Below are 57671 nucleotides of genomic sequence, written 5' to 3'. Positions count from 1 at the left end.
AGCGACCCGGCTCCACGATCCACTGGTTGCTGGCTTCATCGAAGCTGGCGAGGATGCTGGCCGGAATGGTGAAGCTCAGCTGTTCGCTGGCCCCCGGTGCCAGCTGCGCCGTCTTGGCAAAGGCCTTGAGCTCGATGAGCGGTTTCTTCAGCTTGACCTCGGGGGCGGTCACATAGACCTGGGCCGCCTCCTTGCCTGCCACGGCACCCGTGTTGGTGATGGTGGCGGTCAGCACCAGGCTGCCGGCACTGCCCCTCTCCAGGGTATTGCTGGCGATGGCGGGGCTGGTGTAGCTGAAGCTGGTGTAGGAGAGACCGAAGCCGAACGGGTAGGAGACCGTCTGCTCGAAGGTGCTGTAGTAGCGATAGCCCACGTAGATCCCCTCGTTGTAGTAGAGATCGTCCGGTTCGCCGTCCCCGTCGGTGTCCTCACCCGGGAAGGTGCCGGCGGAGGGAACGCTGGCGTAGCTGTGCGGGAAGCTCTGGGCCAGTTTGCCGCTCGGGTTGACCGCGCCGGAGAGCACGTCCGCCACCGCGTGGCCGGTCTCCTGGCCAGCCATGTAGGCCAGCAGGATGCCATCCACCTTGTCGCTCCACTGGGCGGTGTCGATGACGCCGTTGACGTTGAGCACCACCACCACCTTCTTGCCCTGGGCGTGGAAGGCGCTGCTCACCGCGTCGATGAGGGCGCGCTCGTCATCACCGAGCAGATAGTCCCCCTTGCCGCTGCTGCGATCCGCCCCTTCCCCGGCCTGGCGGCCGATGCTGATGACGGCGGCTTGCTGGGTAGCGGCCGCACTGGCGATCAGGGCCGCCAGATCGCCGCTGATTGGCGCCTCGGCGCAGGTGTAGTAGCCCTTGGCGCCAAATTGCCCCTCGTGATAGACCTTGTTGTTCTCGTAAAAATCGCGGTAGTAACTCTGCAACGCCTCGTTGACCGGGAAGCGTGCCGCCAGTCCCTGCGCGATGGTGGTGGTGCTGGCGGCGTTCACATCCCCGCTGCCGGTGCCGCCCTTGTAGGTGTTGATCTGGTTGATGCCAAAACTGGCCAGCGTGCTGCTTGCCGCCAGCGGCAGGGCCGCGGCGTGGTTGCGCAGCAGCACCATGCTCTCGGCACCGGCCTGACGGGCCAGTTTGGCGTGGGCGGTCAGGTCCGGGCTGTTGCTGATGGCCAGCTGGTTGTAGGAGGGGCTCTTCATTACCTGGGTCAGGATGTGGATGGCGGCCTCGTTTACCTTGGCTTCGTCGAGCTGACCCTGCTCGATGGATTGCTGCAACTGCTCCTTGACGTTGCCCGGCTCGATCAAATCCTGTCCCGCCAGCACCTGCTTGTAGGCGTTGTTGGCCACGTCGCCGGCAAACCAGTCGGACATCACCAGGCCGTCGAACTTCCACTCGCCGCGCAGCAGGTCGGTCACCGCATCCTTGCGCTCGTTCACATAGGTGCCGTTGACCTTGTTGTAGGAGGTCATCACCGCCCAGGGCTGGGCCTCGTCCACCGCTATCTGGAAGCCGCGCAGATAGATCTCGCGGAAGGTTCTCGGTTCGCCGATGTCGTTGATCTGGTTGCGGTTGGTCTCGGAGTTGTTGCCGAAGTAGTGCTTGATGGTGGTGCCTACCCCGTTGCTCTCCACCCCGTTGACCATGGCGGCGCCGATTTTGCCGGTGAGCAGGGGGTCTTCCGAGTAGTACTCGAAGTTGCGGCCATTGAGGGGGTTGCGCTGGATGTTCATGCCCGGGGCCAGCAGGATGTCGACCCCGTACTGGCGCACCTCGTCCCCCATGGCTTCGCCGACGGCCTTGACCAGCTTGACGTCCCAGCTGGAGGCGAGCAGCGAGCCGATGGGCCAGGCGGTAGCGTAGTAGCTGGCGCTGTCATCGTCGCGGTTGGCGTTGATCCGCACCCCGGCCGGCCCGTCCGCCAGTTTGAGGGCCGGAATGTCGATGCCGTCCGCGCTGCGCAGCACGCCGTTGATGTAACCCGCCACGCCGGGCACGTCCTGCTTGACGTTGATGGCGCCGTTGGCACTGCCGTAACCGGGGCCGGAGAGCAGGTCCAGCTTCTCGCTCAGGGTCAGCTTGGCCACCATGGCCTCGGCCTGGCCACGGTAATAGGCATCGTCCTTGACCAGGGGATCCGAGTCATTCTGGTTGCAACCGACCAGCAGGCCGGCCAGCGCCAGGCTGATACCCAGTGAAACCGCTTTCAATATTGTGGTGATAGGCATGAAGACGTCCTCGTAACTGTCTGAATAAAAATAAAAAGGAGATATCGACACCGGGTGGAAGGCATCCGCCCGGGCTGGGCCGCTCTGCTGGCGGCTGCCATTGGATATCGCAAGGAAGGCCGAACGGACCCGTGGGCTGGCGTTTGGCTGCAGGCAGGTTAACAAGCCGGGCGAGGGCCGCCTTGCCCCGGGGGAGCGAGAAATGTGCCGGCGGGAGCAAGGGGGCCGAGTTGTGAGCTAGGTCGCATCGAAAGGCGGTGCCAAACCAAGGGTGGAAGGTGGCAAGAGGGGAGAAGGGCAGGGGAGATTGGGAAAACGGGTGGCCTGATGGCCAATGAAGATGACCGCGCGCAACACGCGAGGGGGCCGGCGGCCCCCTCGAAGATCAGCTGATATGCCCGGGCAATGGCCCGGGACGGCTCACTTGGGCTGTTTGAGGGCCCCGGCGAGTTCAATCTGCACCTTGACCCCCTCCTGCTTGAGCGCCGTGGCGACGGCGTTCAGATCGGTACCCGGCTTGGCTTCCAGCAGGGCGATGCCGCCGCTGCTCTGCTTGAAGCGCAGGCCGTGACGGCTGGCCAGTGCGCTGGCCTGGTCGTCATCGGCTTCCACCAGCAGGGTGCCGCTGACGGTGAGCTCGGGGCTGACGGCCCCCTGCATCAGCACATCGCCACGGTGCAGGGTCTGCAGCGGTTCCTTGCCATCGAGACTGCGGGTGGTTCGCGACTTGCTGCCATGGTCGGGGATGAGGTAAGTCTGGCCATTTACCTCTATAGTGCGGTACTGCTTGCCCTCTAGAGTCACGGTTTCTGCCGCCACAGCATTAAGCACGAGGGGGGCCAACAGGCTGGCCAGCAGTAAGGTAACCGGTTTGTTCATGATAAAATTCCTCGCTTGTTAGCTGTGGTTGGCGTTGTGGCCAAGGATCCGCAAGGACCACTCGATCAGCTTGCCTGGCTGGCGGTTGTTGCGCTCGGTCAGGGTGGTGCGCTCACGGGTCTGGAGACTGAGCAGAGAGACCTCGCGATTACCGTTGGCAACGTCGGTTACTTCCAGTCGCCAGGCTCCTTGTGCCGGTTCACCATAAAACTTGTGGGAGAGCAGGCGCATGTCACGCAAGCCCTTGGTGCGCACATAGCCCATTTTTTGCAGATCGAGCGACTGGCCAACCAGGCTGTTGAACGGGTTCAGCAGTATGCTGCGGGTACCGGCGGGGGAAACCAGTTCGATCAGCAGATCGGGCAGACGCTGGTGATCCAGGCTGACCGTGACCTGTACCGCTTCGACGGTCAGCGGGGTTGCGACTGTGGCGGTCGAACTGGTCGGGCTATTGCCCACATCGGCAATGGCAGAGGAGGCGCGATCCACCGGTTTGACCTTCAGCCATGGCAACTGAACCAGTGGCGGCAGTGGCTGGTGAGTGGCCGCCAGCGCGAGAGCCTTGTTGACATCGATCAGGCCAAAGCCATAGGTGGGACTGAACCACATGCCGGCGGCATTGCGCTCCCACCCTTCCAGTCCCTTGACCTCACGGCGTTTTCCGGTGCTGCTGGTGTAGCTCACCATGACCGGAGGGTGTGCAGCATCAACCCGGGTAGCACTGCGTGCCAGCAGATCCCGTTGGTCCCGCACCGACAGATCGGGATAGGCAGACATTAGCAGCGCCATGGCGCCAGCGGTGCTCGGGGTCGCCGAAGAGGTGCCGTTCATCACACCGTTGTAGTCACAGCTGGCATCCAGTTGCAGGTTGCCGTGCAGCCGGTTGCTACTGGGATCATCGGTACGGTTGTAGCCCATGTCGCAACCGGGTAGATCCGTGGTGACCATGGCGGGGGAGTCGGTGCCATATTCGCCACCGGTGGCGCTCAGGAAGACGTTGCTGCCGACGCTGGAGTAGGAGGATCTGACACCATCTGCGTTGAGCGCACTTACCACCAGGTTCCAGAAGTTACTGTTCGAGGGGTCGATATTGCTGTTTTCAAACGGCAATTTGGGGCCGCTGCCGGTGCGGTTCAGCACATAGCCACCTGCCGCTATTCTGTTGAAGCCGTTGCCGGCAGCCTTGATATAGGCCGCCCCTTGCCGCTTGAGGGTCTGTTGTTCGAACAGACGATCGAGTTGCACCTGATCGAGATCGTTGGCCGGACGGGGATCCACCAGGCTCATGCCGTAGCTCTGGTTGAAGACCCGATTGTCGCGGCTGGCCTCGCTGTCGCCAAGGGCGTAGAGCCAATCCTGCTGCAGCTGTTCACTCTCGTCATCAAGCAGATTGAATCCCTGCAACTGGGCGCGGGGGGCGATCCCCTTGGTGCCTATGGTGTTGTCCACCGCGGCGATAATGCCCGCCACCGAGGTGCCATGGGCGGTATCCGGATTGGTCGGGGTCGGGTCATCGCTGCCGGTTACCACATTTTTTGAACCCGGACGCACGTTGTCCGCCAAATCCGGGTGGCCGATGGCCAAGCCATCATCCACTACCGCGATATTTATACCCTGTCCCAGCACGCCGGTACGGTGTGCCCACCAGAGGTTGAGGTCATTGCCTGCGATTCCTGCCCTGGCACTGAAGCCATCCTGGCCGCTGTTGAGCAGATACCACTGCTGATCCTGCAGCGGGTTGATGCCGAGCAGGCAGCGTTCCGTGCTGCTGCGGCCAGTATCCAACCCGCTCTCCTTACCGCTGAGCGGGACACAACTTTCACTTGCCTGAACGAGTGCAACTGGCAGTGTCGACAGCAGCGCTGTGACCGTCAGCGCTAACGATGTTTGCTTCATTATTTTTAAACTCCATCTTATAGGGCACCTTCCTGGGTGCGAATGGAATCTACACATGGACAATGAAGAGTCAAAAGAGCCCGCTTTCATAAGTTTGATAAGATTCAAAGAAATCTGATCTTTTTTGTGGTAGGTATTTCATTGAGGCTTTCAGTGTGCTCTATTGAGAGCATTTATCATTTGCAATTATTGATCTTTCTGTAATTAACTGGCGTGGGTTGCAACCTGCTTTCGTGACTGTCCGATGCGCCGGCTGTGTGGGCATCATCTTGGCTCCCTTCTCTTTATCACCTGGCTTATTACCTTTCTCGTTTTTGTTGCTTGGCACCGGGCGCTGACTCTGATAGCTTGCTTTAAATGGCCGTTTAGATGTCTGGATTTCCATTTTCGACTCTGACAATCCGGCATCACTCGATAAATCTGCAGACAGGGAGTCTTTTATGTTGCGTGGTACCTTCCGCTTTTGTTCCGTATTGTTGCTGGCAAGCAGTCAGGCCGGCATCGTCCTGGCAGCCGATCCGGCCAAACAGGAGATTGTGATTGGCACTACCGTGGGGGATTTTGCCGACATGGTGACCGACTCCATCAAGCCACAGCTGGAGGCCAAGGGGTACAAGGTCAAGCTGGTGGAGTTTACCGACTATGTCTCCCCCAATATTGCGTTGGCCGACGGGTCGCTGGATGTGAATTGTTTCCAGCACAAACCCTATCTTGAAAGCTTTGCCAAGGATCGGGGGTTGTCGCTGGCACCTATTACCCAGGTGCCAACAGGCCCGATGGGGCTCTATTCCGGCAAGCTGGTCGCTCTCGACAAGGTGAAAGAGGGGAGTACAGTGGCCATCCCCAACGATCCCACCAATCAGGCGCGGGCGCTGTTGATGCTGCAGGATCTCGGCTGGCTTACTCTCAAGGAGGGGATCAATCCGCTCAAGGCGAGCGAATTTGATGTAGTGCGCAACCCGCACAACCTCAAGCTGGTACTGCTTGAAGCTGCACAACTACCTCGCGCTCGGGAGGATGTGGATTTTGCGGTGATAAACGGCAATTTCGCCGCCTCCAGCGGTATCCCGTTCACTGAAGGTCTCTTCCTGGAGCGTAGCTACGACTTTATCAACTGGGTGGTGGTAAAAAGTGCCGATGCGGACAAGCCCTTTGCCAAAGATGTGGCAGCAGCCTACAACTCGGCGGCCTTCAAGGACTATGCGATAAAGCGTTTCGTCGGCTACAAGTACCCGCAAGGGTGGGGGGGCTAAAGCCGGTCAGGGTGGAACGATTACGATATGGCATAAAAAAACGCCCCGGATTCGGGGCGTTTTACTGGGACAAAACCATCAGTGCCAAGGTCAATGATTGCGATAGAATCGGTTCAGCTCGTTCATCACCTGGATCATAGCGCCCATATCGGGAGTGCCATGTTTGATCGGACGATAGCTGTTGCGCTCCAGCAGTTCGAAGTCACCCTGTTTGTTGAAGTGGGTGATGGTGTCGCCTTCATAAATAGCGAAGTCGTTCTGATCCCCGGCCAGTAGCCAGTTACGCGGGCTGGTGTCGAACAGAGAGCGCCCCACACTGTAGTCCCGTGGCGGGTTGCGCACGCCCAGCAGGCTCTGCATCAGGGTCGGGGCCAGATCGAGATGGCTGCTCGGTCGCTCCACGACCTGGCTGCCACGTCCCGGCCAGGCAATTACCATCGGCACCTGAACCTGATAAAGGGAGTAGTTGTTGCCAGCGCCCCAGCTGTTGCTATGGGTATCGTTGAACTCCTGGCCATGATTGGAGGTGATCACCACCACAGTATTGCTGTCCATCCCCTGCTGTTGCAGCTTGGTCAACATATCTTCCAGCAACTGATCGGTATAGAAGACCGAGTTTTTGTAGCGATTCTCCAGTTTCTGCAGGTTTTCCGGCCGATAGGCGGTGGCCGGGTTGAAGTTGGTCAGCTCAGGCTGGAACGGCCCCTTCATGGTCGCGGGAAGTTGATAGTCGCCCGGGCTGGAGAGGTAGACCAGCGAGAACCAGGGGCGCTCCGGGGGGCGCTTCTCCAGCCACTGCTGCCAGTCGATCAGCAGCTTGCCATCATCGACCTGTTCGGAGACAAACACCTGTTTACGCAGACCGGAGAGGATGCTCTTGCGATACTTCTGGGCATCTTCCATCGCACCGAACAGCCCGAACTGGTAATCCTGGCGCAACATCTCGTCAAACAGCACCGGTGGACGCTTGTCGCTGCTGATCTCTTTGTAGTAGTGGCCGGGCAGGCCGTAAAAGAGGCCGAACATGCCCATCAAGTCGTCGTTTCCGGCACTGAGGTGATTGCGGAACGTCAGATGCTGATCCGCATAGCGCTGCAGATTGGGCATGTTGATGTTGTTGAGCATGTCAAAGCGCAGGGAGTCGACCACCACAATCAGTAGATTGCTGTGGGTCTGGGGGGCATTGACATTGAGCGGGCGCAGTGGGTAGTGCATCCTGCTGTCGCCTTCATCTCGCTGGGAGGCCGCCTGCTTCTCGTACTGATCCAGATCCAGCCAGCCATGTTTGGCCAGGAAGGAACGGGCCGTCATGGGGTAGGAGAGCGGGAAGTTGGCGCGCTGCATGGTGATGGGCTGATAGAGAGTGGCATCCGCCCAGCTGTTGACCACGTGGGTCAGGATAAAGCAGATCAGCAAGGCCAGCCCCACCTGATTGCCGTACTGACGGCGTTTGCGCTTGTTGATCTTGCGCCAGACATAGGCCGACAGCAGCAGCTGCAGCAGGAAGATGGTGGGGACGGCAATAAAGATAATGCTCCAGATCGAGCCCTCTTCGGTCTGGGCTTGATCCAGCAGCAATTGCCACACCTGGGCATTGAGGTGGAACTTGAATAGCCGGAACACCTGGGTGTCGATCAGCAGCAGCACCAGTGCCAGTGTCGCCACAATGGCGGAGATGAAACGCAGCGGTTTCTCTTTGGGCAGCAGGAAGCTGAGTGGGAAGATCGTCAACAGGTAAGTGACAAAACTTAAAAAAGAGAAGTGGCCAATCCAGCTTACAACGAGATAGACCACGCCAAGCGTGGTCGACGGCCAGTTGATGGCACCCAGATAGCGGGTGGCAATCAGCATGGCCAGAATGATGTTGAAGAAGGAGAACCAATGCCCCCAGGTGATCAGGCGAGAGACATTATCACGATAGGGGTTACCGGTTTCGACCATAGTGATCCATCTGCGTTGAGAAACGTCAAATCAACAGAGTCGCAGGACTCAGTGTGTGTCATGGCGGTTATCGACCGATGCGGTCAGGGCCTGGACAAACTTTTCTGTGATGGCCTGGCGTTGTGCCGGAGCCATACCATTAATGATATTGGTGGTCAGGTTGCCGAGCACCATCAGACTGAGATCCACCGGCGCTTTATGCTTTTCCAGGGCGGTGATCAGGTCGTTCATCAGGGCGTCAAACTGCTCGTTATTGTACTTTGATACGATGGGCATAATCTTCAGTTCATCTCGGTTCAAAGCGCCTTATAATACTTCACCCTTTCGGCTAACACTATGGCTTTGTGACATGAGTCTCGATATCGACAAGATCATTCTTCACTCCCTGCGCCAGGGCGGCGATGGTCAACCTCACGCCGACACCCGCAGCCAGCTTCTGCCTGCTGACGAGGCAGTACAGGGGCTGATGGCGGAGCTGCACCGCATTTACAATGGCAAGGGGGGCAAGGGCTTTGGCTTTTTTGCAGACCCCGAGGCCGCCGTCGCCGAGCTGGCTGACGGTGAAGAGGCTCCCAAACAGCCTTCTCCCCTGTTTCGCATTGCGCTGGAAAAACTGCTCGACGAGCAGCTCGAATTCGTCCCCTTCTCGGTGGAGATGACCCAGCTGCTGGTCAGGCAACTGGTGGAGCACGCCCTTGACGAGCAGGGGGTACTGCTGTTTGCCAAGTACAACTACGTGGGGGTTGACTACCTGATGATCGCTCTGCTGGAAGGCAAGGAGAGCGTCACCGTCAGCGAAGCGCTGGAGTTGCGTCATATCCAGTATCTCGATATCGGCAAACTCAATCTGGTGGCTCGTATCGATTTGACCGAATGGAAAACCCAACCGGATTCGCGCCGCTATATCACCTTCAGCAAGGGACGTATCGGTCGCAAACTGGGCGATTTCTTTATGGATCTGCTGGGGGCCCGTGAGGGGATGGATGCCAAGGTGCAGAATAAAGGCTTGCTGCAGGCGGTAGAAGATTATTGCGACAGTCGCCAGCTCGAACCGACCGAGCGCAATGACTATAAAAAGCAGGTCTTCAAATATTGCTCCGAACAGGCGAGTGCCGGTGAAGAGATCGAGATCAAGGCGCTGTCAGCAGAATTGCCCGGCGATGGCGATCTCGATTTTTACAGCTTTATCGGTCAGGAGTATGAGCTGGAAGAGCGTTTCCCGGCTGACCGTTCCACCCTGCGCGGCTTGACCAAGTTTGTCGGCTCCGGGGGCGGCCTGACCCTGAGCTTCGAGCAGAAACTGTTGAACTGCAGGGTGTTTTATGACCCGCAGACCGATACCCTGACCATCAAGGGGGTGCCGCCAAATCTCAAGGATCAGCTGCTGCGCCAGTCATAATGTGATCCGGCCTTCATTTTTGGCAAAAAGACACCGCAGTTCGCTGCGGTGTCTTTTTATTTAATGGGGCAGGGGGCAGCGAAACCAACTCGGTGCTTTGTTAACAAATTAAACAGAATTATCCATGTGAAAGGGTTTTCAATGAGGTGAAAACCCTTTCAATCGTGTTTTTTTATTTCTATTTGGTAATTTAATTTCTTGCATTGGCGAGAAATATGCCAATAAATGGCGCTAACCCCCTGAAATAAGAAAATGTTTTCAAAACTTTCTGGAAGGAAATACGTAATTGCATTTCAAAAATGCGAGTTGCGTCATGTGAGCCGTTTGCCGCTTGGGATAATATTCATCTCGCACACAATGCTCTTACAGCGCGGAACTAATACAAGGAAAGGCTCATGAAAAAGAAATTGCTGTCATCCCTGATCGGTCTGGCCACTCTTGGCGTCGCTTGCTCTGCTACTGCTGCCATCGATGAAGGCCAGCTGACCATCTGGATCAACGGTGACAAGGGATACAACGGTCTGGCTGAAGTGGGTAAGAAGTTTGAAGCAGAAACCGGCATCAAGGTTACTGTGGCTCACCCGGATCAGGTTGAAGTGAAATTCCAGCAAGCCGCAGCCACTGGCAACGGCCCGGACATCTTCTTCTGGGCTCACGACCGTTACGGTGAGTGGGTCAAAGCCGGTTTGCTGGTCCCCGTGACCCCGAACGCTGCAACCAAAGGCAAATTTGAACAGCTGGCATGGGATGCCATGACTGTTGATGGCAAAACCTATGGTTACCCGGTTGCCATGGAAGCGGTCAGCCTGATCTATAACAAAGACCTTCTGCCCGAGCCGCCGAAAACTTTCGAAGAGATCGCCAAGATTGACGAGACTCTGAAGAAAAACGGCAAGCGCGCCATCATGTGGGCTTATGACACCCCGTACTTCAGCTACCCGCTGGTGGCTGCCAACGGTGGTTACGCCTTCAAGAAAACCGCTACCGGTTATGACGTTAAAGATACCGGCGTGAACAATGCGGGCGCCAAGATGGGCGTGGGTTACATCTCCGAGATGATCAAGTCCGGTCACCTGGAAAAAGGCATCGACTACGGTGTGATGGACGCCAAGTTCAATAAGGGCGAAGTGGCCATGATGATCAACGGTCCCTGGGCCTGGAGCAACCTGGACAAGAGCGGCATCAAGTACGGTGTAGCACCGCTGCCGACCTTGAATGGCAAACCGGCTAAAGCCTTCGTTGGCGTACTGGGTGCCACCATCAACGCCGCCAGCCCGAACAAGGATCTGGCCATCGAGTTCCTGGAAAACTACCTGTTGACCGATGCCGGTCTGGCGCCGGTTAACGCCGACAAGCCGCTGGGTGCAGTCGCGCTGAAATCCTTCCAGAAGACCCTGGAATCCGATCCGCACATCAAGGCCACCATGCTGAACGCCCAGGCTGGCGAGCCGATGCCGTCCGTTCCCGAGATGAGCCGTTTCTGGTCCTCCTTCGAAACAGCCCTCAAGAACGTGACCTCCGGTCGTCAAAGTGTTGATGAAGCACTGGATACCGCTGCCAAGCGTATCGTTCAGTAAGCTTGCACCACCCGGGAGGCCGCAATGGCCTCCCACTCTCTCAAATCTCTCTTGGCGTTATAAAGGTTAATTGGCATGGAAGTAGTACCTTCTGTTGAGTCCTATGCCGGTCCGAAGGATAAGCACACCTGGCTTAAGTGGACCATCGCGGCCCTGGTCGCCATCCTCAACGGCTATGCAGCCGTGATGATGTACGCCAGTGGCGAGTGGGTATTCGCGCTGCTGGATCTGGTGGTGGTATCCGTCGGTCTGTATGTCTTCATGAACAAGAAGACCTATGCCCATCGCTACATCTTTCCGGGTGTCGCGGGCATGGTTGTATTTATCATCTTCCCTCTTGCCTACACCATTGGCATTGCCTTCACCAACTATTCGGGATCCAACTTGCTCTCCATTGAGCAGGCGCGGGACTACCATCTGAAGAAAACCTACAAGGTGGCGGGCGGTGAATTCGATTTTACCCTGCTGGGTGGCGACAACGGCCAGTTCCAACTGCTGCTGACACAGGAGCAGCAATCCTATCTCAGTCAACCGCTGGCTCTGATGAACAACAAGGCTCGCGAGTTGGCAGTGCGTGAGGGTAGGGTTCAGAACCTTGCCCAGGAAGTCCGGCTCGAGCCCGTTACCGGCGACGTCACCGGTAAAGCGGCACCGATCCGCGCCATCGTTGACCATCGCACCCATCTGAGCGCGCTCGATCTGGTGCTGCCTGATGGTACCACTCATCTGACCCTGAGCAGCCTGCGCAAGTTTGCCGCCCAGAAGCAACAGTACAGCCGTCTGACGGATGGCGCCGTGCTCAAGTCCGGCGTGGTGATCAAGGACAGCAACTTGCTGCGTGACAACCAGAGCGGTGAGCTGATGCTGCCCAATGGCGAGACCGGTTTCTATCAGTACATCGATGAACAGGGACAGTTTGTCGGCAAAAGCGTGGCTCCGGGCTTTGTGGTGAGCGTGGGGTGGAAAAACTTCGCCCGCATCGTGACGGACCCGGGTATTCAGGCGCCGTTCCTGCAGATCTTCGTCTGGACCGTGATCTTCTCTGCCTGTTCCGTGGCGTTCACCCTGGCTATCGGCATGGTGCTGGCCTGCCTGGTGCAGTGGGAATCTCTCAAGGGACGCGGCTTCTATCGGGTCATGCTGATCCTGCCCTACGCGATCCCGGCGTTTATCTCCATCCTGGTGTTCAAGGGGTTGTTCAACCAGAACTTCGGTGAGATCAACATGTTCCTGGAAGCGGCGTTTGGCATCAAGCCGGACTGGTATACCAACCCCTTCCTGGCCAAAGTGATGATCCTGATTGTCAATACCTGGCTCGGCTACCCCTACATGATGATCCTCTGCATGGGCCTGCTCAAAGCCATTCCGGAAGATCTCTATGAAGCGTCCGCCATGGACGGTGCCGGCCCGGTGCAGAACTTCTTCAAGATCACCGTGCCGCTGTTGATGAAGCCACTGACACCGCTGTTGATTGCCTCGTTCGCCTTCAACTTCAACAACTTCGTGCTTATCCAGTTGTTGACCAACGGTGCGCCCGACATCATCGGCGCCAGCACCCCGGCCGGTACCACCGACTTGCTGGTGAGTTATACCTACCGGATTGCGTTCCAGGGATCGGGTGGTCAGGACTACGGTCTGGCCAGTGCCATCGCCACAGCCATCTTCCTCATCGTAGGTGCGCTGGCGCTGCTCAACCTGAAATTGTCCAAAGCCGACAAGCAGCTGTAAGGAGGCTTCAACATGGCAATCGTACAACCCAAATCAGTCAAATACCGGGTGTGGGCAACCCACCTGGTCATGTGGGGCTTCCTGGCGTTGATCATCTTCCCGTTGATCATGGTTATCGCCATCTCGTTCCGTAACGGTAACTTCGCCGTAGGGGAGATCATCCCCTCCAATCCGACGCTGGATCACTGGAAGCTGGCACTTGGCATCTCCATCACCAACGCCGACGGCAGCATCACGCCGCCGCCGTTCCCGGTGCTGACCTGGTTGTGGAACTCCATCAAGATCGCCGGCATCACTGCCCTGATGATCGTGACGCTCTCCACCACCTGTGCCTACGCCTTTGCCCGCCTGCGTTTTCGTGGCAAGTCCACCATCCTGCAGGGCATGCTGATTTTCCAGATGTTCCCGGCGGTACTGGCGCTGGTGGCTATCTACGCGCTCTTTAACAAGATTGGTGACTATATCCCCTGGCTCGGTCTCAACACCCACGGTGGCCTGATCCTGGCGTACATGGGCGGTATTGCCCTCCACGTCTGGACCATCAAGGGCTACTTCGAGACCATCGACTCCTCCCTGGAGGAGGCGGCGGCCATCGACGGTGCGACCCCGTGGCAGGCATTCCGTCTGATCCTGTTGCCCCTGTCGGTACCCATCTTGGCGGTAGTGTTTATTCTGGCCTTTATCGGTTCCATTACCGAGGTGCCCATGGCCTCCATCCTGTTGCAGGATGTGAACAATCTGACCCTGGCGGTCGGGGCCCAGCAGTACCTCTATCCACAGAACTACCTGTGGGGTGATTTCGCGGCGGCCGCAGTGCTCTCCGGTTTCCCCATCACAGTGGTGTTCCTGTTGGCACAACGCTGGCTGGTTGGCGGTCTGACTGCCGGTGGTGTGAAAGGTTAAGTTTATGGCCGGGGGAGCTGACTCCCCCCGCTATCACGATTTGCAAAGATTCAAGAGCGGAGCTCGTCATGGCTGAAGTAGTACTCAACAACGTTCGCAAAAATTACGATCCGGCTGTTCACAAGGACACCCTGCGCAACATCAACCTCTCCATCAAGGAGGGCGAATTCATTGTCTTCGTCGGCCCGTCCGGCTGTGGTAAATCCACCCTGCTACGGATGATCGCGGGTCTCGAGGACATCACCAGTGGTGAGTTGACCATCGGCGGTTGCTATATGAATGACGTGCCGCCAGTCGAGCGTAACGTGGGCATGGTATTCCAGTCCTACGCCCTCTATCCCCACATGAACATCTACGAGAACATGGCCTTCGGTCTGAAGCTCAAGAAGATGGACAAGGAGAACATCCACAAGCGGGTGATGCGCGCCGCCGAGATCCTGGGTCTTGAGCCGCTGCTGGACAGAAAGCCCAAGGCGCTCTCCGGTGGTCAGCGTCAGCGGGTTGCCATCGGTCGCTCCATTGTGCAGCAGCCGCAGGTGTTCCTGTTTGACGAGCCGCTCTCCAACCTGGATGCCGCGCTGCGGGTCAAGATGCGGATCGAGATTGCCAAGCTGCACAAAGAGCTCAACTCCACCATCATCTACGTGACCCACGATCAGGTGGAAGCGATGACCCTGGCAGACAAGATTGTGGTGCTAAGCCCACTCAAGGCTGATGCGGCCAGTAACCTGGAGCAGTTTGGTTCACCGCTGGATCTTTACCATAACCCGGACAACAAGTTCGTGGCGGGCTTTATCGGCTCTCCCAAGATGAACTTCCTGGCAGGCGAGTTGCTAGAAATTGGCGAGCAGGAGTGCGTGGTTAAGCTGACCTCTGGCGATACCGTGCGTGCCCGGGTCGATGCCCGCAGTGGCGCGGTCGGTGACAAGGTGGAGCTGGGTATACGTCCCGAGCATCTGGTACCGCTGAGCCATGCTCATGCCGACAGCAAGCTGAGCGGTCTGGTGCAGGTGGCCGAGCATCTGGGGGCCGAGTCTTTCGTCTATATGGATGTGGATGGCCACGACTTCACCGTCAAGACAACCTCGGATGTGGATGTGGCGACCGGTCAGACCTATAGTGTGGGTATTCCGGCGGAAGCCTGCTACCTGTTCGATGCCAAGGAGCAGGCGTTCCCGCGCACGGCCAAATATATCCGTACCTGATTTTTGTTGTGCCGGTTTTCCTTTCTTAATAATCAATGCCTTTTTGCCGGTCGTCAGACCGGCTTTTTATTATCTGCTCGCCGCAAATGGCGAGTGTCTGTCAGGTCTCGAGGTCGGCAGTGATATCCGGTACGAAGTGCTGGCTGGTCAGGGGCGGGCGCTCATACCCTTCGGTCTTGATGGGGGGGAGGCTGATGGGCTCATAGTGGATCACCTCATAGGGCACCTTGCCCAGCAGGTGGGCGATGCAGTTGAGGCGGGCACGGCGCTTGTCGTCCGCTTCTACCACGAACCAGGGGCAATCCTCGGTGTCGGTGTAGGTGAACATGTCATCCTTGGCGCGTGAGTACTCCACCCAGCGCGAGCGGGACTGCAAATCCATCGGGCTGAACTTCCAGCGCTTGATGGGGGTGTTGATCCGCTCCTTGAAGCGCTTCTCCTGCTCCTCATCGGAGACCGAGAACCAGTATTTGATCAGTGTGATGCCGGAGCGGATCAGCATTCGCTCAAACTCGGGGCAGGCGCGCAGAAACTCGCGATACTCGGCGTCGCTACAAAAGCTCATCACCCGCTCGACCCCGGCCCGGTTGTACCAGGAGCGGTCAAACAGCACCATCTCGCCAGCGGCGGGCAGGTGGGCCACATAACGCTGAAAGTACCATTGGGAGCGCTCACGATCGGAGGGGGCGGGCAGCGCTGTAACCCGGCAGACCCGGGGATTGAGGGGCTCGGTGATCGCCTTGATGACGCCCCCCTTGCCAGCTGCGTCCCGTCCCTCGAACAGTACCACTACCTTCAACCCCTCCTGTTTGACCCACTCCTGGAGCTTGACCAGCTCCTCCTGCAGATGGGCAAGGTGGTGCTCATAGCATTTCTTGTCCAGACGTGGCTGCTTCTTGCTCTTGTCCTTCGGCATCTTCTTCTCCTTTTTGAGTCCCTTCTTGCCGTCACTTCAGCTTGCACCAGGGAGAGTCGACTGCCAAGTAGGACGTGTTACACTGCCGCCCCGTTAGTTGGCAACAGAAGCCAACATGAAGCCATTTATGGCTATGGTGATTTGCACTGCCGTCTAATCATCAGAAGTTGGCAACAGGAGAGAACATGAAGCAATTTATGGAGATAGCGGGTCGCCGGATGGCCTATCTGGATGAAGGGCAAGGGCCGGTGCTGCTGTTTGGCCATAGCTACCTGTGGGACAGCGCCATGTGGGCGCCGCAAATCGAGGCGCTCAAAGGGAGCTATCGCTGCATCGTTCCCGAGCTGTGGGGCCACGGTGATTCTGATCTGCTCCCCGAAGGTGCCTGCACGCTGGCAACCCTAGCGCGGGATCACCTGGCGCTGCTCGATGCCCTCGGAGTCGATGAGTTCGTGCTGGTGGGTCTCTCCATCGGTGGCATGTGGGGTGTGGAGCTGGCGCGCATGGTGCCAAACCGCCTTAAGGGGCTGGTGCTGATGGACAGCTTCGTTGGCCTCGAGCCGCAGATCACCTGCGAGCGTTACCTCGACATGCTGGCGATGATCGAGCAGCTCGGCACCATTCCGGCGCCCATCGTCGAACAGGTGGCGCCGCTCTTTTTTGCCAATCAGCCCGATGAAGCGCTGATGAGCGGTTTCAAGGCGCGCCTTGAAACCTGGCCAAAGGATAAGATTGCCGCCATGGTGGCGGTGGGCCGCAGCTTTGTGACCCGCGAAGATCGCATCGAGTGGCTGGAGGAGATCACCACTCCCGCGCTGGTGATGACCGGCTGCGAAGATAAAGCCCGTCCAGTGCTGGAGGGCTATCTGATGGCCGAGGTGCTGGGTTGTCCGTTCAAGGAGATCCCGGCGGCTGGCCACATCTCGTCGCTGGAAAATCCGGCCTTCGTTAATCAGCAACTGAGCGAATTTCTGGCTGCGCTATAAGTCTGAATTGGCAGCCTGACGATGGTTGTGAAAAAGGGAGCCGAGGGCTCCCTTTTGTTTGGTCTTGTTTCACAACTCCTCAGCGTTACAAGATATAGCCGAGGGCAAATCCTGCGTATAGTTCGCCATCGTGCTGGACGATGGGGCTGTTTTTGATGTCCCGATCATACCATTCGTAGTTCATGGCAAACATGCCAATCCAGTTGGGGGTGAAGCGGTAGCTGGTGATGAGGGCCGCCATCGGGGAGAGGGTGGTACCGGTATCCCAAGCGGGCCGCTGGGCGGTGGCCTCGCTCTCGGAGATGCCGCCGAAGTAGTAGTTGGCCATCTTGTCGCTGCGCAGCATCAGCCCCATCCCCGGCATGATCAGCAGGTTGTCACGCAGGATGGGGAAATCGGCCCACAGCAGCAGCTCCTGTCCCTTGCTGCGGCCGGTGACATCGCTGTTAGCACGCACGGTCAGCAGGGCGTAGGGGGTGATGATGTTGCCACCGATCCCGCCTTCCAGCTGCCATTTTCGCTGCTCCATACCACTGAAAGCGAGCGAATCCTCGGGATCCAGATTGCCAAAACGGACCCGGCCATAGCCGTAGAGGGCCACGTTCTCATCCTTGTGGAAGTAATAGCGGGCCCGATCTCCCAGAAACATAAAGTCGTCGCCGAAGTAGATAAAGCCCGGGATGGCGTAGAGGGCGTTGTCCTGCGCTTCATAACGGGCCTGTCCCCCGATGAGCGCCGCACCGGCGACAAAGCCCTGTGGCACCGGGCTGGTAGGGCTGTCGCTGGTGAGCAGATCCATGGCGCCAAGATCGATATCGGCACGCGCTGGCATGGCGGCAGCGAGGAGCAGGGCCGTCAGCCCTGCCGCTCTGATTTGACGAAAAAAGGTCATGGACACTCCGTTGTCACGATTGCAGGGGAAGCAGGTTATTTTGCGGCACCGGGCATCTCTTCGCGTTTTGGCCAGGCATTGATCACCGCCTTGACCAGGGTTGCGAGGGGAATGGCGAAGAAGACTCCCCAGAATCCCCACAAGCCGCCGAAGACCAGCACGGCGATGATGATGGCCACCGGATGGAGGTTGACCGCTTCCGAGAAAAGCACCGGCACCAGCAGGTTGCCATCAAGAGCCTGAATGACCAGATAGGCCACCATCAGCCAGGCAAACTCCGGGGTGAGCCCCCACTGGAATAGGGCGACCATGGCTACCGGTACGGTCACCACGGCGGCGCCGATATAGGGGATCAGCACCGAGAAGCCGACCGCGACCGCCAGCAGCACCGAGTAGCGCAGCCCCATCAGGGCGAAGGGGACATAGGTGGCGATGCCGACGATCAGGATCTCGATCACCTTGCCACGGATGTAGTTGATGATCTGGTTGTTCATCTCGACCCACACCCGGTTGACCAAGGTGCGGTTGCGCGGCAGGAAGCGGCGCAGGCTGCCCATCAAGACCCGCTTGTCCTTGAGCATAAAGAAGACCATCAGCGGCACCAGAATGAGGTAAATCATGATGGCGACCACGTTGACCAGTGAACTGAGGGAGGCGCTTACCAGATGCTCGCCGCCACTGAGGATGCGCTGGCGAATATTGTCGATGACGGTCTCCACCAGACTGACGTCGATGAGCTCGGGGTATTTGTCAGGCAGGGTGCGCACATAATCCTGAGCGTGGGTCAGCATGGCCGGCGCCTCTTTGGCCAGATTGATCCCTTGGCTCACCAGCGTCGGGATAAGACCCAGCAAGGAGGCGACTGCTACCGCAATAAAGAGGATCAGAATGACGCTGGTGGCCAGGGTGCGCGACAGCCCCGCTTTTTGCAGCCGGGCGACCGGCCACTCCAGCAGATAGGCCATTACCAGCGCCACCAGCAGGGGGGCCAGCAGATCGCCAAACAGCCAGATGATGGTGAAGCAGAACACCAGCAACAGGAAAAGGGTAACGGCATCGGGATCGGAAAAACGGGTCTGATACCAGCGCTTCAATACTTCTAACATGACGGCATCCTTACATCACTGGGGCTCAAGATGGTTGTTTCGCCCCGACAACCAACTGCAAAGAGAGGGTATTGTCCGCTTCTTGCTGCATCTCGACATGGTGGCCCTGACGGTGCAGATAGGCTGGAATATCCTGCCGAGAGCCCGCATCGGCCAGCCGGATGGTGACGGTTTGACCGCTTTGGGCCTTCCTTAACCAGAGCTTGAGCCGGATCAGCGGCTCGGGGCAACGCCAGGGGGTCAGGTCGAGAACTTCCATGGGGACTCCATCAGGCAGGTGGCCGCTATTATGGCCGTGATAAGGGCGTGAAACAACGCTTGTAGCCCTTGATGGGCAAGGGTATCCTGCCGAGGCCCTTTCTGATGGAGATAGAGATAACGTGGCACGCTTTTCCCCCCTGATGGCATCGCTTCCCCTGTTGGCTTCCCTGATGGGCGCCACGTTTCATGCCGAGGCCAACAATCAGCTTCCCGACATCGGCACGGCCGGGGTGGCGGCCCTGCCCATCGAGCAGGAAGTGCGTTACGGCAACGCCTTTATGCGTTTTGCCCGTGCCGGCTTGCCGATCATCGATGATCCGGTGCTGAGCCAGTACATCGACGATCTGGGCCAGCGACTGCTGACCAACGCCGATGGGGTGCGTTTCCCGTTTACCTTCTTCCTCATCAATGATCCCAGCATCAACGCGGCCGCCTTCCTCGGCGGGCGAGTCAAGGTGCACACTGGTCTATTCCTCTACGCCGACAGCGAGAGCGAGCTGGCCTCGGTACTGGCCCACGAAATCACTCACGTGACCCAGCGCCATATCGCCCGTTACATGGAGGCGCAGGCGAGTAGCTCGGCAGTGACCCTGGCCGGTCTGGTGGGCTCCATCGCGCTGGCGGTGATCAACCCGACCGCCGGTATCGCCGCGCTGCAGACCACGCTGGGCCTCTCCATGCAGTCCGCCATCAACTACACCCGTGACAACGAATATGAAGCGGATCGCATCGGCATGAAGACGCTCTATGATGCCGGTTTCGATCCCATGGGGATGGCCAATTTCTTCCAGAAACTGGCTGCCGAGTACCGTTACGCCAGCAAGCCGCCGGAAATGCTGCTCACTCACCCGCTGCCGGAGACCCGGATCAGCGAGGCACGCGCTCGGGCGGGCAGCTATGGCCGCCGCGACTTGCCGCCCAGCCTCGACTTCTGGCTGGCCAAGGTACGTATTCAGGTCCGTTTTGGTACCGATACCCCGCAGGGGCTGCTGAGCTACTTCGATACCCGGATCCAGAAGGGGGATTACCCGCTCAAGGATGCCGCCATCTATGGCAAGGCGCTGGCGCTGATCCAGCTCAAGCGCACCGACGAAGCTGATACTCTGATGCAAGAGCTGGCGGCCCGTCATCCGGAAGATCTCTTTATCGTCGATGCCCAGACCGACATCGATCTGGCCAAGGGACGCAGTGCCCAGGCCATCGCGCGCCTCGAGAAGTTCCGCAGCCGGATGCCGGATAACGAAGTGGTGGTGGTCAACCTAGGTAACGCCTACCTCGAGAGCGGCAACTACAAGAAGTCCATCGCCATCCTCGACCCCTATGCCCGTGCGCATGAAGAGAACAATCTGGCCTGGAACCTGCTCTCCGACGCCTATCGCAAGGCGGGCAGAATGACCGAGCTGCATATGGCGCGGGCCGAGATGCTCTCGCTGCGCGGGGATTATCAGGCGGCCATCGACGAACTGATCGTGGCGCGCGGTACCACCAGCGACCGGATGACTCTGGCTCGTCTGGAGGCGCGCATCACCGAACTGGAACGCGCCAAGAAGGATCTCGACAGCCTCAAGGGCTAACGACAGCTGGCATTGGCCAATCCAACAAGGGCGCACCACGGTGCGCCCTTGTTGTTTATGGCGGTGTGGGTAACAGTGATAGCTGCGATGGGCTAGTGACTCACGCTGCTGGCGGCCGCCTTGAGCATCTCGATGTTCGACGGGTCCAGTTCACCGATCAGCGTCTGCTTGAGCTTGCCCTCGCTATCGAGCAGATAGCTGGTAGGCAGGGCGCCCGGACGAGGGAAGGGGAGGCTGGCCTCCGCATTGGCAATCAGCAGCGGCACCTTGATCTCATATCGGGTTGCCAGTTGCCCCAGCTCTGCCGGCGTGGTCGGGTCGTAGTTGATCGCTACCACAGCGATCTCGCCTTCCTCCGCCAGCGCGTTGAGGCGCGGCATCTCCCGCAGACAGGGGGCGCACCAGGGGGCGAAGTAGTTGACCAGCAGCGGCTTGCCGGCAAAGTGGCGCAGGCTGACCGACTGCCCTGTTGCATCGGTAAATTCGGGGGCGGGCGTGCAGGCGCCCAGCAGGCCAGCCACAATCAGCCAACAAATTCGTTTCAATTCCTTTCCAATGCCGCTTACCCTGACCATCACTTTCCCCTACAATAGCGCCGTTTCTAGTCCCATCTTGCGATTAATCAGGGAGTTACCATGAGCGAGACCCAAATCTACCACAATCCGCGCTGCTCCAAGAGTCGCGAAACCCTGGCCCTGCTGGAACAGCACGGGATCGCCCCTGATGTGGTGCTCTATCTGGAGCAGGCCCCGAGCGAAGATGAGATCCGCAACCTGCTCTCTCTGCTCGGTTTTAGCGATCCGCGCCAGCTGATGCGCACCAAGGAAGATCTCTACAAGGAGCTGGGCCTCAGTGAAGTGAACGGCGACGCCCTTATTCGTGCCATGCACCAGCATCCCAAGCTGATCGAGCGCCCCATTGTCATCAAGAATGGACAGGCCCGTATTGGTCGCCCGCCGGAGCAGGTGCTGGAGATCCTCAAGTGAGCACCCGCTTCGCACGTTGGCTGACCCTGGTCGGCTTCTTCGGCCTGCTGGGCTGGGTCATCCTCTGGCATCTGTGGCTGTCACCCCATCCTGACCTCAACCCCTGGCTGCTGCCGGTGATCTGGACGGTGCCGCTGCTCTTCCCCCTCAAGGGGATAGTGCAGGGCAACCCCTACACCCACGCCTGGGGCAACTTCGTGTTGATGCCCTATTTCCTGCACGCACTTACCCTGATCACTACAGATGAGGGGGAGCGGTGGCTGGCGGTGGTGGAGCTGCTGTTCACCACCCTCGCGTTTGTCGGCACCATCTATTACGCCCGACTGCGTGGTCGGGAACTTGGCCTCAGCATTCGCAAAAAGAAAGACGAAGCCAACTGATGACAAACGCCCCGCAAGGGGCGTTTTTTTATGGGGAAGCAGGCCTATCCAGAGGGATCACTGTGCCCCTTTGCGCTGCCCGATATTGGGCCAGCTGTTGCTGGCTAAAGTCCATCAGCTGGGGATAGAAGCGCAGAAACCCCGCCTCGCATGTTTGCCACTGCGATTCATCGAGGGTCAGCAGCGCCTCTCCCAGTGGTACCGGGCGGCGCAGGCGGCGACCGATGCCATTCAGCGCTTGCCCCAGCCCCTCCCTGTTGCGGTAGGAGGCGATCCAGTTCTGCTCGGCCATCCGCTTGAGGGGGCGTGGCAGTCCATCCGGCAGGCGTGGGTGATCCGCCAATAGCTGGTCATAACTGCGTTGCAGGAAGCGGGGCAGGGGCTCGGTGCTGAACAGCCCCCAGTGCTGGCTCAGCCAGTGGTCGTAGATCATATCCACCACTATGCCGCCAAAGCGGCGCCAGGGGGCCTCGAAACAGGCGACGGCCGCCTTGTGCTCGAGATGACCATCGGTGAAGGCGTCAATTTTGCGGTGCAGCCAGATCCCCTCATCAAAGTGGGTGGCAAGCCCCGTGGGCAGCGTGCCTTTGACGAAATCGCCGAGCAGATTGCCGGTGAGGGAGCTTCGGGTGTGGGCAGCCAGATGGAGATGGGCCAGAAAATTCATCGGTAGCGGTGGGTCTGTTATGGAATGGCAAGGTGCTTCGAGCCTAACGGATCCCGCCCGCCTTGGCCATGATCGGGATTTTGCTACTGCCCGGCGGCTGCCTCTTGCCGGGCAAAATTCGGGCGTGCTAAGGTGATGCCATCTTTGTCACAGGACGCGACAAACCACCATGATGCGCAAAGCCAGAGGCTTTTTTCTGGCCTTCTACTTCAAGCCTTTCTACCTCTCCGAGTGGTTCGACGAATAGATCGACCCCCTGGAGCAGTTCACTGACGCCCGCTCGGGCGTGATCTCGCTCATCCAGATTTTGCCGCTTTTGGTCATCGCATGCATTCGCCTGCGGTGCCTTGTCCGCGCCTGTGCGCTTTTTATGTAATGGAGTACTCATGATGAAGATCAGACTGACCCTCTCAGCCCTGTTTGTTGCCAGCCTGCTGGCCACCCCCGCCATGGCCAAGGAGTGGAAAACCGTGCGCTTCGGGGTGGAGGGGGCCTACCCGCCCTTCTCCTGGACCGATGCGTCGGGTGAGATCAAGGGGTTTGATATCGATCTTGCCAACGCCCTGTGTCAGCAGATGGCGGTCAAGTGCGAGCTGGTGGCGCAGGATTGGGATGGCATGAGCCCGGCCCTGCTGTCGCGCAAATACGATGCCATCATCGCTGCTATGTCGATCACCGACGAACGGCGCTAGAAGGTCGATTTCACCGAGAAATATGCCCATATTCCCAATCGCTTTGTGGCGGCCAAGGGGACCGAGCTGACGTTGACCCCGGAAGGCATGGCGGGCAAGCGCATCGGGGTGCAGCGGGCCACCACCCACGACAAGTACCTGACCGACAATTTTGGCTCGAGTGTTACCATAGTCCGTTACGGCAATGCCGATGAGGCCTATCTCGATCTGAAAGCGGGTCGGGTACTTGCCCTGTTGGCCGATGCCTCGGCCATCGAGCAGGGGCTGCTTGGCAAAGAGGGGGGCGACAAGTTCGACTATGTGGGGCCCGCCCTGACCGATCGCCAGTGGTTTGGGGATGGGATGGGGATCGCCGTGCGCAAGAGCGATAAGGAGCTCAAGGGCAAGCTGGATGAGGCGATCAAGGCCCTGCGCGCCAACGGTACCTATCAGCAGATCAACCAGAAGTACTTCAAGTACGATATATATGGTGGTTGACGGGGGGAGGGAGCTTGCTCCCTCTCTTTTCATTGGGCAAGCGACAACCGAGCAAGGAGAATTGTCATGTTGACCCTGATCGAGGGAGCCGAGATCTTCAGCCCCACCCACCTTGGCCAGCAGGATCTGCTGGTGGCCGATGGCCGTATCGCCTGGATGGGCAAGGGGTTGACGGTACCCGCAAACTGGCCGCTGCATCGGGTCGATGGTCGAGGCCGCTATCTGCTGCCCGGGTTGGTGGATCCGCTGGCCCATATTACCGGTGGCGGCGGTGAGGGGGGCTTTGCCTTTCGCACCCCGGAGCTGGCGGCGAGCGAGGCGCTTATGGCCGGTGTCACCACCCTGGTGGCGGCGCTTGGTACCGACAGCCTGACCCGCACTCCCGCGCAGGTGCTCGGCAAGGTGCGCGAGTTTCGCGCCGCCGGGGTGAGCGCCTTTATGTATACCGGCTCCTACCATCTGCCGGTCAAGACCCTGACCGGCACGGTGGAGTCGGACATCATCCTGATCCCCGAGGTATTGGGGGTGGGGGAGGTGGCCATCAGTGACCACAGATCCAGTGCGCCGACCCACGATGAGCTGGCCAGGCTTGCCAGCGAGGCGCGGGTGGCCGGGCTGCTTGCGGGCAAGAGCGGGGTCAGCTTCTTTCATGTCGGGGATGGCAAGGGGGCATTGGCCCCCCTGCGGGCCCTGCGCGATAAGACCGACATTCCGCTGCGCCAGCTCTATCCTACCCACTGCAACCGCAACCCCTGGCTCTTCGCCGAGGCCATCGAGTGGGGCAGGGCGGGAGGCTGGGTAGATCTCACCACCTCGAGCTTTCCCGATCTGCTGGAGGATGGCGAGCGGCTTGCCGCCGATGCGCTCCTCGAGCTGTTGGCCGCCGGTGTGCCTGCCGAGCGCATCACCTTCAGCTCGGATGCCAACGCCAGCCTGCCGCGCTTTGATGGCGAAGGGCGGCTAATCGAGATGCGCTGCGGCCAGATTGCCAGCCTGTGGCAGCAGTGCGTGCGCGCGACCCGGCTCGGTGTCTCGCTGGAGAAGGCAGTGGCCGCGGTGACGAGCAATCCGGCACAGGCGCTGGGGCTCGGCAGCAAGGGGCGTATCGGGGTCGGGCAGGATGCGGATCTGCTGCTGGTGCACGACCGGACGTTTGCTATCGAACGGGTGATGAGTGGCGGCCAGTGGCGCGAATAAGGCTGCGGGCAATATCGCAGCCAGTGCGAGTGCGTGGTTGCTCCAAACAGCAAAAGCCCGACAACAAGGTCGGGCTTTTTTATCTGCAATGTGGGAATCAGGCTTAGATCGCCAGAAACCCGAGGATCAGGATGGGGCCGAGCAGGCTCAGGATAAAGCCGGAGACAATGGCCACCGGCACCACCTGAATGCCCCCTGATTTCTGGATAACCGGCAGGGTGAAGTCCAGCGCCGTGGCGCCGCCGTAACCGATGGCCGCCGAAGGGTGGCGTCGCATCAGGACCGGGATGATCAGAATGGCGATAAGCTCGCGCCCAAGATCGTTGATAAAGGCAGCAGAACCGAGCACCGGCCCCAGTTTGTCGGCCACCAGAATGCCGGAGAGCGAATACCAGCCGAAGCTCGAGCTCATCGCCAGACCATGGGTAAAGGGCATACCCAGCAACTGGGCCGCCAGCAGGCTGCCCAGCCAGCTGCTGAGGATGACGGTGGCGGCTATCTTCATCCCCCAGGGGTTGAGCAGGATCTGGCGCAGCCGCATGCCGGAGTTGCGCATCTGCACCCCGATGAGAAACAGCAGCAGCATCAGGGCCCACTCACTCCACTTGTCGATGGGCAGTGCGCGCAGATCCACCAGTAGACCCAGCAGCACGCCGCCGAGCACCACAAAGCAGAGCTGCAGGGATTCCCACAACAGGTGCAGCTTGCCCGGCATCTTGGCATCGCTCGCCTCGTGGGTCGGCGGCGTGCGCTTGTCGAGCCACCAGAGGGCCAGCAGGTTGCAGAGCGTGATCGCGGTGAGCATCACCCCGGCGACCTTGAAGATCACCGCTAGATTGCTGCCCAGGTTCTCCACATAGGCAAGCCCGAGCCCCATCAGAAATAGAATGAGGTAGACCATCTTGCCCAGACTCTGGTTGACCAGCTTGATCAGCCGGGCAGAGGAGAGGGGAATCAGATAGCCGATTGCCAGTGGCAACAGGATCAGCAACACATTGAGCAGCATCGAGGCCTCGATCACAAAAACTGATAAAAACGCCACCTTATCATTACTTATTGGCTCTGTGTCACATATCTCTCGCTTTCATGGCCAAAAACAGCCCTTTTAGGGGCGGATTGTTACTTTTTTGCCACAACCTCTCTGTTTGAAAAGGTTCTGTGCGAGCCCGAGTGCACCAATGAAATCAAGTTGATCCAATCGGGGTGCCGATATTTCGCTCTGCAAGGGTCTGCATAAAGCCATTTTGGTGCCGGTTTGGCACACATCACGCTTTTCTCTTGCCACTGATATGATTGGGGTATAAAAAGGCGGTATCGGAACAGCCATTGAAACGGCTGTTTATGCAAACAAAGTGCTGAAAAATACGCAAAGAGCGAATAAAAATAGAGCGAATCCTCTGAAGACCCTCGTTCTGTATTGTTTTTTCACTATCCGGGTGATATTTTCGCTGAAGGTTGCCATCGGTTAACTTTTTGTTAAATGGACGATGGTTGAGTCACGCCCCTGCGGCGTCTAGGGACAGACAAGGTTGTAATGGATGAGCGACGTTGCCGCACTGGAAGTACGTGATCTGCACAAATATTTTGGCACCCACGAAGTGCTCAAGGGCATCGACATGACCGCCCACAAGGGGGATGTGATCTCCCTTATCGGCTCCTCCGGCTCGGGGAAGTCGACCTTTCTTCGCTGTATCAATCTGCTCGAAACCCCCTCATCCGGCACAGTCTCGCTCCATGGCGAGCTGATCCGGATGAAAACCAGCCGCGCCGGCGAGCGGTTGCCCGAGGATATGCGTCAGGTGGAGCGGATCCGCAGCCGACTGGCCATGGTGTTTCAAAGTTTCAATCTCTGGTCACACATGACCATCATGCAGAACATCATCGAAGTGCCGATCCAGGTGCTCAAGGTGCCTCGCGCCGAAGCACTGGCCAAGGCGGAGCAACTGCTCAACCGGGTTGGACTCTGGGAGCGGCGTGACTACTATCCTGGCCACCTCTCCGGTGGTCAGCAGCAGCGGGCCGCCATTGCCCGTGCGCTGGCGGTAGAGCCCGAGGTGATGCTGTTTGACGAACCCACCTCGGCGCTGGATCCCGAGCTGGTAGGGGAGGTGCTCGGCCTGATGCGCGAGCTGGCCGAAGAGGGGCGCACCATGCTGGTGGTGACCCACGAGATGTCGTTTGCCCGGGATGTATCTAACAAGGTGATGTTTCTGCATCAGGGGCGGGTGGAAGAGGAGGGCAACCCCAAGGAGATTTTCGCCCATCCCAAATCCGAGCGGTTCAAGCAATTCATCTCCTCCATCTACTGATGGCGGGATGCCTGGTTACCCAATCAACTGTTTTATCAAGGAGAGATACATGAACAAGCTGATGCTGGCGACAGCCGTAGTTACTGCCCTTGCGTCCGGTAGCCTGATGGCCAAGGAGTGGAAAGAGGTCCGGATCGGGGTTGAGGGTGCCTATCCCCCCTTCTCCTGGACCGAGCCCAGTGGCGAGGTGAAAGGCTTTGATATCGACATCGCCAACGCCCTGTGCGAAGAGATGAAAGTGAAGTGCACCCTGGTCAAGCAGGACTGGGACGGCATCATTCCGGCGCTGCTGTCACGCAAGTTTGACGCCATCATCGCCACCATGGACATCACAGAAGAGCGCAAGAAGAAGGTGGACTTCACCCAGAAGTACCAGCACATTCCGGCCCGCTTCGCTGCCAAGAAGGGCACTGATGTGCAGCTCGACAAAGCCTTTATGGAAGGCAAGTCCGTCGCGGTGCAGCGTGCGACCTCTATGGATACCTTTATTACCGACAACTTCCCCAACGCCACCATCAAGCGTTACGGCACCGCCGATGAAGCCTATCTCGATCTGAAATCCGGTCGTGTGGACTATGTGCTGGCCGACTCTGCCGCCATTACCGACGGTCTGCTGAAGAAAGAGGGCGGTGATGCCTTCGAATTCGTCGGCCCGAAACTGACCGATCCCAAGTGGTTTGGCGAGGGTGCCGGTATTGCGGTGCGCAAGGCTGACAAGGATCTGAAAGAGAAATTCAACGCCGCCATTCTGGCGCTGCGTGCCAACGGCAAGTACAAGGAAATCAACGACAAGTACTTCGAGTTCGACGTATACGGCGAGTAAAAACCGGAACCGTGTACGGTGAGTCATTCGCCACATAGATAGCGAATAACAGGCCGACCGGCTCACCTCGTCAGTCGTCATCGGGCCCGTTCTCTCCGTGTGGAGCGATGGGCCCTATTAATTGCAATGGAGCTGCATCTGACCGTGTTAGGGATGTGGGTTCTCTTGTTGTTCAGAGGCATCAGCCCACTCGATAAGTTGCAATGGAGCTGCATATGTTTGATTTGAAAGGATACGAAGCCTCGCTGCTGGAGGGCGCCTGGGTCACCCTGGAAGTGGCGCTGGCCTCCCTGCTGCTGGCACTGCTGCTCGGCATGCTGGGGGCGCTGGCTAAACTCTCCCCCTACAAGTGGGCCAGGGCTATTGCCACCGGTTACACCACCATTATTCGCGGTATCCCTGATCTGGTGTTGATGATGCTGCTCTTCTTTGGCGGCCAGGTGCTGATCAACGGCATCTGCACCTGGGTCAACGAGACTTACAACAGCTGGTTACTGGAGAGTAATCCCAATCAGGAGTGGGTCTCCCTGCTCCCGGACTATATCGACATCAGCCCCTTTGTGGCCGGTGTCGCGACCATCGGCTTTATCTTCGGCGCCTACATGACCGAGACCTTTCGCGGTGCCATTCTGGCGGTAGACAAAGGTGAGCTGGAGGCAGCACGGGCCTTTGGCATGCGGGCAACCCAGGTGTTTGTGCGGATCCTCTTCCCCCAGATGATGCGCCACGCTTTGCCGGGGTTTGGCAATAACTGGCTGGTACTGCTGAAAACTACCGCGCTGGTCTCCATCATCGGCCTTGATGACATGGTGCGTAAAGCCTCGCTGGCTGCGGGCTCGACCCAGCAACCCTTCACTTTCTACATGGCCGTGGCGCTGATCTTCCTGATCTTCACTGCCGTCTCCACCTCGGCGCTCAAGTGGGCCGAGCGTCACTATGCCATCAAGACGAGGTAAGCCATGGATTTCTCAATCATTCTCAAAGAGTGGCCCACCTACTGGGAGGGGCTCTATACCACCGTCTGGCTGGTGGCCCTCTCTCTGATCCTTGGGTTGATGCTGGCGGTGCCCATGGGCATCCTGCGCAATAGCCGCAACTGGCTAATCAAGGGACCGATCTGGGCCTATATCTACTTCTTTCGCGGCACCCCGCTGCTGGTGCAGCTCTTTATCATCTACTACGGCGCCGCCCAGTGGGAGTGGCTGAAGAACAGTGCCGCCTGGTCGCTCTTCTCCGAAGCCTGGTTCTGTGCCCTGCTGGCCTTCACCCTCAATACCGCCGCCTATACCGCCGAGATTGTGCGCGGGGCGGTACACAATATGCCGCGTGGCCAGATTGAGGCGGCCAACGCCTTTGGCATGACCCGCTGGCAGACCCTGACCCGGATCATTTTGCCCAACTCGTTTCGTCGGGCGCTGCCGGCTTACAGCAACGAGGTGATCTTCATGCTGCAGGGCTCGGCGGTGGCGGGCATCATCACCATCGTCGATCTGACCGGCGCGGCGCGGATCATCAACTCCCGCTACTACAGTCCGTTCGAGGCCTTTTTGACCGCGGGGCTGCTCTATATGCTGCTCACCTTTGTCATCGTCTGGCTGTTCAAAAAGTGGGAAGCGCGCTGGCACGCCCACCTGCGCCCGCGCAGCGTTTGACTGGTCATCGCGCATGAAAAGCCCTGCCACAGTCGGCAGGGCTTTTTTCACCCGGCAATGGCCATCGGCCGTTTGCCAAATGGTGGCCGAGCAGGGACAATGCCTGCCCGAGAGCAGCCGGCGTACCGGTTGCAGGCCTTTTTCCTGTCCCCCGAGGTGTTATGTACCGGATCCTGTTTCAACACGCCGATTTTCTGGTTATCGACAAGCAGCCCGGCATCGGCATGCATGACGAGAAGGGAGAAGAGGGAGGAGAGACTGAGCCCGGGCTGGTCAATCGCGTGAAGGCCGATACGGGTCTGACCCTCTATCCGGTACACCGACTCGACAAGATGACCTCCGGGCTGGTGCTGCTGGCTCGCACCACGGAGGCGAACCGTGAGCTGAGCATGGCTTTTGCGGCCCGTGAGGTGAGCAAGCAGTATCTGGCGCTCTCCGATCGCAAACCCAAGAAGAAGCAGGGTTGGGTGAAGGGGGATATGCAAAAGGGGCGCGGCGGCAGCTGGATGCTGGTGCGTACTCTGGATAATCCTGCCATCAGCTGGTTTGATTCGGTGTCGGTGCGCGAGGGGCTGCGGCTCTATCGCATCAAGCCCCAGACCGGCAAAACCCACCAGATCCGGGTTGCCCTCAAAAGTATCGGCGCCCCCATTCTCGGGGATGAGCGCTATGGCGGTACGCCAGCCGATCGCGGCTATCTGCACGCCTGGCGACTGAGTTTTACGCTGGCGGGCGAGCCGTTCGACTTTGTCTGCCCGCCCGATGTGGGGAGTGAATTTGTCACTCCCGAGCTCACGGCCGCCATCGCAGCCCTTGCGCCCTGATGCTTATGCGCCCAGCGTCTGACACAATGATCCATTCAGCGAAAGAGCGTGATCCTGACGGACGTGCACCGCGCTGGATCCTGGCCGACTTTGACGACACCCTGGCCCCCGGCGACAGCCACGCCGGTCTGCTGCGCTATATCTTGCGCCGCCGGATCTGGCCGTTGTTGCTGTTGCCAGTAATCGCGCTCGGTGGCTTGGTCTATCTTGCTCCCAGTCAGCGGCGGCGCGGTATCTCCCTTATCTGGTGGGCCATCACCTTGGGGCTTTCCTCTTTGGGCTGGCGCAAGCTGGTGCGTGCCTATTGCCGCACCAGGCCGGGGCTGTATCGTCAGGCTCGCGAATTGCTGCAAAGCGAGGGCGCGCGCTGCTGGGTGATCTCCGCCAGTCCCTGCGCGCTGGTGCGAGCCCAGCTCTATCAGCAACTGCCCGGCCAGTTGCCCCACCGGATCATTGGCTCGCAGATGTACTACCGTTTTGGCGGCCTGATGCCGCGCTTCTATTGCCACGGCCAGCACAAGCTGCTGCCGGAGATCTGCGCCCTCGATGCCGAATTGGCCTTGAGCGACAGCCTGCACGATCTGCCGCTGCTGGGGTTGGGGAAAGAGGCGTGGTTGATCAATCCGACGCCCACGCGACTGCAAAAAGCCCGGGCCCGCTTGCCCCATCTGCTGGTCAAAAACTGGCAACTGTAAGCCAAAGCTGACAGCCATGCGGGTCGTCACCGTTTGATCCGCAAGGCTGCGACTTGAATGTCACAATCCATTTACATTATTTGCTGCCAGCTGCGAAAAACTATCTGCAACCCGCCTCTTCTCTTCCTGCTACGCCCTGCTTCTAATGAAACAAGTTGTTAACACTTGCCGCGCCGCTGGGTGCCGCAATCCGTTTTAACCGAATCAAGAGCAAGGAGCGCCCGATGAATGCCACCTCTTCCGCCACCCATACCATCAATCCTTTAGGCACAGACGGTTTCGAGTTTGTCGAGTACACAGCCCCCGATGCCAAAGGGATTGCTGCCCTCAAGAGCCTGTTCGTTTCGCTCGGGTTTGCCGAGGTCGCCAAGCACAAACACAAGCAGTGCTGGCTCTACCGGCAGGGGGATATCAACTTTGTGGTCAATGCCGAGCCTCACTCCCAGGCGGAGCAGTTTGCCAGCCTGCACGGGCCGAGCGTTTGCGGCATGGCATTTCGGGTGAGCGATGCGGGCAAAGCCCAGCAGTACGCCATCGCCAAGGGGGCCAAGCCCTTTGTCGGCAAGATTGGCCCGATGGAGCTCAATATTCCCGCCATCTACGGTATCGGCGAGAGCACGCTCTCCTTTGTCGACCGCTATGGCGACAAGGGCTCCATCTATGACGTGGATTTTGTCTTCTACCCCGACTGGCAGTCCCGGATGGCAGAGGTGGATGCCGGTCTTATGGAGATCGATCACCTGACCCACAACGTCCATCGCGGCAATATGGATGTCTGGTCCAACTTCTATGAGCGGATCGGTAACTTCCGTGAAATTCGCTACTTCGATATCGAGGGCAAGCTGACCGGGCTGCACTCCCGTGCCATGACCGCGCCTTGTGGCAAGATCCGCATCCCCATCAACGAGTCGGCGGATGACAAGTCCCAGATCGAGGAGTACCTGCGTCAGTACAAGGGGGAGGGGATCCAGCACATCGCCATGGCCTCCAGCGATATCTACCACACCATCCGCACCCTGCGCAGCCGCGGTACCGGTTTTATGCCGACCCCGGATACCTACTACGAGAAGGTGAACAGCCGGGTCGAGGGGCATCAGGAGGATCTGGCGGCCCTCAAAGAGCTGCGCATCCTCATCGACGGCTCCCCCACCAAGGATGGCATTCTGCTGCAGATCTTCACCGATACCGTGATAGGCCCGGTCTTCTTCGAGATCATCCAGCGCAAGGGTAACGAAGGGTTTGGCGAGGGCAATTTCAAGGCGCTGTTTGAATCGATCGAGCTGGACCAGATCCGCCGTGGCGTGCTGGATGGCGGCGAGGATGAGAAGGGTGCCCGCAAAGAGGGAGCGAGCGATGCGTAACTGGATTAACTTCCCCCATCGGGAGGGGACCCACTCCCGGCAAGCCCATGCCGACCTGCCGGAGCAGGCCATCTATGAGCGCGAGCTGGGGCGAAGCGGCTTTTTCGGCCCAGCTACCCACATGCACCACAAGCATGCCCCCACTGACTGGATCAGTTGGGAGGGACCGCTGCGGCCACGGCTGTTTGACCTCAATGCCCTGCAGGATGAGGTGAGTTCCCTCTCCCCCTGGGTGGCCCCCGATATTCTCAGCAACCCCCACTGCCGCTATCGCATCTGGCGGCTCTCCGAGGCGATGCCGTTTCTGGTGCGCAACGCCGACGGTGACGAGCTGCTCTTTATCCACGAAGGGAGCGGAGAGTTCTTCTGCGACTACGGCCACCTGACTCTTCGCGATGGCGACTACGTAGTGATCCCCCGCGGCACCATGTGGCGCATCGAGCCGACAGCGCCCCTGTTCATCCTGATGATCGAGGCGACCAACGACAGCTACCAGCTGCCGGATAAGGGGCTGGTGGGCAATCACGCCATCTTCGACCCGGCGGCGCTCGATGTGCCCGCCATCAATGAACGCTTTTTAGCCCAGCAGGATGAGAATCCCTGGTCGCTGCAGGTGAAGCGTCACGATCAGGTGTCGGTCATCACCTGGCCCTTCAACCCGCTTGATGCGCAAGGTTGGCACGGGGACTTGTGCGTGGTGCGCCTCAACTGGCGGGATATCCGCCCGCTGATGAGCCATCGCTACCATCTGCCGCCGTCGGCTCATTCGACCTTTGTGGCGAGCCGCTTCGTGATTTGTACCTTCGTGCCGCGCCCCATCGAGAGCGATCCCGGCGCCCTCAAGGTGCCCTTCTATCACAGCAATGACGATTACGACGAGGTGCTCTTTTACCACGCGGGGGATTTCTTTAGCCGGGACAATATCGAGCGGGGCATGGTCACCTTCCATCCCGCCGGTTTCACCCACGGCCCCCATCCCAAGGCGTTTGCGGCAGGGCAGGCCTATGCCAAGAAGTTCACCGACGAGGTGGCGGTCATGCTAGATACCCGCGATGCGCTGAACATCGGCAGTCTGTGCGAAGGGATCGAGAACACCCGGTATGTCTCCAGCTGGCAGCGCCCGGACGCTGCTGCCGGCAAATAAGGAATCGCTTATGAAATTGGCAACATTGAACAATGGCAAGCGCGATGGCGCTTTGGTGGTTGTGAGCCGGGATCTGGCCCGGGCGGTGCGGGTGAGCGAGATTGCCCCGACGTTGCAGACCGCCCTCGACGAGTGGGCCGAGGTTGCCCCCAGGCTTGAGGCTGTCTATCAGCAGCTTAATGAGGGCCGCGTGGCCGAGGCGTTCCCCTTTGACGAAGCATCTTGCCTCTCTCCGCTGCCGCGCGCCTATCAGTGGGCCGATGGCAGTGCCTACGTCAACCATGTGGAGCTGGTGCGCAAGGCACGCGGCGCCGAGATGCCGGAAAGCTTCTGGCACGATCCCCTGATGTATCAGGGAGGCTCGGACAGCTTCCTCGCCCCCCGTGGGCCGATTGTGATGGGCTCGGAGGAGTGGGGGATCGATTTCGAGTCGGAGGTAGCCATCATCACCGACGATGTGCCGATGGGGGTGAGTGCGCAGGGGGCCGCCAGCCACGTCAAATTGCTGATGCTGGTCAACGATGTGAGCCTGCGCAACCTGATCCCGGGGGAGCTGGCCAAGGGCTTTGGCTTCTTCCAGTCCAAACCGTCCAGCGCCTTCTCGCCGGTGGCCATCACTCCAGATGAGCTCGGCGATGACTGGCGTGATGGCAAAGTGCATCTGCCGCTTCTGACTCACCTCAACGGTGCCCCGTTTGGTGCGCCAGAAGCCGGGGTGGATATGACCTTCAGCTTCTTCGAGCTGATTGCCCATGCCGCCAAGACCCGTCCCCTAGGCGCTGGCTGCATCATTGGCTCGGGCACCGTCTCCAACTACGATCGCAGCGCCGGTTCATCCTGCATCGCCGAGCGCCGCATGCTGGAAATTCTTGATTGTGATCAAGCTATAACCCCCTATTTGCAGTTTGGTGATAGAGTGTCGATCGCGATGGAGGATCGCTCTGGCCAAAACCTGTTTGGCACCATATCTCAACAGGTGGTGCCAGCGAGCGGTCAGGGAGGTTGATGGCCAGCGCCGGTTGGCGGCAAGGATTTTCGGGATATGTCCGGATCACGACGAGCCCTCAACCGGTGCCGGATACACAAGGAGGCAGGTGGCGAGCACCTGCCGGGCTTCGGGCCCAGATAAGATGCAGGGACAGATTATGTTGCAGTTGTTTGGCTATTGGCGTTCGTCGGCAAGTTTTCGGGTGCGGATCGTGTTGCAGCTCAAGGGGCTCGCCTACGAGCAGCATCCCATCAATTTGCGGCAAGGCGAGCAGAGCGAGAAGGCCTATCGCCGGATCAACCCGCAAGGGCTGGTGCCGTTTCTGGTGGATGGCGATGTGCAGATCGGTCAGTCGGTCGCCATCATGGAGTACCTTGACGAGACCTATCCCGCCTATTCTCTGATGCCCTCTTCCCCCGACGCGCGGGCTCGGGTGCGCCAGATCGTCAACATGATCGCCTGTGATATTCACCCGCTCAACAATCTGCGGGTGCTCAACTATCTGGAAGAGCACTTCAGGGCCAACAACGAGCAGGAGGCCCGCTGGTATCGCCACTGGATTGACGAGACCTTCACCGCCCTCGAACAGCTGTTGATGACCACCGCCGGTGTCTACTGCGTCGGCAACGAAGTGACCCTGGCCGACTGCATGCTGGTGCCCCAGGTCTACAACGCCCGGCGCTACGACATGACCCTGGAGGATTACCCCACCATCCGTCGCATCGTCGCCAACTGCGAGCAGTTGCAAGCCTTTATCAAGGCCGCCCCCGCCAACCAGCCGGACGCGCAGTGACCTACTGACTTGAAGCGCGGGATGGCATCAACACGCCATCCCACGCGTCACATCTCCTCATCTCTCTATTCCCCTCTCTGTGCGCTTTTTGTTCTTCGTGTTGACGGCTGAATGTCGCCAATAATCCTTCGCTTGTCACACTTATCAACATTTTGCATCGACTGAGTCTTTGTTATTGGTGTTTTGGGCTGCCAGTCACACTCAAGTCAGTGGATTGGGCCTAGTATCGCCACGCCAGCGGGACAACGGAAAGCAGAGATGCGAACAGGTCGTCTATCAGGGGGCCTTGGCTACCTCTCTGGTTTCCACGGTTTATCCGCACTGCTTTTTACGTGTTTACGGTTTGATGGCCCGCACTGCCCGGCCCGTGTCACCGCGCAGATCCCTTGTGACAGCGGCAGGTTGACTGGCGAGCCACCGCTTATTTGCAACCACTCTGTGCAACAAGGAGTTCTCATGCATTCCTTCAAAAAGTGCGTCGTCGCACTCTCCATCAACCTTGCTCTCTTCTCGTCGGCGTTCGCCTGTACCACCTTGCTGGTCGGCAGTGAAGCCAGCGCCGATGGCTCCATGATGGTGGCCCGCAGCGCCGACAGCGATGCCCTGAAAGCCCAGCATTTCGTGATCCATCCGGCCAAGCAGGGTCAGAGCGGAGTCCATAGTTCCAAGGCCCACAACGGCGCCAATGATTTCAGTTATCCCTTGCCGAAAAACTCCCTGCGCTATACCACAGTGCCGAACTGGAAGACCCAGCTGCACGGCGCCACCGGATTTAATGAGAAGGGGGTCGGGGTGAGCGGTACCGAGTCTATTTTTGCCTCACCCGAAGCGCTTGCCTTCGACCCCTATGTGGAAGAGAAGGGGATCACCGAGGATGATATTCCCGATGTGCTGCTCTCCCGGTCTACGTCGGCACGCGAGGCGGTCGCCTTGCTTGGCAACATCATCGAAACCATAGGGGCAGGAGAGGGATTTGGCGTCGCCGTGGTGGATGATACCGAGCTCTGGTATCTGGAGACCGCCACCGGCCACCACTGGATGGCGCAGCGTCTGCCGCAAAATCACTATTTCGCTACCGGCAATCAGGGCCGCCTGCAGCAGTACGATCCCGCCAGTGCCGACATGATGGGCTCGAAAAATCTGATCGAATTTGCCACCGAGAAGGGGCTCTACCGTCCGCAAAAGGATGGGGCATTCAACTTCTCGAAAGCCTATACCCGCGATGACGAGCGGGACCGCACCTATAACGATCCGCGAGTCTGGACTATCCAGCAGATGTTCAACCCCTCGCTCAAGCAGGCGGTGGATGCCGGTCGCCAGTTCCCGGTCACCCTCTCCCCCGAGAAGAAGATGACGCTGGAGGAGGTCAAGGCAGTGCTGCGCAATCATTATGACGGTACCGAGCATGATCCCTACAGCAAGGGGTTGAACGGTCAGGAGCCGTGGCGCCCTGTCAGTGTGTTTCGTACCTATGAGTCCCATGTGATGCAGGTTCGCCCCTGGATGCCGCGTGAGGTGGGGGAGGTGACCTATGTTGGACTCGGCATGGCGGACTTGACCGCCTTCGTTCCCTACTACAGTGGTCTGGAAGCCTATCCGGCCCACTATGCCATGGGCAGCGACAAGGCCGACAGCGACTCCATCTACTGGAAATATCGCAAACTGCAGACTTTGGTAATGACCGATTACCCCAAACTGGCCCCCATGGTGAAGCAGGCTTACCAGAGCTGGGAGGCGAAGATCGCCAAAGAGCAGAAAGAGATGGAAGCCAACTATCTGAAAACGGTCAAGACCGACAAGGCCGCAGCCAACAGCCTGCTCAACGACTTCAATCTGCGAGTCATGAAGGAGGCCGAGGCGTTGACTGAAGAGCTGACCAACCAGATCTTCACTGTGCGCACTCAGGATATTCAGGCCGATATCTTCTTCGCCAACAAGGCGAAAAAGGACTGATTGCCCCCCCATGATGTGGTGAAGCGGCAGAGCGTGTCGTCATCCATTTCCTGAGTGTGGTGATCCTCTCACGGCCACCCCGGTTATCAGAAGACGACATAACGAAAAGCCTTCACGGAAGTGAAGGCTTTTTTGCAGAGTGTTCCGGTGATAGCGACAAAGCCTGTCTGGCTAAAAACGGTACTCGATATGGAGGGTATGGCTGTCCAGCCCCGGGTTCTTGTCATACATATAGGCGTTGGACATGTGCTCATATTGATAGCCGATCAGCCAATTCTTGGTGATGGCGTAGCCGAGACCGATGCCCAGAGCGAACTGGAAGGGGCCGCCATAATCCTTGAAGCCGTGGCCGCGTGTGCCAAATTGATGTTGATTGAGCCAGACCATTTCGCCGGGTATCCAGGTCACCCAGTTACCCCATTGGCATTCGATACGGGCGCCGCCTCCCAGTCTTGCGGTCTCTTCATCTTCTACCTTGAGTGTTCCTCCACGCACCCCCAGCCCAAATTGGCAGCCTGAGTCTCCCCAGCGCCAGAACATATGGTGAAACTTGGCGTCGGCGAATTTGATGTCGAGCTTTTCATTGCTGAATGCCTTGCCTAGTTGCAGGGTAAGAATATTGTCATTGGCTATCGCTCCTGCGCTGGTGAGCAACGAAACCAGCAGGCCGATCCTTGATAGAGTGTTAGCGTCCATGCCCCCTCCAATGTCGTTGTGACCCTGTGTCGCTGATTCAATCGGACACATATCAGGCATAGTCAACGGACAATAACCCTGTCAATCACGGCCAGAAAAACTAAAAAAAATCATGTTGGTCGATAAATGGGCTATCGCGTTGATGCCCTTAATAAGGGGAGGTCATCAGCATCCCGGCTTAGTTCGTTATTTGAACAAATGTGTAACATGTGACGTGATGATGCTCGCTGGCGTGGACTGGTTTATCGCGCAGGGTGAGGAGTTTGAGAGGGATGTCGGATATGACTTCCTGGGTAAATCAGATTTCTCCTATTTCATTTTCATTGAAAAATCAACATTGTGACTTCACAAAAATTAATTTTTTCTGGAAGGGAAGAGGAATAATTTAGACGTTTCTAAATTAATCTGGAGCATCATCAAAATTATTTACACCATGTGAATACATTTTTTGCCAATGAAAAATGAAATAAAAAATTCTTAAAAAACAGTATTTTGCTGATTTTTTCATCGGGTGGGGATTGCAGGTGAAATTTTTGATTGTTGACCCAATTGCGGCTTATTGGTAGCATTCAAAAAAAACGAGAATAAGTATGATATACGTCACATTGTGACGCTTTCATGCACGGGTTGGGTGCTTGCATTATAATCTATCTGCTGGCTTTTTGAGCTGGCAGTCCACGTATTTTATCCCTCCTGTATTTATTTCACATCCATTTTGTATGCTTTTTATCCGGCAGGATGTCATCGCCGTGCGGTAGCTATGTCTAATTTTCCCGGCATCTCGTGTTGTGCGGTAGCTATGGCCAAACAAGAGATGCTGGCATCATTTGTGTAACACTTTGCCAACATTTGAACTGTGTCACCCGTCTTGAGGCTTATGACTGCTCTGAGCAATACAGACGGTGTACAGCCTGATATCCATCATAACTATTCGCGTTTTACTCGATTTGTTCAGAGCATTCTGCAATGTACGCAGTAAACGCTCATATATTGAGCAAATCACGCTGATCCAGCTTGCATCAACCGCTTTTTCAAGTCTTGACTGATTGCCTGTTAATGAGGTACTTCATGGCCCACTTTGGCATATAGAGGATATGAAAATCTTCGTAATGCTGAATATTGCAGTTCTTCTTGGGTCGCAAAGATAACCAGCAAATCGGTAAAAAATTACCAGAGCATAAGACTGTAAAGTTTTAAAAGATTAACATTTGACTCCATGGAAAATATTGACACATGAATTATGCAACCCGGTTATTGGCGATTTCATTAGCCATACAAGTTGGTGGCTGCGCATATGAGCCAAAGCAGGTAGAAGCGTCTCGTCCTCTCGTCAACCCCTCGATTGCTACCGAATTGCATGTCATGCCTCCCGATCTGCAGCAGGCGCTGAATACGCTGCCACAGGGGGCAGCATTCAGTAGAAACAATGTGACCTATACCCTGGGGCAACGTTATGTTTCTGCTCTGGGTCTTGAGTGCGTTGAGTTGTTGTTTAACAGTGTGCAAGGCCACTCGCAAAGACGTGCGGCATGCAAGACTGAAGAACAATGGTATCTGATACCTCAACTGGAACAGACCTCTGTCAGCAACCTTCTTGCTGAGCAATAAAATGAAGGCAAATGGTTTGAAAAAAATGAAAATATATCAGCTTGGCACACTTCTGTTCCTCATCAGTACATCCTGCACAACCATGACCCTTGCCGCACCTGATTTAGCGCAAGCAAATGGATCATCATTTGGTTACACCCTTTCAGGAAAAGCTGCAGAAAACACCGGCCCCCAGCTTGGTGGTCAAGCTGCACTGAGTGGGCAGGCAAACACAAGTTCAACGACCGGGAGTTTTACTCAACAGAATCGTCAAGGGATGTTGTTACCCGGTGAGGCAGACGTACGAAAATTACTGCCCCTGGCAGAGGCAGGATTACCTCCTCCTTATGGCGCCAATCTGTTTGCAGGTGGGTATGAGACTGAACGCAGTGATGGTTTGAATGACAATTATCTGATAGCTCCGGGTGACAAACTTAATATCTGGATCTGGGGAGCCGTCAACTTTTCAAATGTAGTGACGGTAGATAATCAAGGTAATATCTTCATCCCTGATGTCGGCCCGATCAATGTCAAGAATGTACCTGCCAGCCAGGTCAATAATCTGGTGACCAGCAGGATTGGTGATGTTTTTACAAATAATGTCAATATCTACGTCAACCTGTTGACAACAACTCCCGTGAGTGTGTTTGTCACTGGCCCGGTAATACGGCCAGGCCAGTATGCGGGTCAATCCTCTGACAGTGTGCTCTATTTTCTAAAACGGGCTGGGGGGATCGACTCGGAGCGCGGCAGCTATCGTCAAATAAAGGTATTACGCCAGAACCAGGTCATCCAAAAAATCGATCTGTATGAATTCATGCAGCAGGGCAAAATGCCCAAGCTCTCTTTTAAAGATCAGGATGTCATCCTGGTAGAGCCACAGGGCCCGATGATAAATGTCGCGGGCAAGGTTCGTAATCCCTTCCGTTTCGAATTGACTCAGCGTAATACGCTAGGCTCGGAGCTGGTCAACTACGCACTGCCGCTTGCCAAGGTGAGTCATGTCGGGGTGATAGGTGACCGTCCAAGTGGTCCATTCTCCATCTATTTACCTTACAAGGATTTTGCCAGCCTCCAGCTTAAGGATGGTGACAAAGTCTTGTTCAATGATGATATGCATGCTCAGGTTTATGATGTGCAGGTCGCAGGTAGCTATATGGGGCCCTCATATTTCACTGTGCGCAAGCAGACCAAGCTGCATGAGCTGCTCAACCATATTCCCATTGACCCACAGCTTGCCGATTACCAATCCATCTACCTGATGCGCAAGAGTGTCGCTGCGCGGCAAAAAGAGATGTTGGAAGAGTCGCTCAACCGGTTGGAACGCAGTGTGTTTACTGCTCCCGCCAGTTCGGATGGTGAAGCGGCGATCCGTGCCAAAGAGGCAGAACTGGTGATGCGCTTTGTCGAAAAGGCCAGAAAAATCCAGCCTCTTGGCAAGGTGGTGGTCGCAGACAAGGGGATTGTTGCGAACATTCAGCTGGAACAGGGTGACCAGATAGTCATACCGAACAGAACGGACCTGATCCAGGTCGGTGGGGAAGTCTTGATGCCACAGGCTGTGGTCTATAACGCCAATGCGACTCTCGATGACTATGTGGCCTGGGCGGGCGGATTCACCGAGCGTGCGAATGACCAGCGGATAGCCGTGGTTCATGCCAACGGATTGGTGGAGTTTAAAGATAAGGGGAGTGTCCAGCCCGGTGATCAGATCCTGGTGTTGCCCAAGGTCGACAGCAAAACCATGCAATCGGTCAAGGATATTACTCAAATTATCTATCAGATCGCCGTGGCTGCTAACGTAGCAATTAACTAAGCCGCTGATTGCGGCGTAAGACAGACTCGCCTCGGCGAGTCTGTTATACGGTAGAGCGACTTAATGAATAAACCGATTCTTAATCAAACGCCGCGCACATCCCTGCAGGTGTTGCGAGATGTTGTATTTGGCCTGCTTATTCGCGAGCTTAAAACCCGCTTTGGCAATTATCGGCTGGGCTATGCTTGGGCATTGCTAGACCCATTGTTGATGATAAGCGCATTTAGTTTGATCTTTGGTTTACGAGGTTCGAGTGGTTTTGGCGGCGCACCTGCGCCACTATTTATTACTGCGAGTTATTTACCTTTTCTTTTTTTTAGAAATGTCGTCAGTAAATTGCAATCAGCAGTTAGTGCCAATATGGGCTTGTTCTGCTATAGACAGGTAACGCCGTTTTCTACCTTTATTGCTCGCTTCATGCTTGAAACCATGATTGGAATCATCGTCGGCTGCATTTTAGTCATGGGACTTTTGTGGTTTGGTTTTGATGCCATCCCTGATGACCCGTTGCAAGTCATACTCATTTATTTCTTATTGATGGCATTTTCATTTTCACTTGGTATTATTTTTTGTGTTGTTTGTAATTTGTTTCAAGAGGCCGACAAATTTCTCGGTTTGTTGATGATGCCGTTGATGTTCATCTCATGTGTCATGTATCCACTTATGACAATTCCTGCCCAGTATCAGCACTGGTTTTTATGGAATCCGCTAGTGCATGCAGTTGAATTGATCAGAAGTGGGTGGCTTGCTGGTTACAGTAGTCCAAATGTTAGCTGGATATACTTTTCAAGTGTGACACTGATATTGTTAACATTTGCTATGAGCTGCTATCGTTTGAATCATCGTCGATTAATTTCCAGTTAATGTGAAATAATATGATCATTCTTGATAATGTAACCAAGTATTATCCGACAAAATTTGGACGCAACTATGTACTACGGGATGTCAGTATTGAATTGCCGCGGGATCGTAACATTGGCATTTTAGGTGTCAACGGGGCTGGTAAATCTACCTTGTTACGCTTGTTGGGGGGTATGGATGCGCCTAATGAAGGGCGTGTTATTCGTCAATGCCGTGTATCCTGGCCGTTAGCATTAAGTGGTGGATTTCAAGGCAGTATGACCGGACGAGAGAATACGCGCTTTGTCTGTCGTATTCATGGTGTACGGGATACCAAGACGGTTGAAGAGTGGGTGAAGGAGTTCTCAGAGATCGGTCAGCACTACGAGTTACCCATCAAAACCTATTCCAGTGGTATGAAGTCAAAATTCAATTTCGCCGTCAGTATGGCCTTTGATTTTGATATTTATCTGACGGATGAGATCACCTCGGTAGGCGATGCGCGCTTTAAACAGAAATGTATTGATGTGTTTAATCAAAAACGCGAAACAGCCAGTCTTATCATGGTGTCGCACGATATGAAAAACCTTCGTCAGCAGTGCGATATGGGTATTCTGTTGCGTAATAGCAGACTGGAAGTATTTGACAATATCGACGATGCCATCCGTATCTATCAGAATCTATAATAAGCCAAATTCAACATGACTCAACTTATCAAATCAGAAAAGTCCTCACGCTTTGTGCGCAAGTTGCGCAAGTTAAGCAAAGCGCCGAAACAGTTTTTTATTGACTCCAGCGGTTATCAGATTGCTCATCGTTCTTGGCAAAGTAGTCTCAAATTAGGTAGCTTCTTGTGGGTGGTACTTTGCTTTGCGATCGCGACAGTCTATTTTGGTTTTATGGCATCTGACCGTTATGTCAGTCGTGCCGAGTTGATCATCAAGCAAGCTGATCAAATCAAGATGTTACCCGATGCGCTGTCAATGTTGGGGATTGGTGGCAGCAATCATCAAGATGTATTGTTAATCCAGGATTATCTTAAGTCATGGGATATGTTAGCCAAGCTGGATAAAGAGCTCGCCCTCAAATCACACTATCAAAGTGGTGCGGCAGATTATTTTTCACGCTTGTCTGATGATGTCAGTCGAGAGGATTTCATCAAGTACTATCGCCAGCATCTGGGATTACATCTTGATGAGTTGTCCGGTGTACTTACCATCGAGTTGCAGACATTTGATCCCCAATATGGCCAACAGGTTGTGGCCTTGATGCTTAAAGAGTCAGAACGCTTTATCAACAAGTTGGGGCATCAGGTGGCTCTCGATCAACTTGCCTTTGTCGAAAAGGAAGTCGATCGGGCTTATCAACGGTTGCAAGATGAAAAAGCCAAGGTGCTGGCCTTTCAAAACAGCCATCAACTTATCAGCCCAGAGTCGACCAGTAGCGCACGCTTGGGGGTGGTCAGCCAGATTGAAGGCGAACTGGTGCGCCAACAGGCCGAGCTGAAACAACTGCGCAGCTATATGAAGGATTCCGCTCCCGCCGTTGTCTCGGTACAGAGCCGGGTTGATGCCTTGACCAGGCAACTTGAGCAGGAACGTGCCAAGCTGACCGGTCAGGACAAGGACGCCATGAATGAAATCACCGCCGGCTATCTGGATGTGCAAACCCAGGCAACCTTGGCTGCAGATCTCTACAAAACCGGTCTTATCAGCCTGGAGCAAGCCAGGGTTGAAGCATATCGCAAGTTGAAGCACCTGTTGGTAATTACCCAACCGACTTTGGCTGAAGATGCCGAATATCCGCGTCGTCTCTATAACCTTGCTACCGTGGGCGTACTGCTTTGCCTGTTCTATGGTCTGATCGTGATGGGGTTAGCGACATTACGTGAGCACCAGGATTAATCACTGCATGATAAAGATGATATTAGGATTTTGATATATTTTGACATCAGGGCATGCCTAATGCTTTCGGAAGTTATTGGTACCTACTGAGCGATAGTTAATAAATCTAACAAGCTATACATTTTATTTTCATGATTATGGAATAAGTTTTTTTGGGAAAAATATCTATTTACCATGGCAGCCAATATATTGGTAGTAGATAGAGAGGATGTCATCTTTTTCCAAGTTGATATCCATTCACTATAAGTTAAACCAACAAGAGCATGGGATATGCGAAAGACAATACCTCGAGTAACAAATAATAACTCATTGCACGAAATGAAAAATGAGCTGGCAGTGCTGAAACAGGCGTTAGTTGAAAAAGATAACCTTCTGAATACAGTAAATGAGAGCTCGTTTGCCTTGCAAGTTCAATTAGAGATCTGTCAAGGCAAGTCAGCTCGACTCACCGCTGATAATGTGGCATTGAAGGCCCGCATTAAGGGGCTTGAACAAGATCATCAAACTAGAAACGCTGAACTGGCCACGCTCAGCAAGTTGATCATGAAATCTGATGAGACCGCTCAACAGAGTGCTGCACAGTTAAAAAAGAGTCATCTTGAACTGGATGGTTGTAAAAGTGAACTCAGCAAGACTAAAGCGGCTTTAGATATATCTCAAACAAAATTAAAGAAAGCTGAGTCAGAACTTGGTCTATTGAAACAGTCACACAACAAGACCAAGCAGGAACTTGAGAACGAACTCGGTAAATTAAAGTCTCAATTAGTTAAAGAGAAAGAGTTAAATCATTCACTTTCCTCCCAGCTAACTAATTTGCAAGATAATTTGAATGTCAGATTCAGTGAGCTGGCTAAACTTAGTAATATTTTAGAAGTAAAAGAGCGGAAGCTGCTGGCTAAGGATAATGAACTGTCTATATACAAGGAACAGCTAGATAAACTGAAAGCCTCCTTTGCATGGAAAGCGGCAGCTCCCGCACGTGCATTGAGTAACAAGTTCAAAAAGAAAAATACTAAAAGTATGTTACGTCAGCATGCCGAGGTTGTTCAAAACTCAGGCTTGTTCAGCGTCGACTGGTATAGAAAAAACTGTCCTGAGATTGATGAACTTTCCATTTCTCCGGTCGAGCATTATTTGACCATAGGTTTTAAAGTGGGTTTGACTCCCAGTGAGCGTTTTGACGGAAATGATTATTTAGCGAGGTATCCCGACGTACAACAAGAAGGGGTAAATCCTCTTTTACATTATCTCATGTTTGGCAAGAATGAAGGCAGAACGATCTAATTTTTCGGGATTAAAAAATGAATAACTTCGATGCTCAATGGTATTTGAATAATTATAAAGATGTCGAACTGTCCGGCATGGACCCGTATCAGCATTATCAAAAAATCGGTAAACTGATCGGCCGTCATCCTATGGACCCAAATAAAATAGCGGCCAACACGGCACAAATTGCCAAGAGTGCAGCAAAGCCAGCCCCTGTCGGTAATAAAGCTATCCGCGGTGATTTCAACCTGAAAGCGGGCGGGAGTGGCGAACTCTATGGCTGGCTGGCCGAAATCGGTGATCCGGCCCCCCGTGAAGCGTTAATCAGCATAGATGGTAAACAGTATAAAGTGCTGGCCGATGTCAAACGTGAGGATTTGGCCAAGAACAAGATCAACAATGGTCAACATGGTTTTCGCTGGAGCGTACCTGCTGAATTTATCGATGGTAAAACCCATCAACTAGAACTGATTGATGCCAAAACCGGGCAGTTGCTCAAGCAGACAACTACCTCCTGGCAGCATAATCGCAAGTTTACCTGCTTTGATGAGTTTTTGGCCGAGTCAATGGTCAACCCGATGATCTATGCCCCCTATCGGGAAGAGGACAAACGCTGTTTCGCCATGATGGAGAATACGCGTCGTTCGCTGGTCGCCTATACCCAAACAAATAATCTCGATGCGTTAGTCAGCATCATCATGCCTGCATACAACCGGGAAGATACCATTCCTGCCGCCATTACCTCTGTTCTGGCACAAACTTACCCATATTTTGAACTGATCATTGTCGATGATGGCAGTACGGATGGAACCATCAAGGTGGTTGAGGAGTTTATGGATGAACGGGTTCGTCTGATCCGCGGGCCTGGTCGTTCTGGCGTCTCTGAAGCTCGTAATATCGGTTTACGGGCAGCGAAAGGTGAGCTGATTGCCTATCTGGATTCCGACAATACCTGGCAACCTGAATACCTCAGCGCCATGGTCGCCGCCCTGCACAAGAGCCCTCATGCCCAGGCTGCCTATTCTGGCCAATATCTCTATCGTGGCACGCATCCGGAACCGTTTGCGATCCGCTTTGCCAGTTTCAATAAGGGTCTGCTGGAAAACCGTAACTATATTGACCTGAACTGTTTTATGCATAACAAGCAGGTCTTTAAAAAGACGGGAATGTTTGACACCCAGTTGAAGCGGTTTGTCGATTGGGATCTGATCCTCAAGATCAGCAGTGAATTCACCATTATTTCGGTGCCGGTGATCCTCTCCAACTATTTTTATGAACTGGCAGAAAATGCCATCACCAATGACCATTCGTTAAACGGTTTTATCGATATTGTGCGAGAACAGCACAACACCCGTGAATTTATCAAGGGGCGGGCCCTGTTGCGTTATGGCCAGAGCGAACCGGTCAAGCATCGCTTGCCCAAGCCAAAATTGGCACATCACGTCACCATCATTATCCCGAACTATGAATCGCTGGAGGATATTCAGGATTGTCTCTCTTCCATTCGCAAGTATTACGATAGCAAGCAGGTCGATATCATAGTGGTCGACAATGCGTCAGCCATGGCAGTCAGAACCTATTTGCGGGAGCAGGCGGTCAAAGAGTTTGATATTACCTATATCGAGAATGAGTTTAATGCCGGTTTTACCTATGCGGTGAATCAGGGGATCAAGGCGGCCAAGGCCGGCAGCGATATCGTATTGCTTAACAACGATGCCTTGCTGACGCGTACCGCACTGGTAGCCATGCAGCAACTGGCCTATCAGGATCCCAATATCGGCCTGGTGGTTCCTCGTCAGGTACTGTTTGCCAATACCAAGACCATTACGACCCATGTGCCGTTTGCCAACCCCGGCATAGATTGCGATGTCAACCTCTCGCAGCATCACAAGAATATTGCTCGGGTGCCCTTGCTGCACGACGGAGAGCAGGTGGAGATCAGCTTTGCCCCCTTCTTCTGTACCTATATGCGCCGCGAAATTGTCGATCAGGTTGGTGGGCTTGATGCCGAATTTGGTCGCCACTATCGTTCGGATCGGATTATGTGTGACTATCTGCGCCACTTGCTGGGAATGAAGATCTTCTATACCAGCCAGGCGGTGGTCTACCATAAATTGCAAAAAGCCACCGACGGTATGCGTAAAAGCGATAAAAAGAGTGCCGAATTTGAACTGATGTTTAAGAAAAATCAGTGGTCTCCTGATGAGTTGAAGAAACAGAATTTTACTAAAGCAGATTGGGATGTTTAATGAAAGTGAATAAGGATCAGTTAGTTGAGTATACTTTTGAAAGTATTGACTCAATTTCAATATTATCTGAACCAGCAGTTTATAAGATTAATATTGATGGTTATTATCTGCACGTTTACTTTAAGCCTGACTTTACATCCGATAAAATATATATATTTAGCCCTGGGTATTTAGAGAGAAAAAAGTATAATCATCCTTATTTTCAACGGTTATCATGGCTTGAAAAAATAAATGCATCTGGCATAGTAATTACAGACCCAACATTAAGTATTCATGATGATATTGGAATTTCATGGTTTCAAGGGACTAAAGAGCGTTTTGCAATACCTTTAATTGTTAAAGTACTTGAAAAATTTAGAGCTTTCATGAATGTACAAAGAAAGAAAGTTCTATTTTTTGGCTCTTCCGCAGGTGGCTTTGCATCACTAATGATGTCCTGTTTAATGAAAGGTTCCTGCTGTGTAGTCAATAACCCTCAAACAGATGTATTAATGTTTAGGGAGGTTATTACAGATAAGATGCTTGCAAGATGTTATCCTGAAATGACTTTAGATAAGATAAAACAGTCATTTATGCCAAGATTATCTGCAGCTAAGTATTTTATTGCGAATAAACATGTCCCTAAGTGCTTATATATTCAGAATATCTCTGACACCGAGCATTACAGTAGACACCTCATTCCATTCATTACCCAGTTAGGTGATGCTTTTAATGATGGTAATGGGCGGGAAATGTTCAATAATATAATTATTAAATTATATAAAAATGAACTCGCCGGTCATAACCCTGCCGTTTTTGAGTTTATAGAGCCCTATTTCAAACTGGCTGAACAGGAATTTTTTAATGTCTAATGAATTTGACAAAGCTTGGGCACTCTTTATAAATAAAGATAATGAAGGTGCTAAGCAAGTGCTTTATAATGCAGCACAACATACTATAGATAATCAGTTCAAAACAAAATGTTTAGACTTGTTATGCAAAATATGTCTTATGACACAAGATAACAAAGTGCTAAAAGAATGCTTGTTAATGTCATCGGATAGTAGACTTGATTATTTTAGAATGTCTGTTGACTTTTATGAGGGGAATAGTGAGAAGGCGTGGGACGTACTGCAGGGATTAGGACGTCATGATCGAAAAGTACATGGGTTCTATGGTGTTGGTTTAGAAAGTTTAGTTAAGGATAGAGATTGGGTAAATAATTTAAAAATTAATGAAATTGAAAAGGATCTTGTTGTAAACATAAGAAGTAATAAAGAAAAGAAATATGTGATATTGTTTTCGGCAGATTCTAATTACTTTAAAAGATTTTATAAATACTCATTGTATAATATCGATACAAACCCGGATGCCATATTTCATTATCATATAGTAAATCCAGATTCAGAGGTTATTGATATTGTAAATAGCTATGATAATGAAGTAGTAAATTTTAGCTTTGAATATGTTGGTGATGAGTCATTGACCAAGGCGTATTATGCCTCATCTCGTTTTCTCATTGCGCCTAAAATAATGACGATTTATCAGAAACCATTTTTCATATTTGATATTGACTCTAAGTTGGTTGGTAATCTTGATAATCTATTTGAAACAGGTAGATGGTCGCGTGAAAAGTTATCACTTAGGGTATCCCCTGCACTAGAATTGCCATGGCAAAAAATTGTTGCAAACGCAATATATGTCCCATTCAATGAATGTGGCCGAACTTTTCTTGATAGAGTTGCAAGGTACTTGTCTTTATCTTTTTATTTAAATCGAGATAGGCAACTTTGGTGGATTGATCAGAATGCGATGTTTTTCGCTTATGAGAGTTTTGAACGTATAGAATATCAACGATGGACTGGATTAATTAATGATTACATCATGTATCCAAAGTTTCTAGAAGATAAAGATAAAAGCATGATGAATATGTAATTCATATAACAATATAGGTTGAAGATGAATATAACCATTGCAGGCACCGGCTATGTCGGTCTTTCCAACGCGGTATTGCTGGCCCAACACCATCAGGTCATTGCACTGGATGTGGTGCCAGAAAAAGTCGAACTGCTTAATCGCCGTCAATCTCCCATCGTGGATAAGGAGCTGGAAGAGTATCTGGCCAACAAGCCGCTAAATCTTAAAGCGACGCTTGATAAATATGAAGCGTATGAGGCGGCCGAGTTTGTGATTATCGCCACTCCCACCGATTATGATCCCGAGACCAACTACTTCAATACCAGCACGGTCGAGGCGGTGATCCGCGATGTGATGAGCATCAACCCCAATGCGGTGATGGTGATCAAGTCCACTATTCCGGTGGGCTTTACCGAGCGGATGCGCGAAGAGCTCGGTACCGAGAATCTGATCTTCTCACCTGAGTTCCTGCGCGAAGGCAAGGCATTGTATGACAACCTGCACCCTTCCCGTATCGTGGTGGGGGAGTGCAGCGAACGGGCCCAACGTTTTGCCGACCTGTTGCAAGAGGGGGCCATCAAGCAGGATATTCCGGTATTGCTGACGGGCAGCACTGAGGCGGAAGCGATCAAGTTGTTTGCCAACACCTATCTGGCGATGCGGGTAGCCTATTTCAACGAGCTGGATACCTATGCCCAGTCTCACGGTCTCGACAGTCGCCAGATTATCGAAGGGATTGGCCTGGATCCCCGTATCGGCAGCCACTACAACAACCCCTCCTTCGGTTACGGTGGTTATTGCCTGCCCAAAGATACCAAGCAGTTGTTGGCCAACTATAACAAGGTGCCCAACAACCTGATCCGCGCCATCGTCGATGCCAATACCACCCGCAAAGACTTTATCGCCGACAGCATTATTCGCCGCAACCCCAAGGTAGTGGGGATTTATCGTCTGGTGATGAAGGCGGGCTCGGACAACTTCCGCTCCTCCGCCATTCAGGGGATCATGAAGCGGATCAAGGCGAAAGGCATCGAGGTGGTGGTCTTTGAACCGACCATCAGGGAGGAGCATTTCTTCCACTCTCGTGTTATTCGCGATTTGAACGAGTTCAAGGCTGTGAGTGATGTGATTTTGTGCAACCGGATGGCCGCTGAATTGACCGATATGGCGGACAAGGTTTACACCAGGGATCTATTCGGTTCCGACTGATATCTGCAATAGCGTATGGGGCTGGGGTCTGTTTTCCCAGCCCCCGCATCATGATGTATAATCCTGCAGTTTTTCATCCTGATTGAGAACCCGCCTTGAAATTATTTATTGCTGCAATTGTCAAAAATGAAATAGATGGATTGCTCGAATGGATCGCTTTTCACCGGGTACTCGGTGTCAGTGGATTTATTATTGCAGATAATGGGAGTAACGACGGTTCGCGTGAACTGCTCGGCTCTCTGGCCAAATTAGGGGTGGTTACTGTATTTGACCATCCAACTGTGGGGCTGCAGAAACCGCAGTTACCTGCATACGATAAAATTTTGCGCACTTGCCCGCGTGATGTAGATCTGTTGGCATTTATCGATGCTGACGAGTTTTTGTTGCCATTGGAGTCAAATGATTTGCGTCCGGTGGTCACACAATGGTTTGCAGATAATAGTGTCAGTGCCGTTGGATTGAATTGGTCTAATTTTGGCTCCAATGGTGAGACCTTTGCTGGCGAGGGGCTGGTGATTGAACGCTTCACGCAGCGTGCACCCCTTGGTTTCAATGTGAACCACAACTTCAAGAGTATTGTGCGCCCCTCCCGGGTTGACAGTTTTTTCAACCCTCATTTTGCCAATTTGCGTTATGGGCGTTATATCGATGCCAATGGTAGTGACATGGTATTACATGCCAAACACGGTAATGGTGTGAGTGCTCAGGTCATCTGGAATGGCATACGAGTCAACCATTACGCAGTTAAATCATTGGAAGAGTTCCTGCTTGGGAAGCATTTGCGTGGTAGTGCGGCAACGGCCAATCGAGTCAAACATAAGGCTTATTTTCAGGCGCATGATCGCAATGACGAGCAATGTCTGCTGGCCGCGGCACTGGCCCCCCAAGTGAAGGCCGAGATGATGACACTGAGTGAACAATTAGCCGCCCTGCCCGCAGAAAGAGAGGTGTCCAATCACTCCTGGTTAGCGAACAGCATTAAAAAGCTGATTAAATAACTGCTGTTACTTATTAATTCTATTCTTCACGGTCTGTCACTGGTGTGGCGGACTATTTCAATGTCCCCTCAGGTTGTAAATTCATATATGTATAACGATGGTCATTGGCAACCTCTGGCATTGCCTGACGCTTTTTCATGCCACTCTGGCTGGCTCCTGATCCGGGGGACAATCGTGGCGAGCCAACCACGAGGGGAGACTCGTCTGTGCTGGCAGTGCGGACAGGGAAGATGGCATGAGCAGGTGTTGCCAGTCACACGTCGTGGCACCTTGCAGGAGCTGGTCTATCTGCCCACAGGAGCCAGCCATCTCTCTTTACTGGCCAGCAGCAAGGGCGCGGATTGCCATGTAGAGATTAGCGAGCTTCGTTGTGTCTCTCCTATTGAGAGTCTCTGGCGTCGATTGCGCCGGGTCTTGCCCTTTTATCGACGCCTGACGAACACCAAACGCAAGAGATTGGGTCTCTCATGGCATTTGTGGCTCACGGATCTACAGCAGGCTTACCAACTTGTCGGTAGAGTACGTGACGACAAGCCACTCGATAGCTATGAAGAGTGGCTAGCAAACTTCGACACCCTGGAACCCGCCGAGTACAAGCTGATTGAACGCCTGTTGGCACGTTGGGACTCATTGCCACGTGTCTGTTTTCATCTTGTTGGCGAAAAGAGTGAGCAGAGCCGCCAGCAGACTCTGGATAGCATCCAGGCACTCTGTTATCCGGCAAGTCACATCAGGCTGCAGGAGCATGGCGCATCCTCAGATATCCCCAGTCAGCCTGGCGGCGAGTGGCAGTGGGTGTTGCCTGCGGGTGCCCTGGTGTCCCCCAGCGCCCTATTCTGGGTGGCATATCAGTTACGCCAGGATCCGGATTGTTTATGGCTATACGGGGACCACGACCTGCTTGACGAGAGAGGCAAACGTCACTCTCCCAACTTTAAACCTGACTGGAATGAAACACTGCTGCAGAGCCAAAACTATATTGGCTGGTGTGGCTTGTGGCGTGAACAAGGCGCAAGCCAAATCCCCTTTGATGCGGCGGCATGTCATCAGTGGTGGCTACAGTTGGCACAGCAGTGTGAGCCAAACCAGATTGCCCATATTCCGTCATTGATGATGCATCTGCCCGCAAGTGCGTTGCTTTCGAATGATTGTGATCCGCTGAAAGATAGAGAGGATTTATTGCCAGCAGGTGTGAGCATTGGGGCTGCACCTCATGGTGTATGTCGTTGGTTCTGGCCATTGCCAACGCAATTACCATTGGTCTCTGTGATTATCCCCACCCGAAATGGTCTTGCTCATTTACGCCCTTGTATTGAAAGCCTGATCCACAAGACGCAATACGCCAATATGGATGTCATGGTGATGGATAATCAGAGCGACGACGAGGAGACCCTTGCTTACCTTGCCCATATCGAACAGGTTTATGGCGTCAGGGTGATTTCTTATGATCATCCGTTTAACTATTCAGCCATCAATAACCTTGCGGTAAGCAAAGCACGTGGCGATCTGGTCTGCTTGCTGAATAACGATACCGAGGTGATCAGCTCTGACTGGCTGGATGAAATGGTTTCTCATTTATTGCGTCCTGGTGTGGGCGTAGTCGGTGCAAAGCTCTATTACGGAAATGGTTTGATTCAGCATGCCGGCGATGCTGTCGGACCTGGCGGTTGTGCAGATCACCTTCATAATGGTTTGTCCGCAAACGATCCCGGATACCAGCGGCGGGCTGTCAGTGCTCAAGAGTTGTCGGCTGTGACGGCTGCCTGTTTATTGACTCATAAAGATTTATATATCGCGCTAGGTGGACTTGATGAAACGAATTTGCCGATAGCATTTAATGACGTTGATTATTGCCTCAGAGTGCGAGAGGCCGGCTGGCGAGTAGTCTGGACGCCTTTTGCTGAACTGTATCATCATGAGTCTATTTCCCGCGGTAAAGATGTATCAATACAACAGCAGAGACGAGCAAAATCTGAGTTGCGATATATGAGAACGCGATGGGATGGTGTGCTGAAACACGATCCTGCCTATAACCCTAACTTGAGTTATGAACGTCCTGATTTCTCTCTAAGCAGAGCTCCTAATATGGTGTTGCCATGGATGAATTAATTCGCAGGAAACTATTCAAGCCCTATCTTAAACTCAATAAACAGAGTTATGGCAGCCAGCAAAGCTCTGAAATTGACAGTGAGCGATTGTTTATATTACATGAAGGGAAATCCCCTACATTGGCCTATTTTGAATCGGCTATTGCCAGTCGATTTCCTGATGCAAGATGTCAATGCGTTGACATTCTTGTTTCCCCTGAAATCCCTATTCCGGAAGGATCTGCTCTTGTCATTATTCGATTTATCTCTCCGAAGTGGCAACAGCATATAGAAAGATATATCGACAGATGCTCCCGAATAGTTTATTTCATGGATGACGACCTTTTTGACCCGACGGCTCTATCTACGTTACCGAAAGAGTATCGCAGCAAGATAATAAGGCGCTCGGCGGCTCAACATCGATGGATCACGCAGCACTGTGATGATATCTGGGTATCTACAGCTTATTTGGCTAAAAAATATTTCCACCTTAACCCGGAAATAGTTTCCGCAAAACCATCGCCATTACTTCTTGAAAAAAGAAAACCAGTAAGAATAGCTTATCATGGTTCAAGCTCTCATCGGGAAGAGAAGTACTGGCTGCGGCAAATCGTCGAGGGGGTTTTGGAAGCATGCCCTAGTGCCAGCTTTGAAATTTTTGGCGAGCATGATATCTATAAACATTATCGCGACCTGCCAAGAGTTTCAGTACTGCATCCAATGAGTTGGCAAAATTATCTTGCGTATACCAAGACCCATCAGTTAGATATCGGATTGGCGCCGCTGCTTGACTCTGATTTTAATTTGGCACGTGGTCCCGTAAAATTTTATGACTTTGTCAGAATGGGCGCTGTGGGTGTATATAGCAATTGCGCGCCCTATAACGATTTTATCGAACAAAACATCAACGGCATTCTGTTGGAGAACGACCCCCAACGCTGGGTTGATGCAATAATATTACTGATTAATAAAGAAAAGAAACGAGCTGAGCTAGCCAATAATGCGAAACTATATGCTTATTCTTTGGCAAACTGAGAACTATAACCTGCACGAGATAATATATGTCTAATCAACATTTTTCAGTACGTAAAGCGGTCATTCCTGTTGCCGGACTGGGTACCCGTATGTTGCCTGCCACCAAGGCTATCCCGAAAGAGATGCTGCCGATAGTGGACAAGCCGCTGATCCAATATGTGGTCAATGAGTGTGTGGCAGCGGGTATCAAAGAGATTGTACTGGTGACCCACTCATCAAAGAATGCTATCGAAAACCATTTCGATACTTCGTTTGAACTGGAGGCGACCCTCGAATCTCGCGTTAAACGAAAGCTGCTCGACGAGATACAGAATATTTGTCCGAAAGATGTGACCATCATGCATGTGCGTCAAGGAGAAGCCAAAGGATTGGGCCATGCCATTTTGTGTGCCTATCCGGTCATCGGTGACGAACCGTTCGCCGTTGTTTTACCCGATGTCATTCTGGATGAATATACTGCCGATCAACACACCGAAAATTTGGCTGCCATGTTGGTGCGTTACAAGTTGACTGGACAAAGCCAGGTAATGGTTGAACCCGTGCCACTGGCTGATACCGATAAATATGGGATAGCTGATTGCAATCAGGTCAAGTTGCAGCCAGGTCAGTCCGCACCCATCACTGGGTTGGTTGAAAAACCGGATATTGATGAAGCCCCCAGCAACCTGGCCGTCGTTGGTCGTTATGTGTTGAGCAATAATATCTGGCCCTTGCTCAAAAAGACGCCTCCCGGAGCTGGTAATGAGATCCAGTTGACCGACGCGATTGCCATGTTGATTGAGCAAGAAACGGTTGATGCATTCCATATGACAGGGCTGTCCCACGACTGTGGCAATAAGGCTGGTTATATGAAGGCTAATATTGCCTATGGCATGAGGCATCATGAAATTGGCCAGTTTGTGACTGACTATATCAACTCCCTGACCTCACAAAAAACCGAAAAGGCTAGTGTTTAATATGAAAATCCTCGTGACCGGCGGTGCCGGCTTTATCGGCTCTGCCGTGGTGCGCCATATCATCCGTGATACCCAAGATTCTGTTATCAATCTCGATAAACTCACCTATGCCGGCAATCTGGAATCCCTGGCCGATGTATCGTCAAGCGAGCGTTATGCGTTTGAGCAGGTGGATATCTGCAACCGTGCCGAACTGGATCGGGTGTTTGCCCTGCACCAGCCGGATGCCGTGATGCATCTGGCCGCCGAGAGCCATGTTGACCGCTCCATCACAGGACCGGCTGACTTTATCGAGACCAATATCGTCGGTACCTATATGTTGCTGGAAGCGGCTCGCGCTTACTGGAACGGTCTGGAGGAGGTACGCAAGGCGGCCTTCCGCTTCCACCATATCTCCACCGACGAGGTATATGGTGATCTGCCTCATCCGGATGAAGTAGCCGTCGGTGAACCATTGCCGCTCTTTACCGAGACCACCCCCTACGCCCCCAGCAGCCCCTATTCTGCCTCCAAGGCTTCCAGCGACCATCTGGTGCGCGCCTGGCGCCGCACCTACGGTCTGCCGACCATCGTCACCAACTGCTCCAACAACTATGGCCCTTATCACTTCCCCGAGAAGCTGATCCCGCTGGTCATTCTTAACGCGCTGGATGGCAAGCCGTTACCTGTCTATGGTAAGGGCGACCAGATCCGTGACTGGCTCTATGTAGAAGATCATGCGCGCGCGCTCTACAAGGTGGCGACCACAGGCGTGGTCGGTGAGACCTACAACATCGGCGGTCATAACGAGAAGCAGAATCTGGAAGTGGTGCACACCATCTGCGATCTGCTGGACGAGATGGTGCCGAAAGCGGGCTCTTACCGCGATCAAATCACCTATGTAGCGGATCGTCCCGGTCACGATCGCCGCTATGCCATCGATGCCAGCAAAATGAGCGCGGAGTTGGATTGGCAACCGCAAGAGACCTTTGAATCCGGTATTCGCAAAACTGTGCAGTGGTATCTGGATAACCAGCAGTGGGTCAGCAACGTCAAGAGCGGTGCCTACCAATCCTGGATTGAGCAGCACTATTCCGCGATTGAACAGAATGATGGGGAGCGTGCCTGATGCATATTCTGCTGTTTGGCAAAAACGGCCAGGTAGGCTGGGAGCTGCAGCGTGCACTGGCCCCGCTGGGCCGTATCACTGCCGTTGATTTTGACTCCACTGACTATTGCGGTGATTTCAGCAACCCGGCCGGCGTAGCGGAGACTGTGCGCTTGGTGAAGCCGGATGTCATCGTGAACGCAGCAGCCCACACCGCAGTCGACAAGGCCGAAAGCGAGCGGGCGTTTGCCGAGCTGCTCAATGCGACCAGCGTGGCTGCGATTGCCAAAGAAGCGGAAGCCTTGGGTGCCTGGCTGGTGCATTACTCCACCGACTATGTGTTCGATGGCAGCGGTGAGCG

51 protein-coding genes and 1 pseudogene (1 of these 52 running past the window's edge) are annotated in these 57671 nt (G+C 54.6%); 39 read left to right on the top strand and 13 right to left on the bottom strand.

Translation table 11 applies throughout. From position 1 onward, the window contains the following. From G5154_RS18245 to G5154_RS18235, 3 genes are all read right to left on the bottom strand, one after another. Window positions 1-2227 carry the 5' portion of a beta-glucosidase gene (locus G5154_RS18245; RefSeq protein WP_421251464.1) on the bottom strand. It extends 155 nt beyond the left edge of the window, so only the first 2227 of its 2382 coding nucleotides appear in the window; its start codon is at window positions 2225-2227; its stop codon lies beyond the left edge, outside the window. 420 nt (window positions 2228-2647) lie between these two features. Beyond that, a complete protein-coding gene (locus G5154_RS18240; protein WP_421251474.1) occupies window positions 2648-3109 on the bottom strand; it encodes a serine protease chaperone in 462 nt (153 codons plus the stop codon). 15 nt (window positions 3110-3124) lie between these two features. Beyond that, window positions 3125-5002, bottom strand: a complete 1878-nt coding sequence (locus G5154_RS18235; protein ID WP_421243950.1) for a S8 family serine peptidase — start codon at window positions 5000-5002, stop codon at window positions 3125-3127. 440 nt (window positions 5003-5442) lie between these two features. Between G5154_RS18235 and G5154_RS18230 the strand changes: the two genes are divergently transcribed. After that, window positions 5443-6255 carry a MetQ/NlpA family ABC transporter substrate-binding protein gene (locus tag G5154_RS18230; RefSeq protein ID WP_216979026.1) on the top strand — a complete coding sequence of 271 codons (813 nt, stop codon included), beginning with the start codon at window positions 5443-5445 and terminating at the stop codon, window positions 6253-6255. A gap of 90 nt (window positions 6256-6345) precedes the next feature. Here the strand turns inward: G5154_RS18230 and G5154_RS18225 are convergent, their stop codons facing one another. Together G5154_RS18225 and G5154_RS18220 are read right to left on the bottom strand one after the other, a co-directional pair. Beyond that, window positions 6346-8196, bottom strand: a complete 1851-nt coding sequence (locus G5154_RS18225; RefSeq protein ID WP_421251463.1) for a DUF3413 domain-containing protein — start codon at window positions 8194-8196, stop codon at window positions 6346-6348. Between the two features lie 48 nt (window positions 8197-8244). Then, the gene (locus G5154_RS18220) at window positions 8245-8472 is read right to left on the bottom strand and encodes a YejL family protein (RefSeq protein WP_005344699.1); all 228 of its coding nucleotides are present in this window, start codon (window positions 8470-8472) and stop codon (window positions 8245-8247) included. 73 nt (window positions 8473-8545) lie between these two features. On the opposite strand from G5154_RS18220, the gene yejK reads away from it, so the two are divergent. The 5 genes from yejK to G5154_RS18195 all read left to right on the top strand — a co-directional run bounded on the left by yejK (window position 8546) and on the right by G5154_RS18195 (window position 15008). Continuing rightward, a complete protein-coding gene (gene yejK / locus G5154_RS18215; protein WP_216979025.1) occupies window positions 8546-9595 on the top strand; it encodes a nucleoid-associated protein YejK in 1050 nt (349 codons plus the stop codon). Window positions 9596-9990: 395 nt separating this feature from the next. Next, window positions 9991-11172, top strand: a complete 1182-nt coding sequence (malE, locus tag G5154_RS18210) for a maltose/maltodextrin ABC transporter substrate-binding protein MalE (protein WP_005344703.1) — start codon at window positions 9991-9993, stop codon at window positions 11170-11172. A 75-nt stretch (window positions 11173-11247) separates the two neighbouring features. Continuing rightward, entirely contained in the window at window positions 11248-12900 is a 1653-nt protein-coding gene (gene malF, locus G5154_RS18205) for a maltose ABC transporter permease MalF (protein WP_005344704.1), read from the top strand. Between the two features lie 12 nt (window positions 12901-12912). After that, window positions 12913-13803 carry a maltose ABC transporter permease MalG gene (gene malG, locus G5154_RS18200; protein WP_041209357.1) on the top strand — a complete coding sequence of 297 codons (891 nt, stop codon included), beginning with the start codon at window positions 12913-12915 and terminating at the stop codon, window positions 13801-13803. A 68-nt stretch (window positions 13804-13871) separates the two neighbouring features. After that, entirely contained in the window at window positions 13872-15008 is a 1137-nt protein-coding gene (locus tag G5154_RS18195; RefSeq protein WP_421251462.1) for an ABC transporter ATP-binding protein, read from the top strand. 100 nt (window positions 15009-15108) lie between these two features. Here the strand turns inward: G5154_RS18195 and ppk2 are convergent, their stop codons facing one another. Continuing rightward, window positions 15109-15924 carry a polyphosphate kinase 2 gene (gene ppk2, locus G5154_RS18190; RefSeq protein WP_164537071.1) on the bottom strand — a complete coding sequence of 272 codons (816 nt, stop codon included), beginning with the start codon at window positions 15922-15924 and terminating at the stop codon, window positions 15109-15111. 185 nt (window positions 15925-16109) lie between these two features. On the opposite strand from ppk2, the gene G5154_RS18185 reads away from it, so the two are divergent. Continuing rightward, the gene (locus G5154_RS18185; protein WP_216979024.1) at window positions 16110-16910 is read left to right on the top strand and encodes an alpha/beta fold hydrolase; all 801 of its coding nucleotides are present in this window, start codon (window positions 16110-16112) and stop codon (window positions 16908-16910) included. 85 nt (window positions 16911-16995) lie between these two features. On the opposite strand, the gene G5154_RS18180 is transcribed toward G5154_RS18185, so the two are convergent. The 3 genes from G5154_RS18180 to G5154_RS18170 are packed head-to-tail and all read right to left on the bottom strand — an operon-like array spanning window position 16996 to window position 19167. Then, window positions 16996-17802 (bottom strand): MipA/OmpV family protein, encoded by an 807-nt coding sequence (locus G5154_RS18180; protein ID WP_421251461.1) that lies wholly within the window; start codon window positions 17800-17802, stop codon window positions 16996-16998. Between the two features lie 35 nt (window positions 17803-17837). Beyond that, on the bottom strand, window positions 17838-18908 hold the full coding sequence (locus tag G5154_RS18175) for an AI-2E family transporter (RefSeq protein ID WP_005333851.1): 1071 nt from the start codon (window positions 18906-18908) through the stop codon (window positions 17838-17840). 25 nt (window positions 18909-18933) lie between these two features. Next, a complete protein-coding gene (locus G5154_RS18170; protein WP_005344720.1) occupies window positions 18934-19167 on the bottom strand; it encodes a sulfurtransferase TusA family protein in 234 nt (77 codons plus the stop codon). A gap of 121 nt (window positions 19168-19288) precedes the next feature. Here G5154_RS18170 and G5154_RS18165 point away from each other — a divergent pair, with 121 nt between their 5' ends. After that, window positions 19289-20743, top strand: a complete 1455-nt coding sequence (locus tag G5154_RS18165) for a M48 family metalloprotease (RefSeq protein WP_367949397.1) — start codon at window positions 19289-19291, stop codon at window positions 20741-20743. A 92-nt stretch (window positions 20744-20835) separates the two neighbouring features. On the opposite strand, the gene G5154_RS18160 is transcribed toward G5154_RS18165, so the two are convergent. After that, window positions 20836-21318: a TlpA family protein disulfide reductase gene (locus G5154_RS18160; protein ID WP_216979022.1), complete on the bottom strand. Its 483-nt coding sequence runs from the start codon at window positions 21316-21318 to the stop codon at window positions 20836-20838. Between the two features lie 60 nt (window positions 21319-21378). On the opposite strand from G5154_RS18160, the gene arsC reads away from it, so the two are divergent. Both arsC and G5154_RS18150 read left to right on the top strand, forming a co-directional pair. Next, complete coding sequence (gene arsC, locus G5154_RS18155) at window positions 21379-21729, top strand: arsenate reductase (glutaredoxin) (RefSeq protein ID WP_108612511.1); 351 nt, start codon at window positions 21379-21381, stop codon at window positions 21727-21729. Further along, the gene (locus G5154_RS18150; protein WP_107684428.1) at window positions 21726-22109 is read left to right on the top strand and encodes a DUF2069 domain-containing protein; all 384 of its coding nucleotides are present in this window, start codon (window positions 21726-21728) and stop codon (window positions 22107-22109) included. Before arsC ends, G5154_RS18150 begins: the two co-directional genes overlap by 4 nt. A gap of 28 nt (window positions 22110-22137) precedes the next feature. Here the strand turns inward: G5154_RS18150 and G5154_RS18145 are convergent, their stop codons facing one another. Further along, a complete protein-coding gene (locus G5154_RS18145) occupies window positions 22138-22776 on the bottom strand; it encodes an ACP phosphodiesterase (RefSeq protein WP_421243942.1) in 639 nt (212 codons plus the stop codon). Between the two features lie 386 nt (window positions 22777-23162). Between G5154_RS18145 and G5154_RS18140 the strand changes: the two are divergent. Further along, window positions 23163-23945: pseudogene (locus tag G5154_RS18140) on the top strand (ABC transporter substrate-binding protein). Between the two features lie 66 nt (window positions 23946-24011). After that, window positions 24012-25142: a beta-aspartyl-peptidase gene (gene iadA, locus G5154_RS18135; RefSeq protein WP_421251460.1), complete on the top strand. Its 1131-nt coding sequence runs from the start codon at window positions 24012-24014 to the stop codon at window positions 25140-25142. 103 nt (window positions 25143-25245) lie between these two features. Here iadA and G5154_RS18130 read toward each other — a convergent pair whose 3' ends face one another. After that, window positions 25246-26148: a lysine exporter LysO family protein gene (locus G5154_RS18130; protein WP_338775000.1), complete on the bottom strand. Its 903-nt coding sequence runs from the start codon at window positions 26146-26148 to the stop codon at window positions 25246-25248. Between the two features lie 532 nt (window positions 26149-26680). Here G5154_RS18130 and G5154_RS18125 point away from each other — a divergent pair. The 11 genes from G5154_RS18125 (at window position 26681) to G5154_RS18075 (ending at window position 37684) form a co-directional block, all read left to right on the top strand. Next, window positions 26681-27451 (top strand): ABC transporter ATP-binding protein, encoded by a 771-nt coding sequence (locus G5154_RS18125; protein ID WP_005337310.1) that lies wholly within the window; start codon window positions 26681-26683, stop codon window positions 27449-27451. Window positions 27452-27500: 49 nt separating this feature from the next. Next, window positions 27501-28274: an ABC transporter substrate-binding protein gene (locus tag G5154_RS18120; RefSeq protein ID WP_005337307.1), complete on the top strand. Its 774-nt coding sequence runs from the start codon at window positions 27501-27503 to the stop codon at window positions 28272-28274. Between the two features lie 215 nt (window positions 28275-28489). After that, window positions 28490-29230, top strand: coding sequence for an ABC transporter permease (locus G5154_RS18115; protein ID WP_005352911.1), 741 nt, complete (start codon window positions 28490-28492; stop codon window positions 29228-29230). A 3-nt stretch (window positions 29231-29233) separates the two neighbouring features. Further along, window positions 29234-29926, top strand: a complete 693-nt coding sequence (locus G5154_RS18110) for an ABC transporter permease (RefSeq protein WP_040097462.1) — start codon at window positions 29234-29236, stop codon at window positions 29924-29926. Between the two features lie 161 nt (window positions 29927-30087). Next, the gene (locus G5154_RS18105) at window positions 30088-30750 is read left to right on the top strand and encodes a TIGR01621 family pseudouridine synthase (protein WP_421251459.1); all 663 of its coding nucleotides are present in this window, start codon (window positions 30088-30090) and stop codon (window positions 30748-30750) included. Between the two features lie 26 nt (window positions 30751-30776). Continuing rightward, a complete protein-coding gene (locus G5154_RS18100; RefSeq protein WP_421251458.1) occupies window positions 30777-31445 on the top strand; it encodes an HAD family hydrolase in 669 nt (222 codons plus the stop codon). Window positions 31446-31669: 224 nt separating this feature from the next. Beyond that, window positions 31670-32806: a 4-hydroxyphenylpyruvate dioxygenase gene (gene hppD / locus G5154_RS18095; RefSeq protein WP_182963661.1), complete on the top strand. Its 1137-nt coding sequence runs from the start codon at window positions 31670-31672 to the stop codon at window positions 32804-32806. After that, complete coding sequence (locus tag G5154_RS18090; RefSeq protein ID WP_421251457.1) at window positions 32799-33950, top strand: homogentisate 1,2-dioxygenase; 1152 nt, start codon at window positions 32799-32801, stop codon at window positions 33948-33950. Before hppD ends, G5154_RS18090 begins: the two co-directional genes overlap by 8 nt. Before the next feature lie 10 nt (window positions 33951-33960). After that, window positions 33961-34956, top strand: coding sequence for a fumarylacetoacetate hydrolase family protein (locus G5154_RS18085; protein ID WP_421251456.1), 996 nt, complete (start codon window positions 33961-33963; stop codon window positions 34954-34956). Between the two features lie 139 nt (window positions 34957-35095). Further along, window positions 35096-35731 (top strand): maleylacetoacetate isomerase, encoded by a 636-nt coding sequence (gene maiA, locus G5154_RS18080; RefSeq protein ID WP_421251455.1) that lies wholly within the window; start codon window positions 35096-35098, stop codon window positions 35729-35731. 456 nt (window positions 35732-36187) lie between these two features. Then, window positions 36188-37684 carry a C69 family dipeptidase gene (locus G5154_RS18075; RefSeq protein ID WP_421251454.1) on the top strand — a complete coding sequence of 499 codons (1497 nt, stop codon included), beginning with the start codon at window positions 36188-36190 and terminating at the stop codon, window positions 37682-37684. 171 nt (window positions 37685-37855) lie between these two features. Here G5154_RS18075 and G5154_RS18070 read toward each other — a convergent pair whose 3' ends face one another. After that, entirely contained in the window at window positions 37856-38380 is a 525-nt protein-coding gene (locus G5154_RS18070) for an acyloxyacyl hydrolase (RefSeq protein ID WP_005344743.1), read from the bottom strand. 1233 nt (window positions 38381-39613) lie between these two features. Between G5154_RS18070 and G5154_RS18065 the strand changes: the two genes are divergently transcribed. The 16 genes from G5154_RS18065 to G5154_RS17990 all read left to right on the top strand — a co-directional run. Next, window positions 39614-39988, top strand: coding sequence for a hypothetical protein (locus tag G5154_RS18065; protein WP_213388798.1), 375 nt, complete (start codon window positions 39614-39616; stop codon window positions 39986-39988). Further along, window positions 39975-41783 (top strand): polysaccharide biosynthesis/export family protein, encoded by a 1809-nt coding sequence (locus G5154_RS18060; RefSeq protein WP_421251453.1) that lies wholly within the window; start codon window positions 39975-39977, stop codon window positions 41781-41783. Before G5154_RS18065 ends, G5154_RS18060 begins: the two co-directional genes overlap by 14 nt. Window positions 41784-41846: 63 nt before the next feature. Beyond that, window positions 41847-42647 carry an ABC transporter permease gene (locus tag G5154_RS18055; protein ID WP_421251452.1) on the top strand — a complete coding sequence of 267 codons (801 nt, stop codon included), beginning with the start codon at window positions 41847-41849 and terminating at the stop codon, window positions 42645-42647. Between the two features lie 11 nt (window positions 42648-42658). After that, window positions 42659-43309, top strand: coding sequence for an ABC transporter ATP-binding protein (locus G5154_RS18050; RefSeq protein WP_213388796.1), 651 nt, complete (start codon window positions 42659-42661; stop codon window positions 43307-43309). A gap of 15 nt (window positions 43310-43324) precedes the next feature. Next, entirely contained in the window at window positions 43325-44527 is a 1203-nt protein-coding gene (locus tag G5154_RS18045; protein ID WP_421251451.1) for a sugar transporter, read from the top strand. 270 nt (window positions 44528-44797) lie between these two features. Beyond that, complete coding sequence (locus tag G5154_RS18040; protein WP_421263975.1) at window positions 44798-45811, top strand: hypothetical protein; 1014 nt, start codon at window positions 44798-44800, stop codon at window positions 45809-45811. 17 nt (window positions 45812-45828) lie between these two features. Beyond that, window positions 45829-48042, top strand: a complete 2214-nt coding sequence (locus tag G5154_RS18035; RefSeq protein WP_421251449.1) for a glycosyltransferase — start codon at window positions 45829-45831, stop codon at window positions 48040-48042. Next, window positions 48042-48893 carry a hypothetical protein gene (locus G5154_RS18030; protein ID WP_421251448.1) on the top strand — a complete coding sequence of 284 codons (852 nt, stop codon included), beginning with the start codon at window positions 48042-48044 and terminating at the stop codon, window positions 48891-48893. Before G5154_RS18035 ends, G5154_RS18030 begins: the two co-directional genes overlap by 1 nt. Continuing rightward, complete coding sequence (locus G5154_RS18025; protein ID WP_421251447.1) at window positions 48886-49956, top strand: hypothetical protein; 1071 nt, start codon at window positions 48886-48888, stop codon at window positions 49954-49956. The genes G5154_RS18030 and G5154_RS18025 overlap by 8 nt, the downstream gene beginning before the upstream one ends. A gap of 24 nt (window positions 49957-49980) precedes the next feature. Then, on the top strand, window positions 49981-51147 hold the full coding sequence (locus G5154_RS18020) for a nucleotide sugar dehydrogenase (protein WP_323895067.1): 1167 nt from the start codon (window positions 49981-49983) through the stop codon (window positions 51145-51147). A gap of 95 nt (window positions 51148-51242) precedes the next feature. Further along, on the top strand, window positions 51243-52145 hold the full coding sequence (locus G5154_RS18015) for a glycosyltransferase family 2 protein (RefSeq protein WP_421212169.1): 903 nt from the start codon (window positions 51243-51245) through the stop codon (window positions 52143-52145). Window positions 52146-52388: 243 nt separating this feature from the next. Continuing rightward, window positions 52389-54254, top strand: a complete 1866-nt coding sequence (locus tag G5154_RS18010; RefSeq protein WP_421251473.1) for a glycosyltransferase family 2 protein — start codon at window positions 52389-52391, stop codon at window positions 54252-54254. Continuing rightward, the gene (locus tag G5154_RS18005) at window positions 54242-55267 is read left to right on the top strand and encodes a glycosyltransferase family 1 protein (RefSeq protein ID WP_421251446.1); all 1026 of its coding nucleotides are present in this window, start codon (window positions 54242-54244) and stop codon (window positions 55265-55267) included. The genes G5154_RS18010 and G5154_RS18005 overlap by 13 nt, the downstream gene beginning before the upstream one ends. 26 nt (window positions 55268-55293) lie before the next feature. Beyond that, complete coding sequence (galU, locus tag G5154_RS18000) at window positions 55294-56223, top strand: UTP--glucose-1-phosphate uridylyltransferase GalU (RefSeq protein ID WP_335838450.1); 930 nt, start codon at window positions 55294-55296, stop codon at window positions 56221-56223. Between the two features lies 1 nt (window position 56224). After that, complete coding sequence (rfbB, locus tag G5154_RS17995; RefSeq protein ID WP_421251445.1) at window positions 56225-57331, top strand: dTDP-glucose 4,6-dehydratase; 1107 nt, start codon at window positions 56225-56227, stop codon at window positions 57329-57331. Next, window positions 57331-57671 (top strand): sugar nucleotide-binding protein (locus tag G5154_RS17990; protein ID WP_421251444.1); only part of this gene is annotated, 341 nt, incomplete at its 3' end. The genes rfbB and G5154_RS17990, both read left to right, overlap by 1 nt.

This window comes from Aeromonas sp. 600527 (assembly GCF_049175415.1).
GTDB lineage: Bacteria > Pseudomonadota > Gammaproteobacteria > Enterobacterales > Aeromonadaceae > Aeromonas > Aeromonas veronii_A.
The sequence above is the reverse complement of the archived record's forward strand: the minus strand, read 5'-3'. Positions and strand labels throughout refer to the sequence as shown.

Coding starts and splice junctions, on each gene's coding strand:
- G5154_RS18235 (WP_421243950.1), bottom strand. CDS start 5,002: ATGAAGCAAACATCGTTAGCGCTGACGGTCACAGCGCTGCTGTCGACA.
- G5154_RS18230 (WP_216979026.1), top strand. CDS start 5,443: ATGTTGCGTGGTACCTTCCGCTTTTGTTCCGTATTGTTGCTGGCAAGC.
- G5154_RS18225 (WP_421251463.1), bottom strand. CDS start 8,196: ATGGTCGAAACCGGTAACCCCTATCGTGATAATGTCTCTCGCCTGATC.
- G5154_RS18220 (WP_005344699.1), bottom strand. CDS start 8,472: ATGCCCATCGTATCAAAGTACAATAACGAGCAGTTTGACGCCCTGATG.
- yejK (WP_216979025.1), top strand. CDS start 8,546: ATGAGTCTCGATATCGACAAGATCATTCTTCACTCCCTGCGCCAGGGC.
- malE (WP_005344703.1), top strand. CDS start 9,991: ATGAAAAAGAAATTGCTGTCATCCCTGATCGGTCTGGCCACTCTTGGC.
- malF (WP_005344704.1), top strand. CDS start 11,248: ATGGAAGTAGTACCTTCTGTTGAGTCCTATGCCGGTCCGAAGGATAAG.
- malG (WP_041209357.1), top strand. CDS start 12,913: ATGGCAATCGTACAACCCAAATCAGTCAAATACCGGGTGTGGGCAACC.
- G5154_RS18195 (WP_421251462.1), top strand. CDS start 13,872: ATGGCTGAAGTAGTACTCAACAACGTTCGCAAAAATTACGATCCGGCT.
- ppk2 (WP_164537071.1), bottom strand. CDS start 15,924: ATGCCGAAGGACAAGAGCAAGAAGCAGCCACGTCTGGACAAGAAATGC.
- G5154_RS18185 (WP_216979024.1), top strand. CDS start 16,110: ATGAAGCAATTTATGGAGATAGCGGGTCGCCGGATGGCCTATCTGGAT.
- G5154_RS18180 (WP_421251461.1), bottom strand. CDS start 17,802: ATGACCTTTTTTCGTCAAATCAGAGCGGCAGGGCTGACGGCCCTGCTC.
- G5154_RS18175 (WP_005333851.1), bottom strand. CDS start 18,908: ATGTTAGAAGTATTGAAGCGCTGGTATCAGACCCGTTTTTCCGATCCC.
- G5154_RS18170 (WP_005344720.1), bottom strand. CDS start 19,167: ATGGAAGTTCTCGACCTGACCCCCTGGCGTTGCCCCGAGCCGCTGATC.
- G5154_RS18160 (WP_216979022.1), bottom strand. CDS start 21,318: ATGGTCAGGGTAAGCGGCATTGGAAAGGAATTGAAACGAATTTGTTGG.
- arsC (WP_108612511.1), top strand. CDS start 21,379: ATGAGCGAGACCCAAATCTACCACAATCCGCGCTGCTCCAAGAGTCGC.
- G5154_RS18145 (WP_421243942.1), bottom strand. CDS start 22,776: ATGAATTTTCTGGCCCATCTCCATCTGGCTGCCCACACCCGAAGCTCC.
- iadA (WP_421251460.1), top strand. CDS start 24,012: ATGTTGACCCTGATCGAGGGAGCCGAGATCTTCAGCCCCACCCACCTT.
- G5154_RS18130 (WP_338775000.1), bottom strand. CDS start 26,148: ATGCTGCTCAATGTGTTGCTGATCCTGTTGCCACTGGCAATCGGCTAT.
- G5154_RS18125 (WP_005337310.1), top strand. CDS start 26,681: ATGAGCGACGTTGCCGCACTGGAAGTACGTGATCTGCACAAATATTTT.
- G5154_RS18120 (WP_005337307.1), top strand. CDS start 27,501: ATGAACAAGCTGATGCTGGCGACAGCCGTAGTTACTGCCCTTGCGTCC.
- G5154_RS18115 (WP_005352911.1), top strand. CDS start 28,490: ATGTTTGATTTGAAAGGATACGAAGCCTCGCTGCTGGAGGGCGCCTGG.
- G5154_RS18110 (WP_040097462.1), top strand. CDS start 29,234: ATGGATTTCTCAATCATTCTCAAAGAGTGGCCCACCTACTGGGAGGGG.
- G5154_RS18105 (WP_421251459.1), top strand. CDS start 30,088: ATGTACCGGATCCTGTTTCAACACGCCGATTTTCTGGTTATCGACAAG.
- G5154_RS18100 (WP_421251458.1), top strand. CDS start 30,777: ATGATCCATTCAGCGAAAGAGCGTGATCCTGACGGACGTGCACCGCGC.
- hppD (WP_182963661.1), top strand. CDS start 31,670: ATGAATGCCACCTCTTCCGCCACCCATACCATCAATCCTTTAGGCACA.
- G5154_RS18090 (WP_421251457.1), top strand. CDS start 32,799: ATGCGTAACTGGATTAACTTCCCCCATCGGGAGGGGACCCACTCCCGG.
- G5154_RS18085 (WP_421251456.1), top strand. CDS start 33,961: ATGAAATTGGCAACATTGAACAATGGCAAGCGCGATGGCGCTTTGGTG.
- maiA (WP_421251455.1), top strand. CDS start 35,096: ATGTTGCAGTTGTTTGGCTATTGGCGTTCGTCGGCAAGTTTTCGGGTG.
- G5154_RS18075 (WP_421251454.1), top strand. CDS start 36,188: ATGCATTCCTTCAAAAAGTGCGTCGTCGCACTCTCCATCAACCTTGCT.
- G5154_RS18070 (WP_005344743.1), bottom strand. CDS start 38,380: ATGGACGCTAACACTCTATCAAGGATCGGCCTGCTGGTTTCGTTGCTC.
- G5154_RS18065 (WP_213388798.1), top strand. CDS start 39,614: ATGAATTATGCAACCCGGTTATTGGCGATTTCATTAGCCATACAAGTT.
- G5154_RS18055 (WP_421251452.1), top strand. CDS start 41,847: ATGAATAAACCGATTCTTAATCAAACGCCGCGCACATCCCTGCAGGTG.
- G5154_RS18050 (WP_213388796.1), top strand. CDS start 42,659: ATGATCATTCTTGATAATGTAACCAAGTATTATCCGACAAAATTTGGA.
- G5154_RS18045 (WP_421251451.1), top strand. CDS start 43,325: ATGACTCAACTTATCAAATCAGAAAAGTCCTCACGCTTTGTGCGCAAG.
- G5154_RS18040 (WP_421263975.1), top strand. CDS start 44,798: ATGCGAAAGACAATACCTCGAGTAACAAATAATAACTCATTGCACGAA.
- G5154_RS18035 (WP_421251449.1), top strand. CDS start 45,829: ATGAATAACTTCGATGCTCAATGGTATTTGAATAATTATAAAGATGTC.
- G5154_RS18030 (WP_421251448.1), top strand. CDS start 48,042: ATGAAAGTGAATAAGGATCAGTTAGTTGAGTATACTTTTGAAAGTATT.
- G5154_RS18025 (WP_421251447.1), top strand. CDS start 48,886: ATGTCTAATGAATTTGACAAAGCTTGGGCACTCTTTATAAATAAAGAT.
- G5154_RS18020 (WP_323895067.1), top strand. CDS start 49,981: ATGAATATAACCATTGCAGGCACCGGCTATGTCGGTCTTTCCAACGCG.
- G5154_RS18005 (WP_421251446.1), top strand. CDS start 54,242: ATGGATGAATTAATTCGCAGGAAACTATTCAAGCCCTATCTTAAACTC.
- galU (WP_335838450.1), top strand. CDS start 55,294: ATGTCTAATCAACATTTTTCAGTACGTAAAGCGGTCATTCCTGTTGCC.
- rfbB (WP_421251445.1), top strand. CDS start 56,225: ATGAAAATCCTCGTGACCGGCGGTGCCGGCTTTATCGGCTCTGCCGTG.